The following is a 56,960-nucleotide window of genomic DNA, read 5'->3' on the forward strand; positions in this document are numbered from 1 at the left end:
ATTCAGTTTTCAAAGGTCTACCGCTGCTCGCTCATTTCAAGCAAGCAACTTTATTAGTTTAACAGGTTGTCATTTCAAAGTCAATAACTTTTTTATTTAAAGATATTAAAGATAATTCAAATAAATTTAAGCAAAATGGCTTTAAAAATTTTAAGCGTTCATCAACGCGACAACGATATATTACTATACCGACTAAACTTGCTTAAGTCAATAGCTTTTTTACATTAATTTTAGCTAAACCAGATTTTTATCGACAGCTCGTCTTGAAACGCAAGAAAACCGTAGAGGCCGCAGCCGAATTCAGTCAATCGATAATTACTGCAAGCTTGATTACCATTTCAAGCTGCCGACAGGCTTTTAACGCCGTCTCCAGTTGATTTTTTACGTCAGCATTCCAGCGGCGCGTCAAAGCCCGATTAGCAGATAGTCTGCCATGCTGAGCTGATAGTGGCTGACAAAAATGAAAAATGATGCAGCATTCAGCTTGGCGAAAGTTTAAATGTCACATCATTTTTATCAAGTCGTTGATTGATCTTATAAATTTCGATTACTGCTTAGAATCAGACTCCAATGATTTTAGTCAGCCTGCAAAACGGCACCGTTGGATTCAATTAAAACTTGGGCAGGAATCCCACGATTTTAATCGGGAGAGGAATGCCCCTTTATTAGTGCGGTAAGGCGCTATTTTCTTTTGAGAGGCTGTAAGACATAGTGCCATCCGAAGATAATTTATTATCTGAGATGTTGCTACGCTGGCTTTATCTAGGCAAATTGTAGCTAGTAACTCATTCAGCGATGAACTGATAGGTGAAGTCTACAAGCCCCCGAATTTTATTCGGGGGTAGCTTGACCCTTATCGTAGGCACCCATTCCAAATACCATGATATCCCAAAGTTGTGCAGCGTTAGGACGGTCTTTTTTGTAATCTATGCCTTTAGCGAGTCCGGTCCTGGCTCAGAAGCGATAATCATCATATCGCCTTTGATCGTCCATTGGTCTGCCAGGGTAGTAATAATAAAGTGCTGCCCTTTCTTTAATGGATATACCTTACCACCAACCGTAATTGATCCTTGATCGTCCAGAACCGCGACCAGCGCGTAGGGACTCTGGACGCGTTTGAATGTGGCCGTGCCATTCTTAAGCAGTCAACGATAGACGGCAAAGTAGTTGGTTGATACAAAACGCGTTACTTTAGCATCGCCAACCTCATATGCTTCTGTACTCAGCACTGGATCGTGGAAAGGCACCGTCGTACATCGATTCCTTAATCTGCAGCGGCCGCTTTTGGCCAGTCGTTTGGTCAACACGATCCCAGTCATAGAAGCGATAGGTCGTATCACTGCTCTGCTGTGTCTCTAAAACCATGATGCTCTTGCCAGAATTTTTATGCCTAAGCTGAACAAATTGAAACGATGCAAATCGTATGCAAAGCTTATCAGACAGCCGAAGCCGAGATTGTCATATTTTTTGACTAAATTATTAAAATCCGCCTACCGAGGTATCGCTTTCATGGTATATTTAACTTAGCTAAGCAAGCTTTTACATCTGAAGGGAGCTGATGAAAATGAGTCTCAATATGTTTGGCAGTCCTGCTTCCTACATTCAAGGAAGCGATGTTTTATTTAAGAGTGCTGAATATCTGGCACGACTTGGCAATCGAATCCTGCTGCTGGCTGGACCTACCTCACTGCGTATCGCTGGCAATGAGTTTGGTGATTATTTGATCAACAACGACTTTACCGTTACCAAGGTTCAGTTCAATGGCGAATCATCCGAAAATGAGATCAAGCGCGTCTCTAAAATCGGCCATGACAACCATGTCGAAATGGTGATCGGTCTGGGGGGCGGTAAGACGATTGACGCTGCCAAGGCCATCGCCGACAATCTGAGTGCCAAAACCGTTATTTTGCCGACCGTGGCCTCAACCGATGCGCCTTGTTCGCGGCTGTCAGTTATCTATCAAGACAATGGCGAGTTTGACCATTATCGTTTCTATAATCAGAACCCCGACTTGGTCATGGTTGATACCAAAGTCATCGCCACGGCACCAGCCAAGCTTTTGGCATGCGGCATGGCTGACGCTTTGGCAACCAACATTGAAGCCCAGGCCGTCAAAAAATCGCATGGACTCAACATGTTAGGCGAGCATCAGACGCTGGTTGGCCTGGCAGTTGCCCAGGAATGCGAGAACACGCTGTTTGCATATGGCGACGAGGCTTATGCCGCTGCCGTTGCCCATGCCGACACCAAAGCATTTGACCGGATTGTTGAAGCCAATACGCTGATGAGCTGTGTTGGCTTTGAATCTGGGGGGCTGGCTGCGGCTCATGCCATTAATGATGCTCTTAGCGTTTTGAATGGTCCGGTTCATGAGCGGCTGCATGGCGAAAAAGTTGCATTCGGTCTGCTGACGCAATTGATGCTGGAGGGCGCAGCAACCGAACGTTTCGAAAAATACTTCCACTTCTTAAAGAAGCTGCATCTGCCAACCAACTTTGTCGAGCTGGGAATTGAGGATCCAAGCGAAACAAACCTGCTGAAAGTCGGCAAGGCAGCCTGCGCCCCAAACGACACCATGAATCGCATGCCGTTTGAGGTTACGCCGCGGGACGTCGTTAATGCCATGCGCGGCGTTGACGCCTACAGCATTGCCAAGTACAGTGCCACTCACCATTAAGTGTTTTGATATGCAAAAAGCACCGTGCCGACATCAGTCAGGCACGGTGCTTTTAGTTATGTTTCTGTCTGGATCCCATGACTTCTCAACAATGGAATTCAGCCTTTTAATATTTAGTCAGCACGCTGCAGCCATCGCGACATGCTGACTTTGACGGCTATTTAGGCAGCTGCTAAAACGAATAGTGCTGATAGTTGCCAAATTCGACATCAGCTCGCGAAATACTGATAAAGCTGTCCGGATCAACGTTATGCACCATCTTGCGCAGCTCGTTTAACTGAGCCTTGGGCGTACATACCAGAATAATATCAGTAGGTTCATTGGTATAGACGCCAGTTCCATGCAAAAGCGTTGCCCCATGCACGAAATTGCGCAGCTGTTCCGAGACGGCAGCTGATTTCTTGGTATAGATCGTAACCGAGACGTCTTCTTGCAGGACGAAGGTATGATCCATCATCAGACTGGTCACCAACATCCCGATCAGACTATAGACGATCCGGCTGGGGCCAAAGCATAGGACGGTTACCACCAGAATCGCGCCATTGATCAGGTTGTTCAGCATCCCGACTTTCTTATGCAGCTTTTTTTGACAATAGGTTACGACGATATCGGACCCACCAGTCGTAAAGCCCTGGTTAAAACACAGCCCAATCCCGATTCCCAAGATTGCCGCACCGATAATCGTATTGGTCAGTGGGTCGTTTACCAAGGTGGCCGTTGGAATAAACTTTAAAAAAACAACGTTAAAGCCAACCGCCAGCATTGAAAATAAGATATAGCTAAAGCCGAATTCATACCAAGCAAACACAAACAGTGGCACGTTCAAAACCGCGACCAGTAGACTCATACTGATATGCAGACCACTTTGTAAAAATAAAGCCTGCAGCAGCTGTGAAACCCCCAACAGACCAGCCGAATATGAGTTGGCATGCGACAAAAACATATTGATTGCCATTGCCGAAAGCACTCCATAACATAGCGCCACGGCAATTTTAATCAGGATTTTTTGATCGCGTTTTTTTGCGTTACTGCTCATAAAATCCTCTCCCATTTCGTTAATATATCGACAATGCTATTTTAACTTTTTTTAGACCAGTTTAATACCTGTGCACCAAAAAAAGCCCGACGAAATCGTCAGACTTTTTCAAGCAAATGCAAAATCAATCAGCCGGCAATCAAGACTTCAGTAACCAGCAGCGCGCCACCAAAGACCAGCACGAAGACGACGACTGGCCAGACAAACCGGAGCCAATGCGAGTACTTCATGTCAAGCATCTGTAGGGTTGCCATTACCAAACCAGTTGGCGCTAAGAACAGCATTGCGTACTGACCAAATTGGTAGGCAGTTACGACAATATAGCGTGGAATGTGTACTGTATCAGCCAACGGAGCCATGATCGGCATTGCTAATACAGCCAGACCGGATGAAGATGGTACGATAAAGCCCAGCACAAAGAAGATCATCATCATCATTAAGATAAAGAAGACCCCGTTCATGTGCGATACCAGCTCGGAAGATACATAGAGAATCGTATCAGAAATATAGCCATTGTTTAGTACCATATTGATCCCGCGCGCCAACCCAATAATCAGGGAAACGCCTACCAAGCCGGATGATCCTTTAACAAAGGCATCAACAATCCCAGTCTCGCCAAGACCATCTTTACCAAAACAGTTAATAAACATTAACGTAATGGCAATTGCCAAGAAAGAAGAAGCCATCTGAGGGAAACCCCATCCCTTAGCCATAACGCCCCAGATCATAATTGGAAAGGCGCAGGCAAACATCGTCAGGGTAATCTTTTTCTTAAAGGTAAAAGTCAGGTCCTTTTCCTCGTCAGATACCACTGACCACATCTTGTCAAACTTCTGCTTGTCTTCATATGAGTATGAAAATTCTGGATTAGCCTTAACCTTGCTTGAATACCAATACAGGTACCCGACCAAACAAACTGCCGCCACAATCAGACCGATTACCCGGCCCAGCAGACCTTGAGTAAACGTTGTTCCGGCAGCATTCGAGGCAATTACGACTGAAAACGGATTGATCGTTGAGAAAGTCGTACCTACCGAACTGGCTAAGAAAATTGCCCCGACACAGACAATCGAGTCATACCCCATAGCAATAAAGATCGGCACCAGAATTGGATAAAACGCCACGGCTTCTTCTTCGATTCCGCAAAGCGTACCCCCCAGAACCAGCAAAATGGCAACCAAGAAGACCAGAATAAATTCATGTCCCTTGGTTTTCTTGGTTAGGGACATCAACCCGGATTCAAAGGCCCCGCTTTCTTTAACGACACCAATCAGGCCACCCAGCACAAAAATAAAAATCATAATATCAGTTGCCTGCATCGTTCCTTCAACCATGCTGGTGAAGATCGTGTAAAGCTTGGCTGGGTGCTGCTTAAGACGTCGATAGGTATTGGGAATCGAAACCGGCTTGCTGATGGCGCCCGATGTAAACTGCTTAATATCAATCTTAACGTTTAATCTATCAAGCGTTTTTTGCGTAGCCGGCAGCGTTTTTTTCTGTCCCAATGAGGTCGTTTCTTGAAGATGTCCGCCAGTATACTGCAGCTTAGAATAACTGCCGGCTGGTACGCACCAGGTGAGCATTACGGAAATTACCGTCAAGAAAAACAGGATCGTAAATGCTCCCGGCATCTTCAATTTAAATTTTTTCTTTTTTGGTGTTGCTGCTGTGTCCATTCTTATCCCCCCGAATACATAAATTTTATCAAGCAGCCCGATTTGACAGTTTTTAAGATAAATTTTCCACTGTCGCGTCGATATTATCTCATCACGCCCCTTTGTAAACGATTTCAATAAACATCTAGAGCATACCAGGCTGTTTCAACAATCTTCAAGCTTAATCAAGAATCTTCAGCAAAGAAATTATTTCGCGTTTTAAAATAGCCTAAAGCCAATCGCTCCGTTGTCCTATTCTCAACGTTGATTCGCCCAACTTCAAAAAAACTCAAAAAATTGATCAAAAATGGCCGTCTGCACCGTTAGCGCTAACAGTCCTCGCTGCCCGGATCAAACAACTAAAAAAGCATCAGCCAATGAATCATCCTGCTGATGCATGGGTGTTATCAAGTTAGTCAGTAGGCACCATTGATCGAGCATACCAAAAGTCGGTCTGTTGATCTGGTCCAATCGTAAACGTATGCGTGCCCGCCTTTTTAAAACCGTACCGCTCATAAAAATGCCGCGCTCGCTCATTATGTTCCCAAACACCTAGCCAGACCGTTGCGACGCCAGTTTGACGCGCCTCATCCAATGCTTTTTCCATAAGCTGACTGCCCAGGTGCTGATCCCAGTATTCAGGAAGCAGATAGATTCGCTGAAGCTGCATCGCGTTGTCAAAGAGCTGATCGGTTTGTGCCGCACGCCAATTCAGCTTCATATAGCCAATCGGTCTGCCGTTAAGTTTCAAAAAATAGGTCCGACTGTCGGGATTACTGAGCTCGGTGCGCAAAATCGGTAAGGCATATGCCTCATCAGTATATGCTTTAACGGCTTGGGGTTCATGGTATGGTCCAAACATGGCAGTAAATGATTTGGTGGCAATTTTTTGAAGCGTGATCACGTCTTTTTCATTGTCGGCTGCTACTGGAATGATTTTTGTTTTCATAATCGGTATTCCTTCCAAAGTTTTAAAATACATGCTCTCATTGTATGCGCTTTCTAAATCTTTGACAATCTGCAACTGATTAGGCCAACCGTACCTTGTCTTGACCTGGCCAGCACGCTAAAATAAAGGCAAACTTCAGTCGAAATGAGGGATAAACATGATCAATCCATTTAACCCAGGCTTTGGCAATATCTCACCCAGCTGTATCAAACGGCCAGCCATGCAGCAAAAACTGCTTGATCAAGCCGATCAGCTGCAGCAAAGATTTCGCTCAATCTTCATCGATGGTCCGCGTGGCTGTGGTAAAACCGTTTTTTTAAATGATCTTGGCGATGCAATGCTGGATCGTGATGGCTGGATCACGATTGATCTAGAGCTGCACGATGATTTTTTAAGCACACTGGTCGGGGCAATCTATTATCAAGCCAGTGCCGCCATTACCAAGGAACTGGACGTCCTGGACTACGATACTCCCAGCGAGATGTTCGTTCAATACGTTGAAACGCTTACCAAGTATCAGCAGCGCCTTTTTATCACCGTTGATGAAGCCAATCAGCCAACCGAATCACTGCTCACTCTGCTTCAGCTATGCCAGCAGCTGGGCAATCACGGTAATTCGATCATGGTCGTGCTGGCCGGAATCACCAGCCGGATGCCGCAGTTTTTAGGCGATGACAACTTTGCCGCGCTGGTTCAAAAAAGCAGGCGGCTGACCTTGCCCATGCTTGATCTGGATACGGTGGCCAATCAATATCAGCAGATTTTTACCAAGGCCCATCGCGTCATTGAACCTGAAGTCCTGCCAAACATAGCGGCAGCAACTGGCGGCTATGCCTACGCGTTTCAGATTCTTGGCTCGCTGCTGTGGGGGTCTGGTGTTAAAAAAATCAATCCGGCTGCGTTTGAAAAAATTATGCCCGACTATCAACAACAGCTATTCAGCAATGCCTACCTGCCGATCGTTGATGAACTGACAACCGGTGATCGTGAGGTAATCGAGATTCTGGCCCATGAGATCAGCAGCGTCGTTGATGAAGGCTTTTTAAAAGAGCAGATTGACGATACCAGCACAGCCGCACCAGTCTGCCTGCAGCATCTGATTGAAAACCAGATCGTCAGTCTTCCCCAGCCAGGCCAGGTCGCGTTTACGCTGCCATACTTTCGGGAATTTGCCATTAAAAACGAGGCACGCATTGCTTAAACGGCGCTTAATGTCAAATTCCGCTATCCAGCCCGGCTAGCCAGCGATGACAGTAAGCCATGAATACTTTTGACGGGACTGAAACAACGACACGGAAAAGAGGATCCTTATTGAATGCAGATCAATTAAGCGCGGCTAATAATATCAGACTGAATCGTCAGGCTAAAGAACCGCTCTATGCTCAGCTTTATGATGCGCTGCGCAGCCGGATCGCCAATGGTCAGCTGGCTCCCGATCGGCGGCTTCCGGCGGTTCGGGTTTTGGCTAAGGCACTGGGAATCAACCCTGGGACAGTCGTCAGTGCCTATCGCGAATTGGAGAAAAACGGCTATATCATCAGTCGGCGTGGTTCTGGCAGCTTTGTTCAGGAAGGCATGGCGGATTCGTTACCCGGCCAAGCTCAGATTCCATATCTGTCGCATTTTCCGGCTGACCGTTCTGACCAGCCGCTGATCGACTTTGCCAGCTACTCGCTCAACCCCGACCGTTTCTCAACGACGGCCTTTAAGCAGGCGGTCAACTACATCCTGGATCGTGATGGCGGACACGCTTTTGTAATCGAAGACGAGATGGGCTATTATCCCCTGCGCGAATCGCTGGCTGCCGAACTGGCCCAGCGCTGGATTAAAACCACGCCCCAAAATATTCAGATTACCTCAGGATCACAGCAGGCGATTGATATCTGTGCGCGCGCGCTGATCAGACAGGGCGACTGCGTGATGGTCCAAAATCCTACCTATCCCGGGGCCGTGGATGCTTTTAAAGCTTGCGGCGCCAAAGTAATTGGTCTGAATTTTGATCATGGCACGCTGATTGACGAACTGGAAAAAATGCTTAAAATCATCCAGCCTAAGATTCTCTATCTCATGCCCAACCTGCAAAACCCCACCACAAACTCGTTGAGCCGCTTAGAAAAAGCTCGCATCATCGGACTGGCTCATCGTCATGATTTTTGGATTATTGAAGACGATTATGGCTCTGGCTTGGCGTATGACAGTAATACGCTTCATACCATGAAAGAACACGATCCCGATGACCGCATCATCTATGTCCGCAGTCTTTCACAGATTTTCGCCTCGGGGATGCGGCTGGGCTATCTGGTATCGCCGACTCGACTGATCGAAAGCTTTGCCGGCGTTAAGCGGATTGCCGATATCTCAACTTCGGGACTGTCCCAGCGCATCTTTGACTATTACCTGCGAAACCGACTCTGGCGCAAGCACCTTACCGGCCTAAAACTGGCCTATCATCAGCAGTATCAGGCAGCCGGCAAACTCTTGGCTGAATCATTTGGTGATCGTTTAAGCTGGCAGCCGGCTGATGGTGCCGTGTGGTTCTGGCTACAGCTCAATCTGCCCATGACGGCAGCTGAATTCTGCACGGCCGCGCAAAATTCAGGCGTCTTGATTGAAAATGGCGACCGCTACTACATTCATGCCGCCCCGCATAACCGGATTCGCCTGTCCTTGGCTCCAGTTAAAGAAGCCGATATTGCCGTGGGGATCAAGCGGCTGGCTGAACTTGTATCCCAATAAGTCATTTCAAAAATAAAACAGCGCCGAATCAGTGATCACGCGCTGTTTTTTTATAGTCAATAAATTCTCGGTCGTCGTGGCAGGAACCGCGGCGGCCTTTAACGGTTAGCTAAACCGCAGTGACAGGCAGGTCAGGCCCCCATCGATCTTGGCAAATTCTGACATGTCGGTCTCGTAAACCTTAAAGCCGTTTTCAACCAACAATTGATGGACGCCAGGGAAACCAGCCGGCATTATCACGCCATTGCCAGTGTTGATACAGTTGACCGCGTAGTCTTCACCAACCGGTACCTTAAGCTGATCAAAATCCTTAAAGTAGGGACTATCAATATATTCACCAGCTACCAGCAGCTTGTTGTCACCCATATAAGTCGTGCCGGTCTTTAGATGCAGAACCTGTTCAACCGGTACCGCCTTGACCGTCTTGCCAAAACACGCGGCAATCTTAGCAAACTGATCAATGCCGGCTTGATTGGTCCGTGCCGAAAGCCCCACATAGATCAGATCATCGTCAACTGGCATGACATCCCCGCCTTCCAGAGTTCCTGGAGCAGTAATCTCAAAAATCTGGTCATGCTCAAAGAACTGATCAAGGACTGGGCGAATGAATTCACGTTCTTTTTGTCGCGTACTGCGGGCTGGATTGGTAACGACCGCAAAATCATCAAAGACAACGGCCGGATCCTCAACGAAACATGAATCCGGAAACTGCTCTAAGGGCTCTAGAACCGTAACCGCGATGCCCAGCTTTTTGAGCAGCTCAACATAGGCATGGTGTTCAGCGACTGCTTTTTCATAGCTTGGCTTGCCGGCATCAGCATAGTCGTCAATTCCATCCACGACCGACTTGCCTGGCGTTCTGACAATTGCCTTATCAAATAGCATGATCATTCCTTCTTTCCAAATAATGCAATGCGTTCGATAAGCCAAGTATATCTTCTCAAAGAAACGCTTTCAAGTCTGTTTTCTACCGAATCTTATGCGGGATTGACAGGCCATAATACTGATGCATCGCCATTTGATCAGCCTGCTTGATTTTTTGATGCTTGATTCGCGTCGCCGCTTCCTCATAAGAGCAACCCAGCAGCTGAACGGTTTCGATTAAGGCATCCAGATCCTCGCTGCCCAGTCTGATCGTGGCCAGCGGTGCTTCTTCCAGCCGATATTCGTTAAACGCCGTCCCATTGGCCTGTGCCAAAGCCTCAGCAATCCGGTTGACCTTTTTTAACAGCTGCCGTCCAACTGCTTCACTAACGATCAGTGCCTGCTTTTGATCAACTGTTCTTAAAATATGGTCATCAATAGTCAAATAACGATGACTGATTGAATTAATCAGCCTAAATTGACGCTTACTCACGATATCCCTCTTTTGCTGCCACCTGCTGAACAAACGTCGCTGTCAGATCAATTGCAGCCGGTTGGCGAGTTTTCATGAAAATATCATAAGCAAACACGTTGTGCAAATTCGATTTTGATTGCTTTAATCAAACCAGCTGCGGCTGATATTTTTGGATCCGTATCCAAGTTTTAGATAATGAGCGTTTCTGGCTAAGTCATTTAAAAATTGACTATTTTATTATCACCTGTCCCAGCCGCTTTTCGTTTCAGCAATCAATTTACTTATGAAGTTTTTTTCAGATATCATTGTTTTTTCAGCTCGGCACTGTCTATTTATTCCCGTCAACAATCCTTGTCAACTGTCATTTTGCCCTAGTCAGCCATTATCTTTTGTCGATTCTGCTAATTATTAGTCAGTGATCCTTGTCAGACCCGAACTTCATGATTTCTTCAAATTTGTGGTTTAGGGCATTTTCTGCTAAGATAGCGGCAAAATCTTTCAAGGAAAGGACCACCATGCTTAGGCGTGGCTCAAACCTATTTTTAAATGAAGTCGTCATCTACTATTATTTTGTCTTACGTCCTTTGCATCGCGACGCTTGTCTTAGCGAGTGCCATTATCTTTTTTGTCCGCCGCCAGCTGCCTGCCCGCAGTCTAAAGCACTGTCAAAAACTGGTCGATCATGAGCGGGCACTGCTCACAATGGGATTTGTGGCCTTTGCTGCCAGCTTGGGACTGTTTTTTATCAATTATACCTGTGCACTGTTGGCCAACGTTTTTTCAGAAGGTTTTATGATTCTGGCATTAATGACCACGATCTTAATTACGATTCGCAGCTCGTTTTAAAAAAAGCCCTCGTTCCGTTATTTTGGAACGGGGACTTTTTAACTGCCGCTGAGCATTAAAATTTACACTTACTAAAAATAAGTATAAACTGATAAAAAAATCAAAAGCGAGGTTCTAATCATGAAACTTACCTTTACTCCTCAAGCTCAGCAGCAACTGCAAAAATACCTACAGCCTGATTCCAAACTGATTCTGGACTTTGATGATGGCGTCGGTCCATTTTCCAAGCTAGGCAACTGCTCTTTGGATGCCAATTTCAAGTTGATCATTGTAAGCAAAGACGCCAAGCTTCCTGACTTTAACGCCCAACTCGACTCAAACCTAGGGCCGATCTGGTATAAGGATTACACAGCATCGCAACTGGATGAAAAAATGGAAGTCCGTTTCAACCAAACTTATTTCACGATGCCTTTGGTCAGTGAGCAGCGTACGATGACGGACAACCTGGAATTTTTAGATCTGCAGGAAGGCTTTAGTACTGAATCAGCATTTAATGGTGCTCACGACTGCTAGCTGCGATTTGCTTTCGACTGATTCTGGTGCTGACGACGATACTCTGAGACGCTTTTGCCGGTCCACAGTAAAAAGGCTCTTAAAAATGAGTTCAGTTCTTGATAGCCAAGCAGAAACGCAATCTCGTTCGTGGTAATGTCAGTATTAATTAAATAATGAACGGCTAAATTTTCTCGCGTACTGTTAAGCTGTTTTTGGAAAGTCGTCTTTTCTTCTTTGAGCTTGCGCTGCAGAGTTCTTTTGGAGATTCCCAGCTCACGGGCAACGTCATCAATCGTCGTTTCGCCGCTTGGCAGCAGTTCAGCTAAAGCACTGCGCACCCGTGCCGAGGTAGAGTCATCAATTTCAAGGTCGGCCAGGCGTTTGGTCAGCTCCGGCTCAAAATAGTTCCACATCGCCGCATTATAGCTGACAAACGGCCACTGCAGGTCTGCTTTGGAAAAACTGATCTGATTGATGCTGCCTAATTCAAGCTTGATTCCTGCCAACTCAGCCAAGGCAGGATCAGGTTTAGCTGCATTCAAGACCACTTTGACCGGCGTTACTTCCTGCTTTGTCGCGCGCCTTAAAAGACCGATTAAAAAGGCCCATTCCGCGACCGCCAAAAACGCGGGAATTTTTAAGCTGGCATCCCCGGGCAGCAGCTCAACTGTAACTTGATCGGCTGATGACGTAATCTGATAAGTCATCGGACCGATCAATTTTTTATATTCAGCCAGTCGATTAATGCACTGCTCGCCATTATGACTGCAGTAGGCGGCAAAAATCGGTGGTGAAAAAGTCTCGATCTGGTCTGCCGTCGCCATCTTTACCGCCAGATCGTCCATCGTCTTTAATTCATCAATTGCCTGCATAAAGCGATAGTACTGTTCCTCTTTCATGGTGATCCGGTCATGATTCAAAGTGTCTGCCGGCAGCTCTGCCTAGCGCAAAACAGCCTGAAGATCCAAGCCATAGTGCCGTAAGAGATCATCATAGCGGCCATCAATCAAAAAATAGTTCATTTAAATTCCCGCCTTTGCTTAACGTTTAGTGAATGACTATATGATACACGCCTACTCTGTCATAATAAACATCGAAACGCGTCATCTATTTATCAATTCGTGCCACTTTTGATTAAATTTTCTGACAGCTACCACCCACTTACCAATCAGAGCTCCGAGCCAACCACCATCGACTAAAGTCACGGGATTTCCGGCTAGAAATAATTAAAACAGCGCGGCATCAAGCTTTAAAAGACCTGGTATCGCGCTGTTTTTTGCAGGTTTATTCTTTTAAGAAGTTGGGATCTTCATAAGCCGGGTGCGGGTAGGTGTAAAATCCTTCACCGGCTTCAACGCCATAGTGACCGGCATCGATCATGGCCTTCAGCTTGTCGGCAATTGCTTTTTGCTCTGGCGTATCAGCATGAGAGCTGAAAATTGCCCAAACCGTCCGCAGACCAATCACGTCCATCGACATAAACGGCCCCATTGGCGAACCAGTTGAATTCATCCAGTCCTTGTCAATTGTGATCGGGTCAGCTACGCCCTTTCCCCAAAGACCCAATGCCGCATTCAGAAATGGTACGGACAGCGCGTTCATAATGTAGCCATGCTGTTCTTTTTTCAAAACGATCGGCAGCATCTTGATTCCTTTGGCAAAAGCCACGACTTCTTGAATGATGGCCGGCTCAGTCTGAGGCGTACCGACGATCTCAGCCGTGTTGAAGACCCAGATATGGTTAGCAAAGTGCAGATGGAGGAACTTTTCAGGACGATCGACCAGTTTGACCAGCTGACTTGGTACATAGGTCGATGAGTTGCTGGCAATGATTGCTTCTTTTGGCAGGACCGAGCAGAGCTGCGCGTAGAAATCCTTTTTCATGTCCAGATTTTCTGGTACGGCTTCAATTACCAGATCGGCATCCTTAAATGACGTTTCCCAATCATTGGTAATCGAAACGATATTTTTCAAGCCGGCGTCAAACTGTTCGTCGGTCAGCTTTAGGTCATGCTTGTAAAATGGCCGCAGCGCCGCAATTCGTTTTTCGGCCCGTTCTGGATGCGGATTCCAGATGCGAACCTGATAGCCGCACAGCGCACTTTGATAGGCAATCTGACTGCCCAGCGTTCCGGCACCGGCAATCGTTACGTTTTTAATTGACATGATTAATAACCTCGCCTTCTTTTGATAGTTCAAAATATATTTTTATTATAAACTGCTTTGTGAATTTTTGGAAGCGTTTTAAACGATACGAAATGTTGATAATCGATTGACATTGTTGATTTTTTATCAATAAGCCAGGTTGACAAAGTTTGTGAAGAATGATTGCTTTTGATGCTGACACCGACCTACAGCTCTATGATCCGGTTTTTATCCTGGTATCTAGCATGATAGCTGCCTGCTTTAGTCATGCGGTCTGCTTAACATCCTTGACATTGGTGCGTGCCTGTCAGTTGAAACGTTTGCGGTTATTGCACTGCCAACCAATGCTAACAGCACTGGTTAGTCGGATTTAATTAGCCTTTTAAAAAATTTTTGACTTTTTTCTGATTTTTACTGGCATTTTCTAAATTATGTGTTAATATAATTAAGTACTTATTTGTTAAGTCATTCCGGCATAGCTCAGTTGGTAGAGCACCTGACTGTTAATCAGGTTGTCGTCAGTTCGAGTCTGACTGCCGGAGTAATTAAAAACAGCAGTGTCTGAAGCGGCACTGCTGTTTTTTTGTATCAACTATCAGCAGCTGGCGACAAATGATCATTAGCCAACTAAGTGTTCGTTTAATAATCTTTTGATACAACTTCTTGGTTTTGGCCATTTCGTTGGGAATCGGCCCCTTTTGTAATGTATAATCAATGCTGAATTCATTAAAGTTTCCTAATGCTCAGTGCCGCATTCAAAATTCAGTATTCTAATAATATTAAGGGGAAAAATTCAATGCAGACACCAAGATTGCCAAAATACTTAATGCTGTCCAGTTTTGCACTTTTAACGGCAACCACCAGTCTGATTTTCAACGATCATGAAATCAAGGCTGATACTGCTGAAAATACGGCAGCTACCGCCGTGAGCACAACCGTCAGCAATACCGTTGTCTTAAACAGCACTGCACAAACGGACATCGCAAGCAGCGCGGTCGCCGATGATACCGCTAGCCTCAGCGACTCCGCCTCGTCAGCAGCCGGCGAGCAGCGCGCCAGTTCTTCAGCCGACGTCTTGACTGAGGTCACGACACCGGATACCGGCAACGTAACCCAGTCCGATGCCAGCTGGACGTTAAAGGGGCTTGGCAACTACACTTTTGCTCAGGTCGATTACTACAACTCCAATCAGACTGCCCAGCCGGCTGGTCAATTATCAATCAATGCCAGCGGTCAGCCGCACAGCTACTTTCCAAACGCTCAATATGCTCGCATTACGGTCAGTCGCGGCTCAGAAACGCTTTTTGATCAAACCTTTATCGGCGATCAGAACTATCGATTCAAGCAGACACTGCAGCTTCAGGCCGGCGATATCTTAAGCATTGAGCATGCAGAAGCCAAGACGCGCTACACTACCAATAACGATGCCACGATGAAGACCTCGGCTTTGGGTGATTTGAGCCGCTTCGTTTTCGTCGTGGCTAATAATCTTTCGTTAAAAAACATCAGCGACTATGCCTATCTGGATGTCAAAACCAAACAGCTGATTGATAATGGCGCGCTGGCTTTTGGCGCATCGGCCAGCGATGTTGCGACCCTGCAGAATCAGCTTGATAACCAGCAGGCTGATTTGACGACCGAACAAAGAGCACTGCTGCAGACACGCCTGGATCAAGCTAAAGCACTGCTTGCCAACACCACCAACAGCATTAACGTTGGCCAGACCATGACCTACCAAGGCTTCGTATTGTCGCCTGATGCCAGCATTACGCAGACCAACAAGGAAGGCCGCTATATGGGAACCTACCATGATCGGCAGTCATTAGGCATGGTACTGTCGGATGGCGCTACGCTCAAGATCCGGCACATTGACAACGGCTACTCGGGCAGCGTTTCAATTCAGCTGATTGGCGATTCTTCTAAAAAGATCGTGACGCAATCGGTAGGTACCGACTGGGTCGAGATTACGGCCAATGGCGATGCCGCGGTTTTCCTGCGTACACCTGAAAACGCGCAGACGACCGGACCGCTGTTGGAATATGAGCTGGTTTCCGGAACGGCCAAGGAACTGCCCGTCTTTACTGCTGACAGTGACCAGGCTGCCGTCTTAAAGCAATGGGACCAGAGCAAAGCCGCTTTTGCCTTGATGGATGCCAACAACATTGAGATTCTGATTCCTTATCAAGATATCAAAACGGTTAAAAATACCGATATGAACAGTCTGATTGATCAGTACGACAATCAGGTCTTCAAGCTTTATGATGAACTGACCGGCATCCCAACCAATACCGTTCGTGATCAGCCGGTCAAGGGACGCTATTTTGCCTTTGCCGATCAAGATGGAATCGGTGCTGCCTACTGGTCGGTCAACTACACGGCCGCCAACAGCAGCTCAATTGCTTCTTATCTGACGATCAACTGGCTGCCGCTGCATGAAATCGGCCACGGCTATGAAGTCCCAGCTAGTGATATGTACATCATCGACTCATTCAACAACATTTACGGTACGCTTTATCAAAGTCAATTCAACAGCAACTTCACTACTGGCAGCTGGATCTTCGGGACTTCCAAAGACAGCATCGTGCAAAGCGTGGTGGATTCAGTCCTGACCAAAAAGCAAAGCTGGGCGGATCTTGGCTATCGAGAACGACTCGTACTGTGGATGAATCTAGCCTACAACCTAGAAGGCACGGACGCGTTCAAGTACTTCAACATTGATCATCGCGCCAATGCCGTTGCCGGAAAGACGGTTAACCAGATCGGCAAGGACTGGATCAGCGTCTATGCTCAGCACTATCAGCTTAACGTGACGCCTTTCTTTGCAACGATGGGCGTAAGCGTTGATGACGTAACGGCGCTCAATTCATTGAACTACCCCGCCGTAGCCATGCTTACTCAAGTCGTACCGGACGATCAATTGACGACGGTCATGCAAAAGCTGGGCTGGGATCAGGATTTTCTAAAGTCTAAGGTCGCCCTGATTACCAATGAGCAGCTCGCACAAACCGGCCTGACCAGCCACATTATCTTAAATCTGAGCAATGCCGACAAGCTGATTGGCTCTTCCATCAAGCTGATGAACGGTACGCAGACGATCGCGACGATTCCAGTCACTTCAAATACGGTTGATCTGGGAACGCTGGCCAACGGAATCTATACACTGACTACTGACAATCCAAACGTCAAGCTGACTGATCAGTACCTCTACGTTAAAGAAGATGCGACGGTCAATGAAACCGTTACATCATCCAGCCAGATTCTGCCAAGCATTGCCAGTCTGTTTACCGATGATACCTACCAAAAGCTGGCCGATACTGCCACGGTTGAGCTGATCAACAATGCGCGCAGCATGCTTAACGACCTGCAAAACGAGACGATCAAAAACGCCAACGAGCAGCTTTTGGAGCGCGCGGACGGCCTGATCGGTCAATGGGAGTTTAACGGCTACGGCGGCTCATTTGCCTCCTATCGCTATTTGAATAACGATGGCACGCTTTTGGCAACCTTTACCAATCGCCAGCCAAATACCAACTATGGCGCTAATACCTACGTTACGGTGACCGTGACTGACGCCAATGGCAATCAAACCTACCAAAAGATCTTCTATGGCAACGTTGCTGAAACTGCCGGTACGACTGCAATCAAGCTTAATGCCGGCGATATCTTGACGTTTGACACTCATGACGGCATGCAGCTGGTCGCGCCGGAAAGTCTTAAAGGCAGCAATTCGCGCAAATTCGTCTATGAGGTTACCAAGAATCTGCATCTGCGGCTGGCCGGTACCAATTTCCAACCGATCATCACCGCTCCAGCTACAGTCACTATCAAACAAGGGGGCACGTTTGACCCGTTGGCAGACGTTATGGCAACCGATGCTGATGATGGTACGATTACGCTGACTGCTGCCAACGTAGCCGGCACGGTAGACGTCAATACGCCTGGCACCTACTCCATTACCTATACCGTTACCGACAGCGATGGTGCAATCAGTGAGCCGGTCACGACCATCGTCACGGTTGAAGCAGTTAAGACTCAAATTACAATCAATTATGTTGCTGATGATCAAAACGAGACTCAAGTTGCCAGCCAAACCTTAATTGGTGATATGGGTACTACGCAGTCCTACACGATCAGCATTCCAGAAAACTATGAACTGGTCGGAAGCGATCTGCCGGCGGACGGCTTACTGACCTTTAATAAGCAGCCGACTACCTACACCGTACATCTAAAGACCGCGGTGAAGGCATCTGATACGCCTGCTGATCCTGGCTCCAATACCACGAGCGATTCTGGTTCGCAAAGTGCCGCTCTCCCTGGCAATACTCCGGCTGATTCAAACAATTCGGCCGCTGACAAGCCAAGCGTGCCTGATTCCAGCAGTTCAGCCGATACGCCTGCTGATCCTGGCTCCAATACCACGAGCGATTCTGGTTCGCAAAGTGCTGCTCTCCCTGGAGATACCCCGGCTGATTCAAACAGTTCGGCCACTGACAAGCCAAGCGTGCCCGATTCCAGCAGTTCAGCCGATACGCCATCCCCATTGGTTATTGCGGACAATTCAACTAACCCAACCGTTGCTATTGATCAAACATCCGAAGCCAGCACCTCAAACCGGCCAGCTAACCAAGCCACCGCTAATCAGCAGCTGCCACAGACCGGTAATAAGAATTCGGCTCTGCTCGGTTTAGGACTTTCTGCATTAGCTGCCATGTTGGGAATTGGTGGCAAACGATTGAAACGGGATTAAAAACATTAATAATCCAACTCGATATGGGGATTTATTGACGATTTTGAGACCTAACTATGGCATTCTGAAGTCAGTGTGATATAATGCAAACATAAATCATGACGAACGCACCTCGTCTGGTTTGGGCATGGAACGATTGTCTGCTGATGCAGACAACAACGCGACGATTGGTTGACAACCCCTGTGATAGCTGTGAGTGGACAGCTGCATTCAACCAATCCTCCCCATAATAAAAAGTCGCGCAATCCATTGTCAAAATTATCAGGACCCCCCCTGGTATGAGAAAGAGCCGCTAAGAAACTCCCCTGTTTCTTAGCGGCTCTTTTGTTAATCATGAATTACGGCTTTAATATCGTCGTAATCAAAGTTATCAGCAGGCATTATACAAAAAATCCCGTAAACACATATGATAAAAATATCATTACCTACTTTTAAGCAAAAAAGGCCTAATCGTAGGTAATTCACAAAGTCGGTCTGGCCCAATCAACTCCTATCAGCGCCAAAATATATATCTTTACCTACTATTTCGGAAAAAGGCATCAATAGTAGGTAAAGTTCAGTCGGCCGCATATACAGTTCCTCTATAATTACCTACTTAAGGCCCAAAATCAATAAATGGTAGGTAATTTCGGCTTTCTTAACTGATCAAGGTCCAATTTTCTTCACAATATCAGCTGACTGATGGATAGCTGCGACCTAATCACGCAAAAACAACGTTCAATGAATAGCATCACTGCACCAAGATTGGGGTGTGTCAATAGTTTTATGTAAAAAGGAATCTTCCCGTGCGGATAATGAAGCCTGGTTTTCAAAGCATTGACAGGCTGCTGTTGCAATGCAAGAAAATTTTCGTTCAATGCTCTTCGGCCGCGTTGCCATAAAATCCTGCTAAGCACTGACTATGGTAACGATTAAAAAACTGCAACCAGATTAGCCTTGCATTGAATCAACGCCGCTAGCCATGAGTAACGTTCCCTCTCAAAAGCAGTATTCGGACCAGCTCTTTAAGTCATGATCATTGACCATCCCTAATGCTGCCCAGCATCAGTCAAACGTCATGGCAACAACCGATGTATTTAGTCGTCTCAATCTTGACTGCTTTTCACCAGCTTAAATCAATCACCTCTCTGCCGCATCGATTTTGAGGCAGAGAGGATTGATTTTATCAGTCATCATGATCATCAGTAAGCAGCCGTGCCAGTTTTCGAGCCAGATTCTGCTGCTGCAAGGGCGTCATCTTAGCCAGCAGCTTATCAATCAGTGCCGGCGTCTGATTGAAAACGTCGGCCAGCGCATCAACCAACCGCTCATCATCGGCCAGCGCCATCAGTTCCTGTACCAGCGTATCCGCCTGACTGCCGGCAACCTCTTGACGGCTCACTGGTGCATCGTCTTTAGCTTCCAATTGGGCCTGGGCTGCGGCTGCCTTAAAAAAAGCCCGCACTCGATCGCCACCGTCACGAACCGCTTGACGATACAGATCCTCATCCAGCGTGGAATAGACGCCTGCCACTTTAATGAACGCCCCAAACGCCAGCATGGCATCAATTACCAGCTGCACGTTCTCGGCTTTGATCTGTCCATGCTCTAACAGCCATTCAAACAGATAGGCCGTAGGGGCGGTCAAGTCGCTGGTCAGGGTTTCTGGATGGCTGGCAATCAGATAGCGATTCAGATAAACATCAGCCAAACGCAGATACTGCTGCATCCTGGTATCGTCAACCATTTCCGTCTGTTCCAGGTAGTCATGATAGCGCCGTAAAAAGGCATCATTGACCTGGCGCATTTCCCGTACGATCGCGGCATACCCCGTCCAAGCAGGCGTTTTTTGAATCTGATCATCCCATTGATGGAACAAGCGATAATCAAACTCCCATGCCGACTTTTCTGCCATGCTGCCTTTTCTTTGAGCCGGTAGACGCCATTCTTGATTGATTTGGTCTTTAAAACGAACGGCCGGCGCGATTTTAGGCTCCCTTAGATCGCAAAAAACCTTCGTACTGCTGCCCAGCGTTAAGGAAAGAATCCCCAATTGATTGAGCAGCTGGTCATCATCCAGTCTTTCAACGTCAATCTTGGCCAGCTCGGGCGCGTATGCACGAAAGGCTTTTTCAACCAGGAAGTCGGCTGTCATGTTTTGATAGCTGACCTCACCGTGCGCAATGTAGTTGACGTATTCAGTAAGCTTGATGGAACTGATTCCCATCCCAGCCATCACAAACATTAAAACCTGTCTTAAAACCGAAACAGGACTGACTTTTAGAAACTCGGCACCCGGCAGCACGATTGGCATCTGCGTATTGCGGTTAATACACAGCAGCATGCCATAATCCTGCATGGCTACCTCACGAATGATCCAGTCGCATAATGACGTTTCTGGAACGTATTGCGGCTCTGGAGCACTAATCAGCGTCTTTTTAAATGCAGGGGTGAGTTTTTTGCTGACAATTAGCATTTGTTAACACCACCTCTTGTTTGATTTATCAAGATATTATTACCTATTAAGGATAACGCAATTCAGGAAACATTTTCAACCGCTTTCAGCAAAATCTGTCGTATATTCTGGTAAAAGAAAGACAAAATCTGCTTTTAAGCCATTTTTCATTCCAACAAAAAAGAGACTGGGAAAAAAGTCTCAAAACTAAAGAATCGCTAGGAACCACGTTGCTGAAAACGTTGATTTCTAGCGATTTTTAATATTACTATTCTCTAAAATTCATCTGAAAATATAGTTTTTTCCCATCCTCTTTGAATGTTGACGGTTGGCTAATTAAATAAATGCAGCTTCTCGATTCGCTCAACGGCTTCAACCAGGCGCTTAGGCTTAATCAACAGACCAATCCGGACATATCCTTCGCCATGCTCACCAAAGCCATTGCCCGGTGCTACCGCCACGCCTGCCTTATCCAACAGCAGATCGGCAAACGTCTCACTGGTAAAGCCTTTTGGTACCGGCATCCATGCATAGAAGGTTCCCTTTGGCACATAGGCATGCCAGCCGATCTTTTCAGCTGCTTGAACGAAGGCATTGCGCCGTTTTTCGTAGCGGTGCACGATCTTTTTAATCTCGGCATCACGCTCCGGCTTCTTTAAGGCATCGATTGCAGCATACTGCAGGGCTGGGAACAAGCTGACAAACAGGTGATCCTGAATCAGGTTCAACGCATGAATGATATCTGCATTGCCCACTGCAAACGCGATTCGCCACCCGGCCATGTTAAACGTCTTGGAGTAGGTATAGAATTCAACGCCGACTTCCTTGGCTCCAGGCGTCTCCATAAAACTGACCGGTGCCTGATCATCAAAGCCCAGCGCGCCATAGGCAAAGTCGCTGATAATGCCAACGTGATACTTCTTAGCCCATTCTACCAACTTGACGTAAAATTCCTTGGTTGCCACGGCGCCGGTTGGGTTGTTGGGATAGTTCAGATACATAAACTTTGCCCGCTGTGCCGTTGCTTCTGGAATCTTATCCAAGTCCGGCAAAAAGTCGTTTTCAGCCAGCAATGGGAAGGTTTCAAACTTAACCTCGCCTAAAGCCGCTCCCGACCAGTAGTCAGGATAGCCAGGATCAGGCAAGAGCAGCGTGTCGCCTGGATTCATCAGCGCCCATGGCAGTTCAACCAATCCAATCTTAGAGCCGCCTAGAATCGCAACCTCGGTATTGGGATCAAGATGCGCACCATATTTTTCTTGATAAAAATCAGCCGCGGCCTGCTTAAACTCTGGCAGCCCTTGAAATGGCGAATACTTGTGCGTCTTCGGATCCGCCACCCACTTTTGGGTACTCTTGACGATATATTCTGGCGTTGGCTTATCTGGATTGCCCTGCCCCAAGTTGATGACGTCCACACCTTCTGCTACCTTGGCGTTTACTTTGGCAACCAGATTGGCAAAGAACTGTTTTGGCAGCGTGTCCAGCAGTTTTGATTGTTGAAATTCCATTATGATCTTCCTTTCAAAGTTTAGTCATGTCAATACGGCAAGATTTAGTCATACAGATCTGGGCGCCGATCCTTAAATACCGGAATCGGACCACGCACCGTCTTTAATTCGTCCAGATCCAGCTCAGCAAACGTCAGGCCTGCTTTTTCACCTGCATCGGCAATCACGTTCCCCAACGGATCAACGACCAGCGAGTGCCCATTGTAGCTGTTTTCGGCGTCATGACCAACGCGATTGACCGCAACGACAAAAGCCTGATTCTCAATCGCGCGGGCCTTGACCAGTGCCTCCCACTGTTCAATCCGCGGCGTCGGCCATTCAGCTACGACATAGATTACATCGGCACCCTGTTTGGCTACCGTCCGAAACCATTCTGGAAACCGCAGATCATAGCAGATGAAACTGGCACTCTTCACGCCTTTTAATTCAAAAAAGCTGCCTTGACTGCCTGCTTGAATGAATTCGTCTTCATGCATCAGACCAAACAGGTGCACCTTGTCATAGCTGCCGGTTATGTTCCCGTTTTGATCATAGATATAGGTCGTATTGTAATATTGACCGCCAGCACGTACGGTTGCCACGGATCCACCCACGATGGCAATCTGATTTTCCTTAGCAGCACGAGAAAGCGTCTGCTTGGTTTGCCAGCCATCCTGATCAGCCAGCCGGGCCAATTCAGTCAAGGCATAGCCGGTATTCCACATTTCAGGAAATACCACCACGTCTGCGCCTGCTTTAGCCGCGTCTTTGACTGCCTGCGTAACCGTCTGATAGTTGCGGTCAGGTTCGCCCAATGCAATATCGATCTGGGCAACAGCTACCTTGAACGTCATAAAATCACTCCTTTTAATAAAAAAGCCCGCCCTGGTTAAAGGACGAGTTTTTTCGTGATGCCACCTTTATTTGCCGTCTTGTCGCCAAAACAGCCTTATCAAGTCATTGACTCAGCGAGATAACGGTCGCTTGCCGGTACTGACTACTTATTTCGCCAATACGCCATTAATCCAGGACCATCTTCATTGCCAAAGTCTGCTCTTTTCCACCAGCCAAGAGCTCTCTGAAAGGCTTAAAGCGACTACTCATCCCAGGGGCATCGTTTCGTTTTAATTATGAGTTAATTCTAATTACTTTTTAATGAATGTCAAGGCTTATTTTTAAAATCAACAACGGCTCATTGGCAGTCGTCGTTTTGCTCAGTCGGCACCTTTTTTTGATTGATGCGGTTTAAGAAAATCATCAATCCACAGGCAATCCCGGCATAAACAGCACCGCCTGGCCCAACCGCGCTCAAGCCATGCATTTTAACCAGCAGACTGCCCGTTGCCGATCCTAACGCAATGCCAAAATTGGAAAAAATCGAGTTGATTGAAGATGCCATGACTAAAGAAGCCGGATAATCATGAGTCGCGATATCGATAAAGTGCAGCTGAATCGGTGAATTGATCAGATACATCAGCGTGCCGATCAGCATAATCACGATCAAAGCAAGCCACCGCCAGTCAAGGCTGATCGCCAGCATAGCCAATAACATGAGCTGCAGACCATGCACAAGCGGCATTTTCCGTAAGCCTCCCAGTTCAACCAACCGGCCAGAGAACTGATTGCTAAACAAAGACATCAAGCCATACAGAAATAAAAGCAGCGTAATCGCGCCCGTCTTAAAATGCAGCGGTCCCGCCAGCAGCGGTCTTAAATAAGTGTAGAAGGTATAGGTTGCGGCCAGATTAAACATCGGCAGCAGCATCCCGATATAAATGCGACGATCGCCAAAGATTTTAAACTGATCGCTGAATTGTCGTGACGCGCCCTGTCTGAGATCAATCGGCAGACTGGCCCGCATCAGAAACAAAATAACCAGACTGACGAAAACGATCACGCCAAACGTGGTCCGCCAGCCAAAGTGCATTGAGATCCAGGTACCCACTGGAACGCCAAAGACCGAGGCAATCGAAAAGCCGGAAAAAATCCAGGCAATCAATCCGGCTCTTTTTTCAAGCGGCGCCAGACTGTTGGCAAATGTCGTTGCAATCGAGATGATTACCCCAGAAACGATTGCCGTGATCACCCGCGCAGCTACCAGAATCGGATAGCTGGGCGCGGTCATCACCATTGCATTGCCTAGAATAAAAACAATCCATAATGCCAGCTCGACTTTCAGCAGACTGCGCGTTCCAATCAGCATCGTAATCAAAGGCGTGCTGATCGCATAAACCAGTGCAAAGATCGTTACCAGCAGTCCGACAACGGTCACCGGCTCATGAAACGTCTTGGCAATGTCAGGCAGGACGCCGACGATAATAAATTCGCTAAAGCCAAGGGCAAAGGCAATCAAGACCAATACCAGGCTCTGCATTCGATAATTTTTCACTTTTTTCTCCTTACTCCATAAATTCAAATCATTTTTAGTTTAGTCCTGTTTGATTTAGTTAGCCAGTCCATCAATAAAAAAGATCCCAGCTGCCTAAAGCTTTAGACGGGGATCATTCTTAAAATATGTATTAGTTTTTAGTATTTAAGAACTGTTTGCAAATGGCAACGATGCGCTCAGCAGCATGACCATCTCCATATGGATTAGGAGCCTGCGCCATTTTTTGATAGACGGTCTGATCACAAAGCAGCTCCTCCATTGCCTGGGCGACACGATTCGGATCCGTCCCTACCAAGCGCAGCGTGCCGGCCTTAACGCCTTCTGGACGCTCAGTCTCGTCACGCAGCACCAATACCGGCTTGTTTAGCGAGGGCGCCTCTTCCTGCACGCCGCCTGAGTCGGTCATAATCAGATAGCTGCGCGCGGCCAGATTATGAAAGTCAACCACGTCTAAAGGAGCAATCAGATGGACACGGGGCTCGTCTTTAAATACCGCCTGGGCAGCCTGCTGCACCTTAGGACTTAGATGCACGGGATAAATAACCTCAACATCGGGATGCCGAGCCACTTCTTTTTTTATGACTTCAAAAACCCGCTGCATGGAGGCACCTTGGTTTTCGCGTCGATGCATCGTCAGCAGAATAATGCGCTGCTGGGGCGAGATCTTAGCCAAAACGTCATGGTGATAATCGCTTTGAACCGTATACTGCAGGGCATCAATCGCGGTATTGCCGGTCACGAAGATCCGACTGGCCCGATGATGCTCCTTTAGCAGATTGGCCTGACTGAGCTTGGTTGGCGCAAAATACAGATCGGCCAGGTCATCGGTCAATTGGCGATTCATTTCTTCTGGATATGGCGAATACTTATCCCAGGTACGCAGACCAGCTTCCACATGGCCAATTGGAATCTGATGATAAAATGCACTAAGGCTGGCCGCCATGGTCGTACTGGTATCGCCATGCACCAGAATCAGATCAGGCTTTTCCTGCTGCAAGACGCGTTCCATCCCCAGTAGAACCCGGCTGGTAATCTGGGTCAGCGTCTGATTTGGCGCCATGATCTTTAAGTCGTAGTCGGGCTTAAAATCAAACACTTCAAAAACGGTCTGCAGCATTTCGCGGTGCTGGCCAGTCGTTACGACCACTGATTTTAAAGACGGGTCTTGGGCCAGCAGCTTGATTACTGGCGCCATCTTGATTCCTTCCGGCCGCGTACCGATTACCGTCATAATCTTCATTTTAGTTCAGTCCTTCCAAAGCCGCGATCACCGTAAGCGTCGCGTCATAATAGTTCTTACGCGTCAGAGGGCGGCTGAAGATGTACTTTTGACTGTCAAACAGATTGTCAAAGCCTTCGCCACGATGATGACTGACGGCAAAAAAGATTGGTGCCGAAAAGCTGGCCGACTGATACTTAACCAGGCGTTTGCCGCTTAACGAGTAGCCGGCCGTGACATATTGCTGATGACTAAAGAAACGCAGCATCTTCCTTAATACTTTTTGAGCGCGCGGATCATCAGAAACTGCCATCATCATTGGCACCCGACAGGCATTAAAGTCATAGCTGCCATCCTGTTTGGTAGAAATCGTCTTTGGCTTGACCGGCTTGGCAGAATTTCGGGTGATCCAGGCAAAATCCGGTACCAAACCGGTCTGATGCTGGCGGCTCAAGTCAACCAGTCGATCCAGCATTGCATTGTTGACGGTCTGCCAGCGCGAGTCGCCCGTTGTCTCAGCCAAGGTCTTAAACACAAACGGCATCACGTCAGAAGTGCGCATCAGCCGCCAATATGGCGAGTCTTTGGTCACCCAGTCGCCAACCGTCAACGCTCTGGTCTGTGGATTATACTCATAGGCCAGAATGTCGCTGCTCAGTTTCTTAGCCAGGCTGCGATAATAGTCTGCTTTTGACGGCCACTGTCTGGCAGCCTGCGCCAATGCCATATCGATATACACATCGCCATCGGTTGCACTGTTGACGTCAGCCACCCACTGATGATGCCGGTTATAGTACTGCCGCCAAGACATCAGATACGTCGGCGTCTGGTGCTGATCGCCAACGTAATCACGATGCGCCAGCCAATAGTTGACAAAGCGATCAAAATCCTGCCGACTCGCCCAGCCTTTTTTAGCGGCCATGATCGTAATCCACATGCCATAGCCCTGTGATTCAGACAGTGCGACCGGTTTTTGATGGTTGTTGTTCGTACTGGTATTGACAAACGACTGATCAGCTCTGGGATGCATGACATAGCTTTTTTCCCAGGTCCGATACATGTTCTGCTGCAGATAGACTGGATTGGTCAGCCGCACCCACAGCAAGGTTCCCAGATAAACCGCGGCAATCAGGCCAACAAAGATCCAGGTATATTTATTGAGCTTCATTGCAATCTCCCATCATCAATCATCAAAGCGCTTGGTCTTTACCCAGACGTTGCCGTTGCGGTGCAGGATCGCATCTAGAGTTACCGAGATGACCGCATGAACGGAAACGACGATAAACAGCTGCGAATAGGTAAAATAAGAGGCCAGGGCAAGCCAGAGCTGACTGGTAGTCGCCTGACCAAACTGCGTCGACATGGCAATACTGATCTGTAAAACGTACAGGTTGATCATCAAAAGCCAGTTGAATAAAAGCAGCTGCGCAATTAAGATGTTGCTTTCGCCAAAAGTAAACGGCACCGTCAGACTAGGCACTACCAACCGCAAAAGCAGCGTGACCACGTTGGCAAAAAAGATCACATCTGATAAAACGATCGCCGCATTGAACCAAAAGAACGTACATGAGTAATAAAACGTCTCCAGCTTAACGCGCCAGTTGCTGCGGTCAAACAGATGTCTAAAATTATGGATCACCACCTGATAGTTGCCCTTTGCCCAGCGCAGTCGCTGAAAGTAGTAGTCATGCACTGTCTCAGGCTCCTGCTGAAAGGCCTCCGAGTTATAGGCCAATGCAATCAAGCGGTTCTGCTGCATAATCTTAAACGAGATGTCGGTATCTTCAGTCAATGCCCCATTGCGCCAGCCGCCAATTGATTTAACGAATCTGGTCTGAATGATGAAATTGGTTCCCGGAATCCGGCCAATCTTAAACATGTGCCAAATGCCGCAATGCTGGATTCGCTGGGTTACGACGATTTCTTGATTAATACAGCGCGTCAGAAAGTTCTGCTGTGCGTTTCGCGTTTTGTTGCGGCCAAACACCGCCACATAGCGTTCAGGATTTTCCAGCGCTTTTTGTACCAGAAAATACAGGGCATTACGCTCGGGAATGGCATCCGCATCATAAACACCAATATATTCGCCATGTGCAATCTTTAGAGCATCGTTGAGCACGCCTGCCTTGCCGCCTGTACCGTGACGATTGATGATCTTGACGTTGCGGCCAAAATAACGGGGCTGCGCAATCAAGCGGTGCATCTCCTTTAGCGTATCGTCAGTACAGTTATCGGCGTACAGCAGCAGCTCGACCTTGTCCTGGGGGTAGTTGAGCTCCAAAATCGCTTTGGCAGTCTGGGCAATCACGATTTCTTCATTATGAGCCGGCACGACCAGGGTGATCATGGGATAGCGTTTCAATGGCAAGACATCAGCACGAATCTGGCTGTGCTTGAACCAAAAACTGGTTGCTCCGCTCAGCGTAATGATCGACATCAACAGTGAAAGCCAGATTGACACCAGCGTCACGACCATCATTATTTCACTGATCATCAGCCGACTTCACCCCCAGTTCCTGCAACCGCCGCTTGATGTGTTCTTTAGGCGGTAGCTTTAAAAGATCATCTTTGGCCTGCGTTAAATCGTTTTTGACCAAGCCATGCGTTGCCATCTCCTCAATGCGATAGTAGATGATCCAGTTACAGATAAACAAAACAACCATTGCCAGTAAAAAAAGCAGCGTAATTGCCGTCGCCAGCAAAAAAAAGATCCTAACCATCGATCACATTTCCTTTCAGATATTCGGTCACAATGTCAGTCTCCATCTCACGCTGCAGGTGCCGACCAACTTTTTCAAACGTCATGAAGTGCGCCACGTTTTGACGATCGATTTTTTGCGTTCCCCATTTATACTGAGCCGCGGCCCCATTGACTTCAATCTCGCCAAGCAGTCTTTTGGTTTGATCATTCAGCTGCTTTAAGACCCGATCCGACAGTTCATTCGAAATAATCATGAACGTGGCGTTGCCAAGATAGTAAAGCGATTCAGAAGGCAGCCGATCAAGTTTCAGAACCCGGGCAATCTGTTGGAGCATCTGATTATATTCCTGCTCATGAAACTGTTGAAACTGGGTGCTGTGTGCCCAATGAATGGCTGATACGTTGATCCAGAGGTTGACGTCGTCGCGATCATGAATATACAGTATGCACTTTTCATACAGCTTGACCGCATTATAGCGAGTCAGCAGCTTAGTGACGGGATCATAGTGGGCCGCGTATGACTGAATCTCGCTGCGGTTTTTGTCCAGCCAGCCCCAGCCAGTGATCATTTCTCTGGCGACTAAAGTTAACGAGGCAATCACGGGAAAAGTGAACAGCAAGGCCAGCTTGATCGGTGCCGCGATCACTACATAACCAAGCAGCAGAATTGCACTGCCCAGCGTCGTTAATGCAATGATCAGCCAACTGATTAAGATGCTGGGAATCATCATCCCTACCAAAACGCCCAATCCAATCATAACGGCCATGGCAATCATCATATTGGTCTGGTAAAGCGATGACCAGATGATCAAGGCCATCGAAGCAATGATTACCATCATAATCGCCAATTGAAAAAACAGAATCGAATGTCGGCGAAACATTGTCATCCCTCCATACTAGTTTTTGATTGATAAAGATAAAACGTACCACTAATATAATTATTTTTACTAAAAGTTACAATCGGTATATTTAATGATCAGAAGCTAACTATAAGTGATAGCAACGATCTGATAAAATTTAAACGGCCTTATTCCTATAATTATTTTTATAAATAAATTTTTCCTAATTTTTGATTAAGCAAGCTGTAAGCAATGGCTTGATTTTATTGTGTTTCCGAATTCTTATCCGGTTTTATCGATTACGTAAATATGGCTCGCTGGGTCTGGCCGGCATGACCTTAATCAATTAAAAAAACTGCCAGCTAAACAGCTGACAGTTTGCATTTAATCAATTATAAATGTTGGCTGAAAAATCAATGAAACTAAACTCAATAATCGTTCGCATTACTTGTTTTCATTAACGGCATCAGACAAGGCCTTTCCCAGACGCTTCAGACCTTCTTCGATCTTGTCTTCCTGCATGTTGGAGTAGTTCAGACGGAAGGTGCCTGGTTCTGGCTTACCGGCAAAGAATGGATCACCGGGCACGAAGGCAACCTTTTCCTTCAAGCACTTCTTGAACAGCTCAACCGTATCCGTAACCCCAGGAACCTTAACCCAAAGGAACATCCCGCCTTCTGGATTCGTGTACTTGACACCTTCTGGGAAGTACTTCTTCATGCCTTCAATCATCAGGTCCTTGCGCTTGCCATACAGAGCACTGATTTGGTCAACGTGCTTGTTGATGTCGTTTTGCGCAAAGAATTCAACGACGGCCCATTGTGCCAATTGATCAGTGTGCAGGTCGGTTGACTGCTTCAGCACCGTCAGCTTGTCGATGACTTTCGGATCACCAAGAACCCAGCCCAAACGGAAACCTGGGGCCAAGATCTTAGAGAACGTGCTCATGTACAAAACATGGTCAGTCGTGTCAAATGCCTTGATAGCTGGTACGTGTTCACCTTCAAAGCGAATGTCGCCATATGGGTTGTCTTCCAGCACCATGACGTCGTATTTAGCTGCCAGTTCGGCAACCTTCTTACGGCGATCAACCGGCATCGTCTTGCCAGTTGGGTTTTGGAAGTTGGAAACCGTATATAGCAGCTTGGCCTTTGGGTGGTTCTTCAGCGCTTCTTCCAAGGCATCGACACGCAGCCCCTGGTCATCTTGAGGAACGGAGACAAACTTGGCGCCATAGGAACGGTAGACATCCAGCGCACAAAGGTAGGTTGGATCCTCGACCAAGACTTCATCGCCTTCATCAATAAAGGCCTTGCCGACCAGATCCAGCACTTGTTCAGAACCAGTCGTTACCATGACGTTTTCTACCTTTGAATCAATACCTTCACGTTCCTTAACGCGCTTGGTAATCAGTTCGCGCAGTTCCGTTACCCCGCGCGATGCACCATATTGCATGGCTTCGCGGCCGTGTTCGTCAAAAACCGTATCGACCGCTTTTTTCATTTCTGCGACGGGGAACAGTTCTGGCGCTGGCAGGCCCCCGGCAAATGAAATTACTGATGGATCAGCCGCTGCTGCCAGGATTGCACCAACTGCGTCCGTACCATCTGCTGGAACCCGTTTTGAAAATTGAACCATTCCGATCACTCCTATTCATTCTTAGAAACAAATTATTAATGAATCTCATTAAATTTTAATATGGCTATTATAATAGTCGCATTTTTTTAATTCTGCAAGTCCTTTTGGCAAAAAAAATTAAGTCGTAGCGATCTGTCAGTTGACATGACGGCGCAGACTCTGCATCAGCAATTGCTTGGCAGCCGCTGAAACCGTCATGCTATGATCTTTGGCATACTGCTGCAGTTCTTGATAGGCAGCCATTTCTTCCGGTGTTTTCCAAATAATTCCCGTTACTTGGCCATGTTCTTTTTGCATTTTTTCACCTTCTGTTGTTTTTTGTCTATTTTAACATTTTTATGGTTCAAAAATTATCGTGAGTAATTTCACAAAATCTTTTGAAATGCTTGAACCACTGCCTGGCTTTTTTTATACTTGTATTTAGAAACTAGAAATGAGGGGATCAAATGGATTACTTGATCGGTGTAAACATCGGCACCACCTGCACCAAGGCGGTTTTATATGACCAGGACTTCAATGCATTGGCAAGCGCGTCTCGTTCACATCATCTATTCCGTGACGAACCGGAAATGTTAGAAGAAGACCCAGATGAAATCTTCGACACGGTCGTTGACACGCTGCACGAGGTCGTTGGTAAGACAGATCTAAACAACGGCACGCTGCGGGGCGTCTCTTTCTCAAGCATGATGCACAGTCTGATTGGCTTAAACCGCGTCAATAAGCCACTGACGCGTGTATTGACCTGGGGCGACAATCGGGCAGCCAAATACGCGGCCGAAATGAAGCAAAACGGCGCAGGACTAAAGATCTATCAGCGTACGGGCACGCCAACCCATCCAATGGCCCTGCCCTATAAGCTGATCTGGCTTAAAAATGAGCATCCCGAGATTTTTGAGCGCACGACCTGCTGGCTGGGCATCAAAGACTATGTGTTCTGGCGGCTGTTTGGCGTTTTGAAAACCGACATCTCATCAGCCAGTGCTTCAGGTCTGTTAAATCTAAAAGAGCTTGACTGGGACAAAGAAACCCTTAAGCTGATTGGCATCTCAGCCGACCAACTGCCGCAGCTGGCCAGTCCATATGAACAGGTACGGGGACTGCGCAGCCAGATTGCCGCTAAGATCGGTCTGCCAATGGATACGCCATTTATCCTGGGCGCAGCTGACGGACCAATGGATAATCTGGGAGTTGGCGCCCTGGATCAGGGAACCACGGCTATTACGATTGGCGATACTTCAGGAGCAGTCCGGGTAATTACTGATCAGCCGCGCTTTGACATCGAAGGGCGCTTGTTCTGCTATGCCCTGGATGAGGAGCACTGGGTCGTTGGTGGCCCGATCAATGCCGGCAATACGGTGTTCAGCTGGGCTGGCGACAAATTGTTTGCCCCAGAAAAGCAGCTGGCCAACATGATGCATGAAGAAAGTCTGGATGTCGTGGCCAAGATTGCTAAAACGATTCCCGCTGGTTCAGACGGTCTGATCTTTCACCCCTTCTTAAACGGCGAGCGGGCCCCAATGTGGAATGCCAACGCCCGGGGATCGTTCTTTGGCCTTACGCCGCACCACACTCGGGCACACATGGCACGAGCCGTTTTGGAGGGAACCGTCTATGAGCTTTATGCAATCAGTCTAACCCTGGAAACGGTCGTCGGCGAACCACGGCAGATCATGGCAACTGGTAATTTTGCCAGGTTTGGCCTGTGGCGGCAGATCCTGGCCGATGTCTTTCAAAGTCCTGTGGCCATTCCGCAAGAACAGGACAGCCGAACGTTAGCCGCCGTAGTCATGGGTATGAAGAGTCTAGGAATGATCAAGAAAATCGATGCCATCAAAGAACATCTTAAAAAGGCCGCAACCTGCCAGCCAGATCCGGCCACCTATGACATCTATCAATCGCTGGTGCCAATCTATGTTCAGCTCAGCAGCGATCTGCAGCAGGAATACAATGCAATCGCCGACTTTCAGCATAAGTACTGTCACTTTAACTAATTACTAAAAAAGAGCGCGTTTTACCGTGCTCTTTTTTGTCAGCAATGCTATTTTCCCCAAAGTATCTGCATGACGTAATCCAAAATTGCCTTTTTTTCATGCAGCTGCCGATGAGTGGTTTTGGGATACCAGCGCTGTACGTATTTGACCGAGGTATTCTTAAACAGCGTTGCCATCATTTGCGACTGGATGTTGGGAACCTCGCCATCCGTCTTTTGATCAGCTTCTTTGCCTATAATGTTGTAGACGGCCTCATTGTTAGCAAACCGCGCTTTTTTTACCTGCCGCAGCAGCTGCTTGAATTCCGCGTCCCGCGACTTTTTAAACAGCCAGGCCGTATACTTGGTATTGGTACCAAAGCTTTCTTCCACCGGCACGCCCAGCAGCACGATCTTTTGAAATGCGATTTCTTTTTGCAGCTTATGATTGCTTAGATAGGCGTGGAGAAATTCCGTTCCGCCATAAGAATGCGCGACGACATTCAAACGCTTGACGTGATAGCGCTGATGCAAAACGATCAAGACCTGCGTCAGCTGATGCATCTGCGGTTTGAACGAAACGTTATAATTCCAGTCATACAGAATCTGGATCAGCGGATTTTTCTGACCCTTGAGACTGCCCTTGACACGCACCTGACCAGTCGGCGAGACGCGCACAACCATGGCACTTTGCGCGATATTCTCATTTTGAGCACGCTTGATAAACGTATTAAAGGTAATCGTATTGCCGCCCTGTCCTGGAATCAAAAGCGTCGGTGTACCGGTATAGCTGACATCAGAGCGCAGCCGATGCATATTCAAGGGCTGGCTAGGCGTTCCCTTCAATAAATAAAGCTGAACGGCCATCGCAATTATGATAATGCCAAAAACCAGGTACCACACCCGTTTTAAGACTATCTTGATCACCAGCTGTTTTTTATTCAGCATTACCATCATCCCTTATCATCAAACTAGCCTAATTATAACGCACCGCTGGTTTAGCAAAGATTAAAAAAGACTCAAGGCCGATTCGTTTTCAATGCGCTTTGAAGCCAAACGTGCTATAATCTTGCCAACAAAATCAAGTCGCGTTTATAAAGGAGATGACCGTATGCTGATCATTTTGGAGAAAATTGGCTGGGGAATGCTGGCACTGACTGGTTTTGTCGGTGGCATTATTGGGTTGGCACTGCCCGTAATCCCTCAGGTACCATTTTTCCTGCTGGCGCTGTTTGCGCTCTCTAAGCTGTCGCCCCGCTTCCATCGCTGGCTCACGAGTCGCCATTGGTATCAGCGCATGGTCGTTCCAGTATTGGAAAAGTTCCATGCCAAGCGCCAAACCAAAAAGCGCGTACTGATCAAAGCGGAACAAGACTAAGCAAGCTGATCAAACAAAAAGGATTTTAGCATGAGGCTAAAATCCTTTTTATCTTGACTGTTTGTTTTTAGGGACGTCACGGCTAACCATGGTCATCGCTGCCAATGCCAGACCGAAAACGATCAAGAAGACATCAAAATAGCCAAACCAGGTTGACCAGCTGCCTTGATATAAAATCGCTGACAAAAAGATCAGTACTCCGCCCCAGAAGAAGACGTCCTTATAAAATTCTCGATTAAAACGCATCTGACAAACCTTCCTTAAGTTAATTGTTTGATTAAACTATCTCTAGAAGATATTGTAAACCCTTTCGACCGCTAATTTCAATTCAAAACCAACAGCGGCTGTTCAAAGATGATTGCCTAGCCAAACAGTCGTGCCCAAAAGCCCTTCTTTTTTCTTGGCGGTTCGGCAACTGCTGAACGTTCTGGCTCCGCTGCTGCTTCCTTGGCAAAGTCGGCGTCTTCAAGATAAGGATCGGGCTCGCCAATCCACTTGAAAAAGGCATCCTCTTTGATCTCCATAAACTTGCCGCGCTTGCCATTGATCCCATCGACACAGATCTCAACCGGCAGCGCGTTACGGTACTCTTCAATACTGTCGGCACTAAAGCCGTTAAAGGTATTGAGCTTAGAGATGTCAAACAGCAGACTGTGCTTATCGGCATAGTGCTTAAAGTCCTCAGTCTGCGTCAGATACAGCTTGGCCCACCGACTCCGCGCGCTTTCGCGAAAATCGTCGCAGATGGCATCGGCAAAGAAGTCAGGTAATGGCAGATCCGCCATCTCATAATATTCTTTGAAAAGCTTGCGCGTATTGGCCAAAAAGTCCAACCGCCCCGTCTGTTTATCAAAAGTCCGCCATGGCGTCTCATCGTCACTGAGCAGCGTGGCCATTCGAACGACAAAATCCTTGAAGAGCGTGTTGTTTAGCGTCTGCCGGACGTTGTAGATATATTTGTTGGCCTCGCCTTTTTGCGCCTCGTCAATCACCTTGTCGATCTGCAGGTAGTAGGTCCGGCGCGCCGTTTCTCGCAGCATGGTGAACCCGGAGTCATAATTGGTCGTACCAATCAAAGGCGCCACGGCATGTGGATGGTTGACCAGATCATTCATGGTGTCAACGATCAGATGCCGACTGTATTGATCCTGCTGGAAGAAGTAGGGCTCGATCTCATCGACCAAGACTGGGTAGGTACTGCCGGTCTTCATATAGTGCTCTAACGCCTGAACCGTCTTCAGCTTCTTTTGCGGCGTCTCGGTTGGATAGATCGTACCAAAGTCAATCAATGAGCGGTCCGTATTCCAGGTCAGCTGATTGATGATTCTAAGCAGCGTTGACTTGCCTGAGCCTGCCGTAGCTCCCAGCACCAAAAAGTTGGGAACGTCATTGCCGTCTTCCGGATTAAGACTGGCCTTGGAGCGAATCTCCCATAAAAATGGCGCCGTAAAGCTGTATAAAATGGCCTCATAAAAGCGCCGGCCATAATCAGGCGTGTAGTCGACCACGTACTTGGCATAGCCCTGCATAACGGCATCAATACTCTTTAAGCCGTCGCGGATCTCACTGATGGTGGCCAGCTTGCCAAATGGAATTGGATAGGTTCCCGCATCGTTTGGCACGTACAGGCCGCTGTTGTCATTGGCCAGATTCCGCTCCATTGGCCGATCATACAAAAACGTGGTGTATTTTTTCTCGGCGGAGCGTTCCTGCGGCGTCATATCAGTCATCAGCGTCTGCCGCACTCGTTTATAGATCTTTTCGCGCGTCTTAAGCGTTGGCTTGGCCGCACGTGGCGAAACCGAGTCTTTTTGCAGGTTGAAGATGGCATCATGTTGATGAATCGAACGCTCCAGCTCATCTTTTACCAAGGCCCGATCAGTCGTAATGTCGCGCATGGCCTTGGTAATCTCCTGGCCGACGATTCCCCGATCGATCTGCTGCTGGACATCATGTGAAATCAGCTCGGTCATATCGGCAATCGCGATTTGGTCAGTCGTCTCATTGCCAAGAATGATCACGTTGCCGACATCCTTACCGGCTTTTTGATCCTTTTTCATGGCATCCAGCTGTTTTTGTGCGGCACTCAGCAGCTCAGTGGAAAAATAATTTTTTAAGACTGGTTTAAGATCATTCTTAAACCGTTGCATAAAATTAGCATATAAGGGACTATTATCAAACACCAGTACTTCTTCAAGCTGATTGTGATGCTCATCAAAAGAAGCTGCGGTCAGATTAATGCTGCCCAGGATTACCCGCGTCTGAGCGCCGGTATCATCGCTAAGCAGATAAAAGCGTGAATGAATGGCCTGCACGGGAGCCTGCTCAACCGTGTACAGACCATTCAGCACGTTCAGCTGATTCTGCCCGCTCAAAGCCTCAAACAAACGCGCCGGCTGCTTATTGGCAACGGCCAGCAGTGCATTCGTCAAAGCACCTTTAGTGGCCGTCTCATCCGCAGTCTGTGGCGTTGTCTGTTCTGGAGCACCCAAGGCAATCTCAACTTGGATAAAGTCGCTGAGATGCTGATTGAAAAAGTCGGCATCCAGCTCTCCGGTAACCGCCGTCAAGCGACTGAAGCGGCGAGTGTCAAACAGCTGACGAATCGTCAAGCGTGGCACCTCTTGATTATTAAAAACGTAGTGGACCCGTCGTCTTTGACTGGCCGAATTTTGCGTCGTCGTACTCATAAACTGGTTCCTTCTTCGTCATCGTTTTATACTATGTTCCATTTTGCTGTATTTTTATAACGTTTGCAAGTTTTGGACCTAAAGAATGACAGGCAAATTTATGTGCACTCACCAGGATTTTATTTTATGCAAAAACCAAATTACTCAAAAATTCTGTGAATTCTATAATATGTGCATTAATTGCAAAAATTGTTTCGCGAAACCGTTTATCTATAACGTTAAAAATTTCAAATTTTTTAGTTAGATTTAAAAAGAGGGGGTGCCGGAAATTTTAAATATAGGCGAGAATATCAGAGCCTTCCGTAGAAGCCTCGGGATAACACAGGAAAAACTTGCTGAAGAAAGCGGTTTGTCTGTCAATTTCATCTCACGATTAGAGAGAACAAGTGATCAAAACGTCAGCATCAAAACACTTAACAAGATTGCCCACGCCATGCAAATCTCAACTGCACAATTGGTCGAGGACAGTCAGCGTGACCGCGAAACCTCTCTTTCAGTTAATCAGTTAATCTACCAGCTAAAATCGATGGATCCACAGCAGGCTGATAAAGCAGCCTATGCGATTTTACAGTTGATTGACGCGATTAAAGACACACAGTAAAAGAAACAGTCGACGTAATTTTTCGTCGACTGTTTTTTATTAATTGCTTGCCGTTACGGCGCCAGTTGCGTAATTGACTACGATATTATTTTGAACGTTAGGCACAAAGACATTAAACTCAAGACTGCCATCACTGGACTTGGCTTCAATATGCGCGCCTGATGGAACTAGATTGGCACCATCATAAATATCGGTTACCCGATAGCGCACCTTCTTGTTTTGGTCCAGTGCCTTTCTGACCAGTCCTTCATAGTAGTTCTGCCCGGTTGAGCTCTCGCTGGCCGCCTCATTGGCCCAAGCCGTCTGCGTGGCGATGTTTTTCGGATTCGACTCTGAGGCATCAAATCCTGAAATTCCGCCAACCAGCGCGTAACCCAGCAGGTGGCCGCGGTCATAGGCATGTGATGGACCATTGGTAAGATTCGTTGCCTGTAAAAAGCCCGCTGGTTTCCAACTGGTAGCGCCGTTGCCGGTCTGGTCACGACTGCGATACTGACGCGTCGTCTTATTCAGCCAGGCCTCGCCTCGCCATGCTCGCCCGCGGCTGTCGGTATAGTTGACGGCATATGGCGCGCTGCTGACGCTGGCATTCAGCTGGGTCTGGTTATTATTGACAATGTATGCACCATGCCCATTCCAGGTCAGACTGCCGCCCAGCTGCTGCTTAACGCCTTCTGACAAAACCGAGGCGGCCTTGGTCTGACTGGGCGTGATCAACGTACTGGAACCCTGCTGACTGCCAGTTGAGCTGCTGGTCTTGTTAACCAGGCCATTCAGCTTTTCTTTTAACTGACTGGCTAAAACGGCTGAACTACTGGCGGTGCTGGTAGCCGTGGCTGAATTGCCAGTCTGCGTCCCCGGCTTGATCAGACTGCTGAGGGCAAACAAAACTACGAAAGCCGTCAGCCAATGCAGGACTCGACGCGTTTTCTTCTTCATTTATTCCTCCTTGACTATCAAATGATTATTAATATTGCAGTTTCTCGTGTTTAAATGCTTCTTTGACCATCCTGCCCAACAGCTTGGTGCTCTCAGTCAGCGAGACCTGCGCCATCTGCTCGTTGACTTGCGTCAGTTCGGCACTGACCTCATCGACTGTCTGCACATGCGCGTCGGTTTGGGACTGCAGCTGACGACAGGCCGCCATAACCGTCTGCTCAAAATTTTCTTCCATCATTTCATAGCGCTGATAGTTCTGATCGCCCAGCGCCGCCAGCGTATGCGTCAGCCAATACATATTCTGCGGATCAAAGTCGCTGGTCGTATTCTTATATGGTGCCGGCGTGTCTTCAACGTTAGCGTAAAACGGCACCACGGCATTAAACGTATTGGGACCAAACGCCAGCCAGTGCACGCCCGCAATCGAGGCCGGTACATGGTTTCTGATCTGCAGCATGTGAATTTCAAGATTGCGGTTTAACGCGATCGGGCGATATTTGTGTTGATCATTTGCAGATCCCTGACCATATGGATCAAAGTCGGTATGCTGAAAATGCATGCTCATTGCCTGCTTGATGTCTTCAATCGCTAGTTTGCGCTTTGGATGACAGATAAACGGCAGATCCTGGTCAGTCGGGAGTTTTGGTTCGTCATCGCTCAGCAGCTTTTGCACGTACCAGGCGCGCGGATAATTATAGCGGGCATCGCTGGCCGTACGACTGCCAAAGATCTCGCGCAGGTTAAGACCGTGCTCAGGATTCAAGTGATAACGATTGATAAATGCCGGCAGATCAGCGGCGTACATAGCTGCATCGCTTTCAAAGTCATAATCGGTAATGTTGAACTGATTTGGCGCAATTACATAGGCATCATCGGGAATCTTTAAAGCCGCCCAGTGATGACCGCCAATCGTTTCAAAATACCAGACCTCATCTTGATCACTAAACGCAATGCCATTGGATTCATAAGTACCATATTTTTCTAAAAGATGGCCCAGCCTTTTGACGCCTTCGCGAGCCGATTTGATATAAGGCAGTACCAAGGTGACAAAATCCTCTTCGCCAATCCCGCTGTCCGCATTGTACGGATCGGCTCCTAATACGCGAGCATTGGTCGTAGCGGTTTCGGTTGCAGTCATGGCAACGTTGGCGGCATTGATGCCACCAGCCGCAAAGACACCGGCGCTATCATCGGCATCAGGCACGGCCGTATACTTGAGCGGATTTTCCGGCAGCTCAAGCGTAAAGCTGGTCGTCTTAGAGGCATAGTGGCGCGGCTGCTCTTCTGGCTTGACGACAACAAAGCGCTGTGGATCAAACGCGTTGCCATAGTCTTCTTGACGACAGATCAAAGTCGATCCATCAATCGTGGCCGCCTTCCCAGCCAAAAAAGTCGTACAGGTATGTTTCACTGCGATCCCTTCCTTAATTCATGATTAATAAAAATTATAGCATACTGTCCCTGCTAAAAAGCGCCTGGCCAATTGACCAGACGCTAATTTAATTTCCATTAATGTTTCTTTAAATGATGCTCATTTTCAAAATCAGCTTCTTCGCTGGCCTCAGGTTCTTCATGCTTGCGGACCCGAATAAAGTAGATCAGCGACATGATTGCCAAGAAGACTACCCCGACCGAAACTGAAACCCGCGTATCCGGATTGATAAACATGAATGCCAGAATAACCAGCAGGGCTGCCGTGGCAAAATAGTTGTAGAACGGATACAGCGGCATCTTAAATGGGTGGTTCTTCATTAGATCGGTATTTTGCTTTCTAAACTGCAACTCAGAAAGCAGGATGACGAACCAAGGCACCATCCCGGGCAGAACCGAGGCACTGTAGACGATGACGAACAGGTTGGAAGCCGTTTTGCTCATCTGCGTCAAAATGGTGTTAAGGATAAAACCAACCAAAATCCAGCCGGCAATCGTTAAAATCGCGACGTTTGGCACCACGCGCTTGGACAGCTTGGAGAAGAATGGCGAAACCTCATGATCAACCGACAGCTTAAACAGCATCCGGCTAGCACTGTAGATTCCCGAGTTGGCACCCGACATTGCTGCCGTCAACACGACAAAGTTGATCAGACCAGCTGCTCCCGTGATGCCGACTTTTTCAAACGTTTCAACAAATGGGGAACCAACCGCGCTCAGCTGATTCCAAGGATAGATGGAAACGATGACGAAAATAGCTCCAATGTAGAAGATCAAGATTCGCCAGATAACGGATTTAACCGACTTAACAATGGCTTTTTGCGGTGAGGCCGTTTCCCCTGCCGCAATCCCCAGCAGCTCGATTCCTTGATAAGACCCAGCAATCACTGCCAGCGAGAAGAAGAAGCCTTTCCAGCCATTCGGGAAAAAGCCGCCGTGCGACCAAAGATTGGACAGGCCGACTGGATGCCAGTTGTTGCCTAGACCAAAGACGATCACCATCAAGCCGACTACGATCATCAAGATAATCGTAACGACCTTAACCATGGCAAACCAAAATTCCAATGATCCATAGGCTTTTGCCGAAACCAGATTGGCCAGTGTTAAGATAACGATCAGAATAATACCTGAAAGCCAGTCTGGCAGATTTGGCCACCAATAGTTCAAATACTGCGACATCGCAATGACGTCCGAGATCCCGACAATAATAAACTGAAAGACGTTGCTCCACTTAACCAGATATCCCGACAATGGATTGATGTATTTGGTACCATAATCGGCAAACGATCCCGTGCCCGGATTCAAATAGATCATTTCCCCCAAGGCCCGCATCATGGCATATAAAATCAGGCCAACTACGGCATAGGCCAACAGAACGGATGGACCAGCCCATTTAATGGTTGAGGTGGCCCCCATAAACAAACCACTACCGATCGTCCCACCAATGGCGATCATTTCCATCTGGCCAGTCGTCATTGACCGGCGCAGATGATTGTTGTTCTGCTCTTCCATAATAAAACTCCTTTATTTTTAACCAAACAAAAAGCCGATCGAATCCACCCATCTCAATCCCACTTAAGATTTAACAAGTGGTTGAGCGGATTCGATCAGCTGTTGGCTGCATTATTGATATCCAGATTGAAGAACTCAACCACTTTAGTTTGTTGTGGTTGAGGTGGAGGTTAGCTGAATTAGACACATTTTAAACTGCATGTTTAGCATTTCAACTTCCTCCTTAAAACTTAGTATGCTATTAGAATAGCATTAGAAAACAATTTATGCAACTCATTTATCCATGTTTAAGAAATTAGTGACGAATCTGGCCATTACCGATGATCTGATACTTGATCGTCGTCAACTGCTCCAGCCCCATTGGCCCTCTGGCGTGCAGCTTTTGCGTACTGATGCCGATCTCAGCCCCAAAGCCAACCTGACTGCCATCCGTAAACCGTGTTGAGGCGTTGATGTAGACGCAGGCTGAATTGATCCGGTTCAAAAAGGCCTGTCCGCTTGCCAGATTATCGGTAATAATGGCTTCTGAATGGTGGGTACTGTGAGCATTGATATGCTTGACGGCATCATCAAACGAATCAACGACCTTCACTGCCATGATCAAGTCATTATATTCAGTATCCCAATCAGCATCTGTAGCTGGCTGCATGTCAACGATCGCCTGGGCCCGCTCATCGCCGCGCAGCTCGACGCCATGAGCCCGCAGACTCTTGGCCAGGACCGGCAGATAGGCAGCGGCCACGTCTTGGTGAATCAACAGCTTTTCGGCCGCGTTGCAGACGGATGGCCGCTGCACCTTGGCATTGACCACGATTGCCTGCGCCATTTCCAGCTGCGCATCCTTATCGACATAGATGTGGCAGTTGCCGGCACCGGTTTCGATTACCGGAACCGTTGCCGTCTTAACTACGCGCTGAATCAAGCCACGGCCGCCACGAGGAATCAAAACGTCCAGATAATCGTTAAGGTGCATCAAGTCGCCGGCCGTTTCGTGACTGGTATCAGTTATCAGCTGTACGCTGTCTTTTGGCAGATCCTGGTCTGACAGCGATTGCCGCAAGACATTGGCCAAAGCGGCATTGGTATGCAGTGCTTCCTTACCGCCCCGCAGAATTACGGCATTGCCGCTCTTAAACGTCAGGGCCGCGGCATCAACGGTAACGTTTGGCCGTGCTTCAAAGATAATACCGATTACGCCTAAAGGAACGCGTTTTTGTAGAATCTGCAGCCCATCAGCCGTGTACCAGCCCCTGTCGATCTTGGCAACTGGATCTGGCAGCTGCGCGACGGTCTTTAAGCCGGCCGCCATGTCTTCAATGCGCTTTTCATTGATCAGCAGCCGATCGGTAAACTTCTTTGGCATATCAACTGCCTGCTGCATATCAAGCTGATTGGCCGCGATAATTTCTTCTTTAGCGGCTAAAAGATCCTGGGCCATCTGCAAAAGGGCCTGGTTTTTGGCAGCCGTATCCAGCAGCATCAGTTCCTGTTCGGCTGCCTGAGCGCGCTGGCCCATTTTAATCAATGTCTCGTTCATTTAAAATTCCTCCTTGTCAGTTGCTAACGGCTTGATTGAATGACGGCCAAAATGCGTGCCAATTGGCTGACCATTGACCACCTTTAAGATTACCCGCGGATCCTGACCGTTGCACAGGACCATTTGCCGATCCGCGTTTAAAATCGTTTCGGCAGCTTTAAGCTTGGTAACCATTCCGCCCGTGCCAAAGCGCGTTGACGAACCGGTCGCGCTCAATCTGATTGCCGGGGTGAGTTCTGCAACGTTTTCAATCAGCTTGGCATCGGCATTTTTGTGCGGATCCTTGTCAAACAGACCATCAATATCCGACAAAACGATCAGCAGGTCCGCCCCGATCCGTGTGGCTACCAAAGCCGAAAGCTCATCATTATCGCTGAAGGTCGTGTGATGATCCAGCTCGTCGACGCTGACGGGGTCGTTTTCATTAATAATGGGAACGATCTTTTGCTGCAGCAGAGCCTCAATCGTGTTCAAGACGTTAGTGCGATTGAGCGGATATTCCAGATTGTCGCGCGTCAACAAAAGCTGCGCGATTCGCGTCTGATAGTCCAAGAAACGCTGAGAATAGATACGCATCAGCTCGACTTGTCCTAAAGATGCCAAGGCCTGCTGCTCAGCAATGGCTGCCGGCCGCTGCGTTTTATTCAGACTGGCCAGCCCCGCCCCCATGGCCCCCGAAGATACCAAGACGACCTGATAGCCGGCATTGTTCAGTGCAGACAACGAATAGGCCAAGCGATCAATTGAAGGTAGATTGATCCGCCCGTTTTTCATTACCAGACTGCTGGTCCCTACTTTGACGACCAGCCGCCGAATCATTTTTGCTTCCATATACTTACCTCGTTAAGACAAAAAGCACGCCCTTAATCGAGACACCAGTGACGGCGGTACCATTCTCGTTTAAAGACGTGCTTTACCCTTTTAAAAAAATATTTCAATGTAGTCAGCTCGCGACAGGATTTCGGATGCTTGCTCGCCTTTGCAGCTACCGGCGATTCTCTGAACGACCCTTAATTGATTCGCGATGATATTATTTGAACTATAAAATGCTTTTTGCCAATTGTCAAGCAGATGGCTTAGTAAATTGCCGAGTGGACGACGCGTTCGATATCATCAACGATCTGTTCCGGCGTCAAGTGGTACCATTCATAGAGTACTTCCAGCGGCACGTTGTCAGCAAACTCACGCGGCGCGCCAAAGTTTAAGACTTTCATGTTGGTTGGTCCATAGTAGCGGTCGATCGTTTCGCCAAAGCCGCCGCTGAGATTGCCATCTTCAATCGTAACGACGATGTCATGATCCTCTTGCAGATAGTGCAGATCACGCTGGTCAATGCTGGTAACTGACTTAGGATTGATCAAGGTGGCATCGATATTGAGCTTTTCCTTCAGCTGCCGACAGACCTCCTCGCCCAGCTGCCAGAAACCGCCCACGGCCATGATAGCAACCTCGCTGCCATGATGAGCAATGTCATAGTCAATCGTAGCATAGCTGTCTTGGGAAGGCGTGCCGTGCAGCAGTTCGTGTTCTGGCTGTCGGATGACCACTGGCGTATCGTTTTGCTTTAAGGCCCAGCGCAGCATGGAGATCATTTCTTCGACGTTGGTTGGCGCCAGATACTCAATATTTGGCAGACTGCTGATGTATGAGATGTCAAACGTGCCTTGATGCGTGGCAGAATCTGAGGAAATCGTGCCGCCACGAACGATCATGACAATAGGATATTCGTTTAAGGCCACGTCATGTACCAGTTGATCATAGGCCCGCTGCAAAAACGTGCTGCTCTCAAACAGAACGGGCCGCGCGCCGCCAGCTGCCATAGCCACTGCCGTCGTTACGGAATCGGGTTCGGCAATGCCAACGTCAAAATAGCGCTCGGCATGGGCAGCTTTAAAGCGTTCCAGGTCAAACATCCCAGGAATTGCAGCATTGATGGCCACAACCGGCTTGCCGGCTTCGACCTGGGCATTAAGCTCATCAATCACGGCCGCGCTGTAGCTTTCTTTTGGTGCCGACTGCTTGCTTTCACCGGTCTGCAGGTCAAACGGCGCGCGCCAGTGGTATTTCTTCTGATCATCGATGGCTGGCTGATAACCCTTACCTTTTTGCGTATTAACGTGCAAAACGATTGGGTGATCAATGTTTTTGACCTCTTTAAAGACATCAATCATCGTCTTCAAGTCGTTGCCGTCTGCCACGTAGCGATAGTCCAGCCCCATGAACTTAAAGATGTTGTTGGCTGATTGTCCCTGCGTATCGCGCAGTTCCTTTAAGCCGCGGTACAAGCCGCCTTGATCCTCATCAATCGACATCTGATTGTCATTGACCAGAATGATCAGATTGCTCTTGAGCTTGGCAGCATTGTTCAAGCCTTCAAATGCCAAACCGCCGGAAAGCGAGCCATCGCCAATGACGGCCATCACGTTTTCATGACTATCAGGATTTACCAGATCACGAGCCTGTGCCATCCCGACTGCCAAAGCGATCGAAGTGGAAGTATGCCCGACCTTAAAGAAGTCATGCGGGCTTTCGCTTGGATCGGTAAAGCCGCTGACGTCCTCATAATGATCAGGATCCAAAAATCCCAGCTTGCGGCCAGTCAGCATTTTGTGCGCGTAGCATTGGTGCGAGACGTCCCAGATCACCTTATCGTGCGGGGAATCAAACACATAATGAAATGCAATCGTCAGCTCCATCACGCCCAGGTTGGGACCGACATGCCCGCCGACTGCACTATCACGTTCAAGTACCAGCCGCCGCATTTCTTGAGCCAATTCCTTGAGCTGATCCAGGTTCATCGATTTGATGTCTTGGGGCTCGTTGACTTCATTCAGCAGGAAATCCGGATGTTGATTCATTTCTTCCACCTCTCAAATTTACAAACGATCTTCTTAGCTATCTATTTTACAACACTTCATGAAATAAAGAAAACGGTTGGTAATTCCTTTAATTTGACGGCAACCAAAAAGATTCGTAACATTAAGTAAGCATTGCTTTAGAAAGGAGGAGCAGGATGTCAAATCAAGCCATCGAAAAGCTGTCACCATTTAAAACCCTGACCGATGAACAGGCTCAGCTGGTCGATGAGGTGATTTTGTTTGCCAAGCAGCACTTAACGCAGGATTTTCCCGCTGTCTATACGATCCTGGGTGATGCCGGCACTGGTAAGAGCGTCGTCTTGTCACACCTGTTTGCTCGTCTGCAGCAGGCCGCCCGGGTTCAGTCAGACAGTCCTTTTTACGGGACGCATAACTATTTTTTGGTCAACCATCCCGAAGTCCTTAAAGTCTACAAGCAGATTGCCGGACCAATCAAAACTTTGTTAAAAAAAGACTATCAGCGGCCAACCTCGTTTATCAATCAGCTGGACAAAAACAACGCCAATGCCGATATCGTAGTCATTGACGAGGCGCATCTATTGTTAAGCAAGCCTGATCACTATAATAATTTCTACCATGAAAATCAGCTGCTTGAGATCATTAAGCGCGCTAAGGTCGTTGTTTTGGTATTTGATCAGTATCAGGTTCTGCGCATGAAGAGCTTTTGGACTTTGGAGCGCTTAAATGAGCTGATCACGCCTTATCCACACCAAAGCTATCAGCTCAAGCACCAGTTTCGCATGACGGCTTCTGACGATCTGATTGCCTGGTTCAACCAGCTGACCAACGGCTTGATTGAGCCCCTGCCTAAAAACGCTTGCGATCACTATGATTTTCGTATTTTTAACGATGCAGAAAAGATGCGGCAGCTGATCGTCAAGCGCAACCAAGAAGTCGGCCTGTCCAGAATTCTTTCAACGTCTGGCTATCCCTCAACTTTAGATGGCGGCAAGCACTATATCTGTGAAGGCGACTTTAAAATGCCTTGGGACCAGTACAACTTTACTGCCACACCATGGGCTGAGCTGCCGCAAACCATTGATGAGGTCGGTTCAATCTATACCTGCCAGGGTTTTGATCTCAATTATGCCGGCATCATCATTGGACCAGTAATCAGCCAAAAGCCTGGTACCAATCAGCTGCAGGTCAATCTGGATCGCTTTACCGATACTGAGGCCTTTAAAAAGCGTGCAGACTTGACGGATCCCGACCAGATCATTCATTATGAGAAACGAATGATCCTAAATGCTTTAAACGTAATCTTAAAGCGCGGCGTTAAAGGAACCTATCTGTATGCTCATGATCCACTGCTGCGTCAAACGCTTTTTGAGCTGAGCCAGGCACTGAACGCCTAACCGATAGAAAGAAGATACCCCGATGCCTCAAAAACTACATCTTAACAGTCGCTGGCTGACGATTCTGGCCGGCATCTTTGCCATGATCGTCTTGATTAAGGTCGGTTTTGACTACTGGCCAGAAATCAAGCTGCTGATGCATCCGACCCACGAACACCGCGTCATGCTTACTAAGATGATTCGTGATCACGGGGCCAAGGACTTTCTGCTTTTAATGATGGTCATCGCGCTGCTTAACGCGATCCCAGGCATGTCAATTGCCGCGGTATGCATTCTGGCCGGCGTCTGCTATGGACCTTGGATCGGCCTTTTGATCAGCTGGAGCGGCAACATCCTGGGGAATCTGGCAGTTGCCTTGCTGTTTAGCCGCGTGCATCTGTCACAAAAACTCAAGAAGCATCAGCTGCTGCAAAAACTGCTTAATCAGCCCCACCCCCGCCTTGGCCTGATTATTGGTTATATGATTCCAGCCATTCCCAACGCACTGGTCAACTACTCGGGAGTCCGGCTTAAGGTCTCACCGACACAGATGCTGCCCTTGATTGCCCTGGGAATGCTGCCATGCTCATTTATCTACGCGTTTGGCGGCAATGCAATTTTTAGCGAGAACCTTGCTCAGCTGGTGATTTTCGCGGCTTTGATCATCATTTTGACGCTCGTTTCAGTTGGTGCCCACCAGCATCATAAACGCGCCAGCAGTCAAATCAAACAAAAACAGCTGAGCGAATAAAACGGAAATGCGACCCAGCGTCCATTCCCGCTTTATTTTTGCCAATTAATCTTAATAAGGAGTTTTTTATGAGTTCGCAATCAAAACGGACCATCTGGATTTTGTTGGTCTGTCAGTTTCTAATCTGTCTTGGCATGAGCCTGATCTTTCCCGTCATGCCATTTATCAAAAAAGAATATAACTTTTCGGCCTTTGAAATGGGGCTGATGTCCTCTTTGTTTGCCCTAGTTCAATTCATCGGCTCCCCAATCGTCGGGCGTATCTCTGACAAAATCGGTCGTAAGCCATTGATCGTCTGGGGACTGTTGGTTTTCGGCCTGGCCGAGTTTGTTTTTGCTCTGGCTGGTCACCTTTTCTGGTTCAATCTTTCACGGGCGTTTGACGGACTGTCAGCAGCCATGGTCGTGCCGACTTCAATGGCATTGGCTGCCGATCTGACCTCATTGAAGGACCGTGCCAAGGTAATCGGCTGGCTGTCGGCTTCCTTTAGCGGTGGGCTGATTCTTGGGCCCGGCCTTGGCGGCATCTTGGCCAACTTCGGCTATAAGGTGCCATTTTGGATTGCCGGTATTCTTGGACTGATCAGTACTCTGGTGGCCTGGCTTTTACTGCCAGGCGATCAAAATGAGGAATTCAAATCGCATACCGAAGACGTTCAAAAGGATCTGCAGGACAGCACTTGGACGCAGGTCAAGTCACTGCTCAGCCCGGCCATGACGACCGCGTTTTTAATGATTTTTGTCGCGGCATTTGGACTGGCCGGCTTTGAAAGCATCTACAGTCTTTACGTCAATGAGGTCCACCAATTCGGGCTGGGCGCGATTGCCACCGTTCTAACGCTAAACGGGATCATCTCCTTGATTCTGCAGGTCTTCTTCTTTGAACGCATGGTACTCTGGCTAGGAGAGGTCAAGCTGGTACGCTGGGCCTTTTTGCTGAGCGCAGTCGGAACGGTCGTAGTTATTTATGATCATTCGCATTGGCAGATTATCATCGCCACCTTGGTCGTATTTGAGGCCTTCGACTTGCTGCGGCCGGCGATCACAACGCTTTTGACCAAGATGAGCGAGCAGAATCAAGGTCTTTTAAACGGCATCAACATGTCACTGACCAGCGTTGGCAACATTATCGGTCCTTTGATCTCTGGGGCGCTGCTGGATATCAACTACCAGTACCCGTACCTGGTCGTGGTAATGTTTTTAGCAGTTGCCTTTTTGATCAGTTTTGCTTTGAGCAGACTGATTGCTCGCCATCAATTTGGCTAAGATCACACTAAAAAATGGCACTGGCTGCAGATCCAGTGCCATTTTCATTTTTATCAAGGCCGCTGCTTTGCTAACGGCGACCATTAATCAGGTTATGCCAGTTATACGCAACGCTGAGCTGAGCTGCCAGCCGTGATGCGTAGTCGTGATGACGCTCAGTATCTTTTAGCGCTATGTCTAAGGCCTTCAGATTATCCGTAACGATGCCATCGACTCCCATTAAGGCAGCCTGACGCATGGTATCAGGATCATCAACCGTCCAGACGCAGATTGGCTGGTGCTTGAAATGCAGCTGAGCAATCAGCAGTGGATTGAGCATCGAATATTCAACGTTCCAGCCGACATATCGTGATGGCCAGCCTAAAACGTAGGGCTGAATCGCCATGACTGCAAGCTTGGGATTCAATCGATGCAGCTTTTGGACCGCGTAAAGATTCATTGAGTGCAGCCAGGCATGATTCTCCTGCAGCCGTCTGCCATAACGCTGATTAAAATGCTGCAGCATTCGCGGTGAATCAGCAGGTGTCGTTTTGATCTCAACCAAAAGCTTTTGCCGATGTTTTTGGGCAAACTCCAAGTACTGATCGAAACTGACCAGGTGCGCACGGTGCCCGTTTTCATCAGCCGCCAGCCCTTGCAGCTGCTTAAGGGTTAGTTGACGCGGCTTACGGTTGATGCCCGTTAACTGGCGCAGATTCTCGTCATGCATCACCACAAATTTCTGATCGGCCGTTTCGTGAACGTCAATTTCAATATAATCAGGATGCAGCCGCCGCGTTTTTTCCGCAGCCGGCAAAGTGTTCTGCACGCCATCTTTTTGCGTGACGCCCCGATGCGAGATGGCCACGGGCTGATGCCAGGCGACCGGCAGACTGACGATACTGGTCATTAAGATCAACACCGCAATCATCAGCCAGCTTCCCCTGCCTAACCAGAGGGGAAAATCAGCTGCCGGCAGATTTTTAGGCCTTTCATCTGATGATTGCCGGCTAAGCACCATGACTACCAGTGCGCCGATCAACAGCCAAAAACTGCCGCCAAGCATCAGCGAGCGGAAAATGATCGCAATTCCCCACACCCATTTCCCAGGAAATATTTCCAACCCGTTCAAAATCAGCAGCAGCAAATGATTAAGTCCCCAGCCAAGCAGACTCAAAATCAACACCCCGCCCAGCGTACTCAGCGCGTTTGCTAATCCTTGCCAACCAGCGTTCGGGTTTTGCCGTGCCTGTTTAAGCGTGATCTGATCGGCTGCCATTGCAACCAAGTCAGGCAGCGTTAAAAAGCCAATCGTCAGCACTGCCAGATAAAACAGCACCACTATGATCAGCAGCCAGGTTTTGCGCGTCAAAAAATCAAGCATCAGGGCTGGATAATTCAAGTGTCCCCAACGCAACGCACAGAATAATCCCTGGCCCAGCGGCATCAGCCATAAGAAATTGATCAAGACCATCATTACCCAGTCAGGCCGCAGCCAAAAGGACATGTTTTTCAGCAGCACCGACCAGGCAAACCGACGCTGACCAATCAAGATAATGCCGTAAATAGCCAGTCCCCAAATCGTACTCAGCCAGATCAGCCATAGACAAAGACTGCCAAGACTCCCAAGCAGGACCAGGGGATGCGATGCTAAAAGCTCCATGGCCGTCAGCTTGGAAACGACTGGTACCTGCCCCTGCTGACTCAGACTGGTCATGATCAGTTTAAAAAGCGGCCCGACGATTACTTGATCAATCAATACGATCGTCAATAAAAAGCCGCCATAGCTCAGCCAATGATCTCTATATTCGGTCAGATTGGCTTTGATTTTTTCCATCAACAAATTTATCCTCTCAATTATGGTTCATTACCATCTTAACCCAGGCAGCCGCAAAGTAAAAGGACTCACTCGTTATCGACGAGGAGCCCTTTAAAGCTTGCCTATTTTTGTTGTTTTGTGGGCTTGAAGCCGCGCTTTTGTGCATTGGCATAAAAAGCCCAGGCAACCAGGCCAAAGAAGATCGGCCCAAATACCGTCCAAAACGCGGTTTGATAATCATGATCCAAGATTGGCTGCAGACAGGTAAAGATGATACCGATCGCTACGACCAACCAAACGATCGCCGAAACCCAGTTGGCTGCTCGCTGCGTCTTAAAGAACACAAATGGCCGATCCAGGTCCTTGATCTTCTTAAAGAATGGGAAGGCCCCGACTAAGAACAGATATGGTGCCGAGGTTGCGACGTTGGACATATCAGTCAGAATCAGATAAAACTGTTGCGCGGCCGAACCACCAAAGCTGACGGCAAAGATGATCACACAGATGACGATTGCCTGCATCCACATGGCAAAAGCGGGCATATCATGCTTGTTGAGCTTAGTCATCTTAGCTGGCCAAAGTCTTGGATCAGAGCCCATGATAAAGGACTTGATCGGTGAATAGACCATCACGAAGAATGAGCCAATGTAAGCCAGCCACATTGCCAGACCGGTAAACCGCGTGAGGAGATTGCCCAGCAGCACCGCCGTGGCATGCGACAACCCCAAAGAACTGCCCAAGACCAATCCGACGTTGTTCATCAGGGCGTAGGAGATGTTGCCAAGGTTGACGTTTTCTTTACCTAAAACGCGCTCCCAGTTGGTTGACATCCCCCACATAAAGATCATCAACGCATACAGAACCGTAATTACGATCATACCGATCATCAAAGCTCTTGGGAACGTCTTTTCTGGTTTTTCAACCGAATCCATCACGCCCCCCATTGACTCCATGCCACCATAGGCAAAGACGGCATAGACCATGAACGAAACGACGGCGACGCCAGATTGGAACTGTGGATTAGGCGAAGCGACAAACGAGTGCAGACCATGAATCGGCTGCATCATCGCGCCATGATTGCAGATCCAGATGATTAGACTGGCAACGATAAAGACGCCGCTTAAGATCATGACGAACGTTCCGCCCACGGCCCCAACCTTGGCAATCTTGTCAACCCCGCGGCTGCCCATGTAGGTAACGAAAATCATCCACAAGATTGCCAAAATGCCGACAAACTGCGTGGAGGTTAGGCCAAAGAAATTCCAGCTCTGCGTTTTATCTGAACCAAAGAAGAAGGCTGACATTGGAATCCAAACCTTGGCAGCCGTCGAGACCATCCAGACAACCCATGAACACAGCCAGATAAAGGTCCCGATAAAGGCCATCTTTTCGCCAATTGAAACCTTCAGCCATGAATAGATGCCCCCTTTGGCACTCTTCAAAGCCGAGCCGTATTCAGCAAACATCAAAGACGATGGCAGGAAAAAGAATAATGCTGCCAGAATATACCAAATAATCGAGGCATAGCCCATTTGATCATAAGCAACGGTCGTATTGGCGAAACCAAATACGCACGTGAAAATCATCATGGTCAAATTAGCCAGCCCGATCTTCTTTTTATCTTGCTCCATTGCAAAATAACCCCTAACTTAATGAATAATTGCTGCCTAAACCAGTTAAACTCATATGCATAATTATACTACTTTTATTTGATTTTAGGGGTAAAAGCAGAAAATAGATCCCGTTTTTGTTCAAAATTAACAAAAATATCTTAGATAAAACGAATATAAAATGTATTTTATGCGAACATTCCCAGCCAGGCAAGCCCCAGCCCACCCAACACGCTGATCAGCACATATCCCCACCAGCGCGCGGTCTTACCTTCATCAAGCATCACCAGCAGCTCCGTATTAAAGGTTGAAAAAGTCGTATAGCCACCCAAAAGCCCCGTCGTCAAAAAAAGACGCAGACTATCCGTCATTGCAAGCTTTGCCAGCCAGCCCATCAAAAAAGAGCCGGTCAGATTAATGAATAAAGTTGCGATTGGCCAGCCAGATCGGCCCCATCTTTTCCAAGTCAGCGTCAAGATCCAGCGCAAGGATGCTCCCAAGCTGGCCCCAAAACCAATTAAAAGCATTTCAGTCATTGTTTCGCTCCTGATTTAAACGCAGTGCCAGTTTAAAGCCGCCCAGTGCCATTAAAAAGCCGCCCAGCAGGTTAATCACCAAAAAGCCCGCCCCAGCCAAAAAAGATTGCTGCAGCAGCTTAACGGACTGCAGCGAAAACGTGCCAAACGTCGTAAACGAACCGACTAAACCGGTACAGATTCCCAGATTCAGCCAGCCGGTCAGCTGCTCTTTTAAAACGGCATGATAGGTCAGAAAAGCCAGTAGAAAACTACCAGCCAGATTAACCAGAATCGTCCCCCAAAAGCCACCCCAGAGCTGACCGCAACCCGCGCGCAGACAGCCGCCGACAAAAGCAAACAGCATCACGCTAAGCAGATTTTTAGTCAAGATTACTCACTTCCTTTTAAATTCAAACAGTCTGTTTAAGCTTATCATAGACTGTTCAAGCCGGATCATGAGTTCTATAATTAATTCGATCAATAAATTGAAATGAGGTCTCAACCTATGAAAATGCGTCGCATCGATCACGTCGTCCTAACCGTCAGTGATCTTGAACAGTCCCGCCGCTTCTATCATGAAGTCTTTGACATGCCGGTAATCGACCAGCAGACCAAGCCTGGTGTCGTTACCCTGCGCTGTGGACATCAGCTGATTCGCCTGCAAAAAGCCGATCGCGATGCCCTGGTAGCCCACAAGCCAACCATTGGCAGTGCGGATCTTTGTTTAGTGGCCAACGACCCGATCGAAGCCATCTTGCATCATTTGAGAAGCTATTATGTCGATGTTGTCGCTGGCCCGGTCGATCGGCTTGGCGCAGAAGGTCCCATGCAGTCGATCTACCTGCACGATCCCGACCAAAACCTGATTGAAATTGCAGTTTATGAAAATAAATAATTTCTACTTGGCAAATTAAAAAAATAGGCTTAAACTTTTAAAGCTTATCTTAAATTTCAAGAGGTGAAGAAAAGTGAGTGAAGCTATTTACATGCGCAAGGCTACTTTAAACGATCTGGATACGGTAATGGAAATCGTTGAAAATGCCCGCGCGCTTTTGAAGGCTGACGGCAGCGAACAATGGCAGGGAGAAGACGGCTACCCGACGCGCTTGACCTTTCAAATGGATATCGAAGGCGGCTGCTGCTGGCTTTTGATGTATGGCAACGAAATCGTTGGGACGGCAACTCTGATGACGCAAGGCGATGCTCATTACATGCATATCGTCAATGGTAAATGGAATCGTCCTGGTCACCCGTTTGCCACGATTCACCGCGTTGCAATCTCTGGCAAATACCGCGGTAAGCATTTTGCCAACTACATTATGAGCCATATGATCACGCTGGCTTATGACGCTGGGGTCCGCAACTTCCGCATTGCTACTCACGATAAAAACGACCGCGTTCACAACCTAGTGCAAAACTTCGGCTTCGTCAAGCGGGGACAAGTCTACACTGGCCCGACTGATCGCGACCTGCGCAACGTCTATGAACTGAATCTCGACTAAAAACAAGTACTCTTCGTCAACGCGGGGAGTGCTTGTTTTGCTATAATGAAGCTAATGATTTATCAAATAAGGACGTGATTTTTCTGAATGAAGAAAATACAACGATCAGCCAAAAGACTCGTCTCAAGCAGATCATTAAAGTCTTAAATCAACATTCGTTTCTAACCAACTTTTATCGGCAAAAACACCCAGAAGAGATCCGGCAGGCTTTAGAGGAGCTGGGGCCAACCTTTATTAAGATCGGTCAGCTGCTGTCGACTCGCCCCGATCTGGTCTCACCAGACTACATCAAGGAACTGCGTCAGCTGCAGGATCAGGTTGACGTTGACTCATATGCGACCGTTGAACAGACTTTTGAAGAACAGACCGGCAAGCGGATTGAAGATGTTTTTCAGACATTCGATCAGACGCCTTTTGCCTCAGCTTCAATTGGACAAACGCATCATGCCACGCTCTTTGATGGTACGAAAGTCGTCGTCAAGGTCCAGCACCCTGCCGTTACCCAGTTGGTGCAGACCGATCTGGCATTGTTTAAACGCGCGTTAGGCATGGCCGAGCACGTTCCAATTGATTTTTCGGTAATTGATCCTAAACGAGTTTTAGACGAGCTGAGTACATCTTTGCTTCATGAGATCGATACGACGACTGAGGTTCAAAACGGCCAGGAATTTTACCGGCTCAACAACGGCTTTGATATCATCGAAGTGCCCAAAGTCTATCCTCAGTACTGCACGCAAAAAATTCTGGTCAATGAAGCCATGCCGGGAAAAAGCATCAAGCATTTGATGAACGAAAAAATGCCGCTTGATGAAACCAGCGCGGCCAGGCTTAAAGAACGCAATCATTATCTGGCGCATGTTCTGGTCGAAAATTTTATCAAGCAGGTTTTCGAGGATCATTTTTTTCATGCCGATCCGCACCCAGGCAATGTTTTGTTTTACGACCTGCCCAAAGATGATCCCAAGCGTAATGCAATGGCAAAGGATCTCAATTACCAAAAACAGCTGGGCCGTCACGAAATCGAAATTCAAAAGGATCATCCCTTGCCGCCCTATCGCTTGGTCTACCTTGATTTTGGCATGATGGGACACCTTTCACCTAGTTTAACGGACGGCATTGCTCAGGTTGTAATCGCCCTTAACACCAAAAGCGCCCGCCAGGTTGGTCAAGCAATTCTCGGCATTTGTAATCGGACTGGCGAGGTTGATGAGCAGGAATTCTATAGTCAGCTGACCGGTTTTTTGGCTCCTTATCTCAACACGGGCTTAGGCGGTATCGATCTGCCGGCAATGCTGTTTCAGATCATCTCGCTGTGCCGACAGAACAATCTGCAGGTCAAGCCTGAAGTCACGCTTTTGATCAAGGCATTCAGCTCAATTGAAGGCATCGTAGCCGCGCTTGATCCTGAAATGTCATTGATGGAGGTTGCCAAGCCATTTGCCAAAAAATATCTGCTCAAGCACTTCAACTGGAGGGACTCACTAGAAAGCAGCATTTGGCAGGCCCGGCAAACCGCCCTCGATTCGATAGCTATTCCTTCGCGCATCAATGATCTGCTGGAGGTTTTAAGTACTGGTCAGGCCAAGATCAACTTTCAATATAAAGATCAGGCGCGGGTCTTGCGAAATCTGGAGCGCATGCTGAATCGGCTTTTGATTGTCATCGTATTAGCGGCAATCATCCTGGGTTCTTCAATTCTGGTTGAAGGCAGCGCTGGTCATCCCGCCATCTTCAAACTGGGGACGGCTGGCTACACGATCGCCATCATTATCATCATTGGTCTTTTTTTAGGCGAGCTGTATCGTTTTCTTAAGAAACATCATAAAAAACGCTTCTAACGAAAAATTCCCGCTCAGATCGAACGGGAATTTTTTAATTATGCCTATCCATCCCGTGACTTTAGTCATGGGA

General features: G+C 47.8%; 48 protein-coding genes, 1 tRNA gene and 1 other annotated feature. Of the genes, 16 read left to right on the forward strand and 33 right to left on the reverse strand.

Going from position 1 to position 56,960, the window contains the following annotated elements; genetic code table 11:
• Positions 1-926: 926 nt before the first annotated feature.
• Positions 927-1,145, reverse strand: coding sequence for a hypothetical protein (locus FC47_RS11075; protein ID WP_338133866.1), 219 nt, complete (start codon positions 1,143-1,145; stop codon positions 927-929).
• Between the two features lie 61 nt (positions 1,146-1,206).
• Positions 1,207-1,365: a hypothetical protein gene (locus tag FC47_RS10625; protein ID WP_155519159.1), complete on the reverse strand. Its 159-nt coding sequence runs from the start codon at positions 1,363-1,365 to the stop codon at positions 1,207-1,209.
• A gap of 199 nt (positions 1,366-1,564) precedes the next feature.
• Between FC47_RS10625 and FC47_RS07840 the strand changes: the two genes are divergently transcribed.
• Positions 1,565-2,677 (forward strand): glycerol dehydrogenase, encoded by a 1,113-nt coding sequence (locus FC47_RS07840; protein WP_155519160.1) that lies wholly within the window; start codon positions 1,565-1,567, stop codon positions 2,675-2,677.
• Positions 2,678-2,849: 172 nt separating this feature from the next.
• Here the strand turns inward: FC47_RS07840 and FC47_RS07845 are convergent, their stop codons facing one another.
• The 3 genes from FC47_RS07845 to FC47_RS07855 form a co-directional block, all read right to left on the reverse strand.
• On the reverse strand, positions 2,850-3,713 hold the full coding sequence (locus FC47_RS07845; protein ID WP_148313145.1) for a YitT family protein: 864 nt from the start codon (positions 3,711-3,713) through the stop codon (positions 2,850-2,852).
• A gap of 128 nt (positions 3,714-3,841) precedes the next feature.
• A complete protein-coding gene (locus FC47_RS07850) occupies positions 3,842-5,389 on the reverse strand; it encodes a YfcC family protein (protein WP_045025355.1) in 1,548 nt (515 codons plus the stop codon).
• Between the two features lie 391 nt (positions 5,390-5,780).
• On the reverse strand, positions 5,781-6,317 hold the full coding sequence (locus FC47_RS07855) for a GNAT family N-acetyltransferase (protein WP_056968556.1): 537 nt from the start codon (positions 6,315-6,317) through the stop codon (positions 5,781-5,783).
• Between the two features lie 157 nt (positions 6,318-6,474).
• Here FC47_RS07855 and FC47_RS07860 point away from each other — a divergent pair, with 157 nt between their 5' ends.
• On the forward strand, positions 6,475-7,518 hold the full coding sequence (locus FC47_RS07860; RefSeq protein WP_056968557.1) for an AAA family ATPase: 1,044 nt from the start codon (positions 6,475-6,477) through the stop codon (positions 7,516-7,518).
• A gap of 110 nt (positions 7,519-7,628) precedes the next feature.
• Positions 7,629-9,053: a MocR-like pyridoxine biosynthesis transcription factor PdxR gene (gene pdxR / locus FC47_RS07865; RefSeq protein ID WP_056968558.1), complete on the forward strand. Its 1,425-nt coding sequence runs from the start codon at positions 7,629-7,631 to the stop codon at positions 9,051-9,053.
• A gap of 105 nt (positions 9,054-9,158) precedes the next feature.
• Here pdxR and FC47_RS07870 read toward each other — a convergent pair whose 3' ends face one another.
• Together FC47_RS07870 and FC47_RS07875 are read right to left on the reverse strand one after the other, a co-directional pair.
• Positions 9,159-9,938: a dimethylarginine dimethylaminohydrolase family protein gene (locus tag FC47_RS07870; protein WP_056968559.1), complete on the reverse strand. Its 780-nt coding sequence runs from the start codon at positions 9,936-9,938 to the stop codon at positions 9,159-9,161.
• Between the two features lie 82 nt (positions 9,939-10,020).
• Positions 10,021-10,410 carry a hypothetical protein gene (locus FC47_RS07875; RefSeq protein ID WP_056968560.1) on the reverse strand — a complete coding sequence of 130 codons (390 nt, stop codon included), beginning with the start codon at positions 10,408-10,410 and terminating at the stop codon, positions 10,021-10,023.
• Between the two features lie 528 nt (positions 10,411-10,938).
• On the opposite strand from FC47_RS07875, the gene FC47_RS07880 reads away from it, so the two are divergent.
• Together FC47_RS07880 and FC47_RS07885 are read left to right on the forward strand one after the other, a co-directional pair.
• Positions 10,939-11,238, forward strand: coding sequence for a hypothetical protein (locus FC47_RS07880; protein WP_034539312.1), 300 nt, complete (start codon positions 10,939-10,941; stop codon positions 11,236-11,238).
• Positions 11,239-11,358: 120 nt separating this feature from the next.
• Positions 11,359-11,751 carry an iron-sulfur cluster biosynthesis family protein gene (locus FC47_RS07885; RefSeq protein ID WP_056968561.1) on the forward strand — a complete coding sequence of 131 codons (393 nt, stop codon included), beginning with the start codon at positions 11,359-11,361 and terminating at the stop codon, positions 11,749-11,751.
• Here the strand turns inward: FC47_RS07885 and FC47_RS07890 are convergent.
• Positions 11,748-12,668, reverse strand: a complete 921-nt coding sequence (locus FC47_RS07890; protein WP_268888869.1) for a helix-turn-helix domain-containing protein — start codon at positions 12,666-12,668, stop codon at positions 11,748-11,750. The two genes, FC47_RS07885 and FC47_RS07890, sit on opposite strands and share 4 nt — an antisense overlap.
• Positions 12,669-13,017: 349 nt before the next feature.
• Complete coding sequence (locus tag FC47_RS07895) at positions 13,018-13,899, reverse strand: 3-hydroxyacyl-CoA dehydrogenase (RefSeq protein WP_048345109.1); 882 nt, start codon at positions 13,897-13,899, stop codon at positions 13,018-13,020.
• A gap of 448 nt (positions 13,900-14,347) precedes the next feature.
• Between FC47_RS07895 and FC47_RS07900 the strand changes: the two genes are divergently transcribed.
• Together FC47_RS07900 and FC47_RS07905 are read left to right on the forward strand one after the other, a co-directional pair.
• Positions 14,348-14,420, forward strand: a tRNA-Asn gene (locus FC47_RS07900).
• 254 nt (positions 14,421-14,674) lie between these two features.
• A complete protein-coding gene (locus tag FC47_RS07905; RefSeq protein ID WP_056968562.1) occupies positions 14,675-18,625 on the forward strand; it encodes a putative mucin/carbohydrate-binding domain-containing protein in 3,951 nt (1,316 codons plus the stop codon).
• Between the two features lie 1,165 nt (positions 18,626-19,790).
• Here FC47_RS07905 and FC47_RS07910 read toward each other — a convergent pair.
• The 11 genes from FC47_RS07910 to FC47_RS10760 all read right to left on the reverse strand — a co-directional run bounded on the left by FC47_RS07910 (position 19,791) and on the right by FC47_RS10760 (position 31,632).
• Positions 19,791-21,080, reverse strand: coding sequence for a hypothetical protein (locus FC47_RS07910; RefSeq protein ID WP_056968563.1), 1,290 nt, complete (start codon positions 21,078-21,080; stop codon positions 19,791-19,793).
• Positions 21,081-21,391: 311 nt separating this feature from the next.
• Positions 21,392-22,570: a pyridoxal phosphate-dependent aminotransferase gene (locus tag FC47_RS07915; protein WP_045025365.1), complete on the reverse strand. Its 1,179-nt coding sequence runs from the start codon at positions 22,568-22,570 to the stop codon at positions 21,392-21,394.
• A 44-nt stretch (positions 22,571-22,614) separates the two neighbouring features.
• Positions 22,615-23,403 (reverse strand): carbon-nitrogen family hydrolase, encoded by a 789-nt coding sequence (locus FC47_RS07920; RefSeq protein ID WP_056968564.1) that lies wholly within the window; start codon positions 23,401-23,403, stop codon positions 22,615-22,617.
• A 35-nt stretch (positions 23,404-23,438) separates the two neighbouring features.
• Positions 23,439-23,671 (reverse strand) — a binding site (T-box leader).
• Between the two features lie 70 nt (positions 23,672-23,741).
• Entirely contained in the window at positions 23,742-24,938 is a 1,197-nt protein-coding gene (locus FC47_RS07925) for an MFS transporter (protein ID WP_056968565.1), read from the reverse strand.
• A 130-nt stretch (positions 24,939-25,068) separates the two neighbouring features.
• Positions 25,069-26,178 carry a non-hydrolyzing UDP-N-acetylglucosamine 2-epimerase gene (gene wecB / locus FC47_RS07930; RefSeq protein ID WP_048345112.1) on the reverse strand — a complete coding sequence of 370 codons (1,110 nt, stop codon included), beginning with the start codon at positions 26,176-26,178 and terminating at the stop codon, positions 25,069-25,071.
• 1 nt (position 26,179) lies between these two features.
• Positions 26,180-27,325 carry a glycosyl hydrolase family 8 gene (locus FC47_RS07935; protein ID WP_033935377.1) on the reverse strand — a complete coding sequence of 382 codons (1,146 nt, stop codon included), beginning with the start codon at positions 27,323-27,325 and terminating at the stop codon, positions 26,180-26,182.
• Between the two features lie 15 nt (positions 27,326-27,340).
• Positions 27,341-28,651 carry a glycosyltransferase family 2 protein gene (locus FC47_RS07940; protein ID WP_179944441.1) on the reverse strand — a complete coding sequence of 437 codons (1,311 nt, stop codon included), beginning with the start codon at positions 28,649-28,651 and terminating at the stop codon, positions 27,341-27,343.
• Positions 28,641-28,877 (reverse strand): hypothetical protein, encoded by a 237-nt coding sequence (locus FC47_RS07945; protein WP_056968566.1) that lies wholly within the window; start codon positions 28,875-28,877, stop codon positions 28,641-28,643. Before FC47_RS07945 ends, FC47_RS07940 begins: the two co-directional genes overlap by 11 nt.
• Positions 28,870-29,739: a hypothetical protein gene (locus tag FC47_RS07950; protein ID WP_056968567.1), complete on the reverse strand. Its 870-nt coding sequence runs from the start codon at positions 29,737-29,739 to the stop codon at positions 28,870-28,872. Before FC47_RS07950 ends, FC47_RS07945 begins: the two co-directional genes overlap by 8 nt.
• Positions 29,740-30,141: 402 nt before the next feature.
• Positions 30,142-31,335 carry an aminotransferase-like domain-containing protein gene (locus tag FC47_RS07955; protein WP_033935374.1) on the reverse strand — a complete coding sequence of 398 codons (1,194 nt, stop codon included), beginning with the start codon at positions 31,333-31,335 and terminating at the stop codon, positions 30,142-30,144.
• A 135-nt stretch (positions 31,336-31,470) separates the two neighbouring features.
• Entirely contained in the window at positions 31,471-31,632 is a 162-nt protein-coding gene (locus FC47_RS10760; protein WP_162833809.1) for a hypothetical protein, read from the reverse strand.
• A 149-nt stretch (positions 31,633-31,781) separates the two neighbouring features.
• Here FC47_RS10760 and FC47_RS07960 point away from each other — a divergent pair, with 149 nt between their 5' ends.
• The gene (locus tag FC47_RS07960) at positions 31,782-33,326 is read left to right on the forward strand and encodes a gluconokinase (RefSeq protein ID WP_045025372.1); all 1,545 of its coding nucleotides are present in this window, start codon (positions 31,782-31,784) and stop codon (positions 33,324-33,326) included.
• A gap of 47 nt (positions 33,327-33,373) precedes the next feature.
• Here the strand turns inward: FC47_RS07960 and FC47_RS07965 are convergent, their stop codons facing one another.
• Positions 33,374-34,252: an alpha/beta hydrolase gene (locus tag FC47_RS07965; protein WP_235804005.1), complete on the reverse strand. Its 879-nt coding sequence runs from the start codon at positions 34,250-34,252 to the stop codon at positions 33,374-33,376.
• 163 nt (positions 34,253-34,415) lie between these two features.
• On the opposite strand from FC47_RS07965, the gene FC47_RS07970 reads away from it, so the two are divergent.
• Complete coding sequence (locus tag FC47_RS07970) at positions 34,416-34,682, forward strand: DUF454 family protein (RefSeq protein ID WP_045025535.1); 267 nt, start codon at positions 34,416-34,418, stop codon at positions 34,680-34,682.
• 48 nt (positions 34,683-34,730) lie between these two features.
• Here the strand turns inward: FC47_RS07970 and FC47_RS07975 are convergent, their stop codons facing one another.
• On the reverse strand, positions 34,731-34,928 hold the full coding sequence (locus FC47_RS07975; RefSeq protein ID WP_048345120.1) for a hypothetical protein: 198 nt from the start codon (positions 34,926-34,928) through the stop codon (positions 34,731-34,733).
• A 116-nt stretch (positions 34,929-35,044) separates the two neighbouring features.
• A complete protein-coding gene (locus tag FC47_RS07980; RefSeq protein ID WP_056968568.1) occupies positions 35,045-37,372 on the reverse strand; it encodes a phospholipase D-like domain-containing protein in 2,328 nt (775 codons plus the stop codon).
• A gap of 259 nt (positions 37,373-37,631) precedes the next feature.
• On the opposite strand from FC47_RS07980, the gene FC47_RS07985 reads away from it, so the two are divergent.
• Positions 37,632-37,973, forward strand: coding sequence for a helix-turn-helix domain-containing protein (locus tag FC47_RS07985; RefSeq protein WP_045025376.1), 342 nt, complete (start codon positions 37,632-37,634; stop codon positions 37,971-37,973).
• Positions 37,974-38,012: 39 nt separating this feature from the next.
• On the opposite strand, the gene FC47_RS07990 is transcribed toward FC47_RS07985, so the two are convergent.
• From FC47_RS07990 to FC47_RS08015, 6 genes are all read right to left on the reverse strand, one after another.
• Complete coding sequence (locus FC47_RS07990) at positions 38,013-38,912, reverse strand: DNA/RNA non-specific endonuclease (RefSeq protein ID WP_056968569.1); 900 nt, start codon at positions 38,910-38,912, stop codon at positions 38,013-38,015.
• A 28-nt stretch (positions 38,913-38,940) separates the two neighbouring features.
• Entirely contained in the window at positions 38,941-40,323 is a 1,383-nt protein-coding gene (locus FC47_RS07995; RefSeq protein WP_056968570.1) for a C69 family dipeptidase, read from the reverse strand.
• Positions 40,324-40,421: 98 nt separating this feature from the next.
• Positions 40,422-41,855 (reverse strand): amino acid permease, encoded by a 1,434-nt coding sequence (locus FC47_RS08000; RefSeq protein WP_056968571.1) that lies wholly within the window; start codon positions 41,853-41,855, stop codon positions 40,422-40,424.
• Between the two features lie 295 nt (positions 41,856-42,150).
• Positions 42,151-43,392 carry a glutamate-5-semialdehyde dehydrogenase gene (locus tag FC47_RS08005; protein ID WP_056968572.1) on the reverse strand — a complete coding sequence of 414 codons (1,242 nt, stop codon included), beginning with the start codon at positions 43,390-43,392 and terminating at the stop codon, positions 42,151-42,153.
• Positions 43,393-44,223, reverse strand: a complete 831-nt coding sequence (proB, locus tag FC47_RS08010; protein WP_045025381.1) for a glutamate 5-kinase — start codon at positions 44,221-44,223, stop codon at positions 43,393-43,395. It lies immediately after the preceding gene.
• A 245-nt stretch (positions 44,224-44,468) separates the two neighbouring features.
• A complete protein-coding gene (locus tag FC47_RS08015) occupies positions 44,469-46,250 on the reverse strand; it encodes a 1-deoxy-D-xylulose-5-phosphate synthase (RefSeq protein WP_056968573.1) in 1,782 nt (593 codons plus the stop codon).
• Positions 46,251-46,405: 155 nt separating this feature from the next.
• Between FC47_RS08015 and FC47_RS08020 the strand changes: the two genes are divergently transcribed.
• From FC47_RS08020 to FC47_RS08030, 3 genes are all read left to right on the forward strand, one after another.
• Positions 46,406-47,626, forward strand: coding sequence for a DUF2075 domain-containing protein (locus FC47_RS08020; RefSeq protein WP_033935365.1), 1,221 nt, complete (start codon positions 46,406-46,408; stop codon positions 47,624-47,626).
• Positions 47,627-47,648: 22 nt separating this feature from the next.
• The gene (locus FC47_RS08025; RefSeq protein WP_056968574.1) at positions 47,649-48,356 is read left to right on the forward strand and encodes a TVP38/TMEM64 family protein; all 708 of its coding nucleotides are present in this window, start codon (positions 47,649-47,651) and stop codon (positions 48,354-48,356) included.
• 68 nt (positions 48,357-48,424) lie between these two features.
• Positions 48,425-49,621 carry an MFS transporter gene (locus FC47_RS08030; RefSeq protein WP_056968575.1) on the forward strand — a complete coding sequence of 399 codons (1,197 nt, stop codon included), beginning with the start codon at positions 48,425-48,427 and terminating at the stop codon, positions 49,619-49,621.
• A 70-nt stretch (positions 49,622-49,691) separates the two neighbouring features.
• On the opposite strand, the gene FC47_RS08035 is transcribed toward FC47_RS08030, so the two are convergent.
• From FC47_RS08035 to FC47_RS08050, 4 genes are all read right to left on the reverse strand, one after another.
• Positions 49,692-51,437, reverse strand: coding sequence for a glycerophosphodiester phosphodiesterase (locus FC47_RS08035; protein ID WP_056968576.1), 1,746 nt, complete (start codon positions 51,435-51,437; stop codon positions 49,692-49,694).
• Positions 51,438-51,541: 104 nt separating this feature from the next.
• A complete protein-coding gene (yjeM, locus tag FC47_RS08040; RefSeq protein WP_033935361.1) occupies positions 51,542-53,050 on the reverse strand; it encodes a glutamate/gamma-aminobutyrate family transporter YjeM in 1,509 nt (502 codons plus the stop codon).
• A 167-nt stretch (positions 53,051-53,217) separates the two neighbouring features.
• Positions 53,218-53,565 carry a fluoride efflux transporter FluC gene (locus tag FC47_RS08045; RefSeq protein WP_235804006.1) on the reverse strand — a complete coding sequence of 116 codons (348 nt, stop codon included), beginning with the start codon at positions 53,563-53,565 and terminating at the stop codon, positions 53,218-53,220.
• Positions 53,558-53,935 carry a fluoride efflux transporter FluC gene (locus FC47_RS08050; protein WP_056968577.1) on the reverse strand — a complete coding sequence of 126 codons (378 nt, stop codon included), beginning with the start codon at positions 53,933-53,935 and terminating at the stop codon, positions 53,558-53,560. The genes FC47_RS08045 and FC47_RS08050 overlap by 8 nt, the downstream gene beginning before the upstream one ends.
• A gap of 117 nt (positions 53,936-54,052) precedes the next feature.
• Here FC47_RS08050 and FC47_RS08055 point away from each other — a divergent pair, with 117 nt between their 5' ends.
• The 3 genes from FC47_RS08055 (at position 54,053) to FC47_RS08065 (ending at position 56,887) form a co-directional block, all read left to right on the forward strand.
• Complete coding sequence (locus tag FC47_RS08055; protein WP_033935360.1) at positions 54,053-54,442, forward strand: VOC family protein; 390 nt, start codon at positions 54,053-54,055, stop codon at positions 54,440-54,442.
• Between the two features lie 73 nt (positions 54,443-54,515).
• On the forward strand, positions 54,516-55,049 hold the full coding sequence (locus tag FC47_RS08060; protein ID WP_225431116.1) for a GNAT family N-acetyltransferase: 534 nt from the start codon (positions 54,516-54,518) through the stop codon (positions 55,047-55,049).
• Positions 55,050-55,126: 77 nt separating this feature from the next.
• Positions 55,127-56,887: an ABC1 kinase family protein gene (locus tag FC47_RS08065; protein ID WP_056968580.1), complete on the forward strand. Its 1,761-nt coding sequence runs from the start codon at positions 55,127-55,129 to the stop codon at positions 56,885-56,887.
• The last annotated feature ends 73 nt before the right edge of the window (positions 56,888-56,960 follow it).

Origin of the sequence: Limosilactobacillus mucosae DSM 13345 (assembly GCF_001436025.1) — a bacterium.
GTDB classification, from domain to species: domain Bacteria; phylum Bacillota; class Bacilli; order Lactobacillales; family Lactobacillaceae; genus Limosilactobacillus; species Limosilactobacillus mucosae.

What these genes read in the sequence shown, in the direction of transcription:
- FC47_RS07915 (WP_045025365.1), bottom strand. Translation starts at nt 22,570, where the DNA reads ATGGAATTTCAACAATCAAAACTGCTGGACACGCTGCCAAAACAGTTC.
- yjeM (WP_033935361.1), bottom strand. Translation starts at nt 53,050, where the DNA reads ATGGAGCAAGATAAAAAGAAGATCGGGCTGGCTAATTTGACCATGATG.
- FC47_RS07960 (WP_045025372.1), top strand. Translation starts at nt 31,782, where the DNA reads ATGGATTACTTGATCGGTGTAAACATCGGCACCACCTGCACCAAGGCG.
- FC47_RS07905 (WP_056968562.1), top strand. Translation starts at nt 14,675, where the DNA reads ATGCAGACACCAAGATTGCCAAAATACTTAATGCTGTCCAGTTTTGCA.
- proB (WP_045025381.1), bottom strand. Translation starts at nt 44,223, where the DNA reads ATGGAAGCAAAAATGATTCGGCGGCTGGTCGTCAAAGTAGGGACCAGC.
- FC47_RS07970 (WP_045025535.1), top strand. Translation starts at nt 34,416, where the DNA reads ATGCTGATCATTTTGGAGAAAATTGGCTGGGGAATGCTGGCACTGACT.
- FC47_RS07950 (WP_056968567.1), bottom strand. Translation starts at nt 29,739, where the DNA reads ATGTTTCGCCGACATTCGATTCTGTTTTTTCAATTGGCGATTATGATG.
- FC47_RS07920 (WP_056968564.1), bottom strand. Translation starts at nt 23,403, where the DNA reads ATGACGTTCAAGGTAGCTGTTGCCCAGATCGATATTGCATTGGGCGAA.
- FC47_RS07850 (WP_045025355.1), bottom strand. Translation starts at nt 5,389, where the DNA reads ATGGACACAGCAGCAACACCAAAAAAGAAAAAATTTAAATTGAAGATG.
- FC47_RS07880 (WP_034539312.1), top strand. Translation starts at nt 10,939, where the DNA reads ATGAAGTCGTCATCTACTATTATTTTGTCTTACGTCCTTTGCATCGCG.
- FC47_RS08055 (WP_033935360.1), top strand. Translation starts at nt 54,053, where the DNA reads ATGAAAATGCGTCGCATCGATCACGTCGTCCTAACCGTCAGTGATCTT.
- FC47_RS08025 (WP_056968574.1), top strand. Translation starts at nt 47,649, where the DNA reads ATGCCTCAAAAACTACATCTTAACAGTCGCTGGCTGACGATTCTGGCC.
- FC47_RS07870 (WP_056968559.1), bottom strand. Translation starts at nt 9,938, where the DNA reads ATGCTATTTGATAAGGCAATTGTCAGAACGCCAGGCAAGTCGGTCGTG.
- FC47_RS07935 (WP_033935377.1), bottom strand. Translation starts at nt 27,325, where the DNA reads ATGAAGCTCAATAAATATACCTGGATCTTTGTTGGCCTGATTGCCGCG.
- FC47_RS08015 (WP_056968573.1), bottom strand. Translation starts at nt 46,250, where the DNA reads ATGAATCAACATCCGGATTTCCTGCTGAATGAAGTCAACGAGCCCCAA.
- FC47_RS07855 (WP_056968556.1), bottom strand. Translation starts at nt 6,317, where the DNA reads ATGAAAACAAAAATCATTCCAGTAGCAGCCGACAATGAAAAAGACGTG.
- FC47_RS08020 (WP_033935365.1), top strand. Translation starts at nt 46,406, where the DNA reads ATGTCAAATCAAGCCATCGAAAAGCTGTCACCATTTAAAACCCTGACC.
- FC47_RS08045 (WP_235804006.1), bottom strand. Translation starts at nt 53,565, where the DNA reads ATGACTGAAATGCTTTTAATTGGTTTTGGGGCCAGCTTGGGAGCATCC.
- FC47_RS07945 (WP_056968566.1), bottom strand. Translation starts at nt 28,877, where the DNA reads ATGGTTAGGATCTTTTTTTTGCTGGCGACGGCAATTACGCTGCTTTTT.
- FC47_RS07910 (WP_056968563.1), bottom strand. Translation starts at nt 21,080, where the DNA reads ATGCTAATTGTCAGCAAAAAACTCACCCCTGCATTTAAAAAGACGCTG.
- FC47_RS07990 (WP_056968569.1), bottom strand. Translation starts at nt 38,912, where the DNA reads ATGAAGAAGAAAACGCGTCGAGTCCTGCATTGGCTGACGGCTTTCGTA.
- FC47_RS07980 (WP_056968568.1), bottom strand. Translation starts at nt 37,372, where the DNA reads ATGAGTACGACGACGCAAAATTCGGCCAGTCAAAGACGACGGGTCCAC.
- FC47_RS07955 (WP_033935374.1), bottom strand. Translation starts at nt 31,335, where the DNA reads ATGGTTCAATTTTCAAAACGGGTTCCAGCAGATGGTACGGACGCAGTT.
- FC47_RS07940 (WP_179944441.1), bottom strand. Translation starts at nt 28,651, where the DNA reads ATGATCAGTGAAATAATGATGGTCGTGACGCTGGTGTCAATCTGGCTT.
- FC47_RS07860 (WP_056968557.1), top strand. Translation starts at nt 6,475, where the DNA reads ATGATCAATCCATTTAACCCAGGCTTTGGCAATATCTCACCCAGCTGT.
- FC47_RS07840 (WP_155519160.1), top strand. Translation starts at nt 1,565, where the DNA reads ATGAGTCTCAATATGTTTGGCAGTCCTGCTTCCTACATTCAAGGAAGC.
- FC47_RS07965 (WP_235804005.1), bottom strand. Translation starts at nt 34,252, where the DNA reads ATGCTGAATAAAAAACAGCTGGTGATCAAGATAGTCTTAAAACGGGTG.
- FC47_RS08000 (WP_056968571.1), bottom strand. Translation starts at nt 41,855, where the DNA reads ATGGAAGAGCAGAACAACAATCATCTGCGCCGGTCAATGACGACTGGC.
- FC47_RS08005 (WP_056968572.1), bottom strand. Translation starts at nt 43,392, where the DNA reads ATGAACGAGACATTGATTAAAATGGGCCAGCGCGCTCAGGCAGCCGAA.
- FC47_RS08035 (WP_056968576.1), bottom strand. Translation starts at nt 51,437, where the DNA reads ATGGAAAAAATCAAAGCCAATCTGACCGAATATAGAGATCATTGGCTG.
- wecB (WP_048345112.1), bottom strand. Translation starts at nt 26,178, where the DNA reads ATGAAGATTATGACGGTAATCGGTACGCGGCCGGAAGGAATCAAGATG.
- FC47_RS07885 (WP_056968561.1), top strand. Translation starts at nt 11,359, where the DNA reads ATGAAACTTACCTTTACTCCTCAAGCTCAGCAGCAACTGCAAAAATAC.
- FC47_RS07845 (WP_148313145.1), bottom strand. Translation starts at nt 3,713, where the DNA reads ATGAGCAGTAACGCAAAAAAACGCGATCAAAAAATCCTGATTAAAATT.
- FC47_RS07895 (WP_048345109.1), bottom strand. Translation starts at nt 13,899, where the DNA reads ATGTCAATTAAAAACGTAACGATTGCCGGTGCCGGAACGCTGGGCAGT.
- FC47_RS10760 (WP_162833809.1), bottom strand. Translation starts at nt 31,632, where the DNA reads ATGCAAAAAGAACATGGCCAAGTAACGGGAATTATTTGGAAAACACCG.
- FC47_RS07975 (WP_048345120.1), bottom strand. Translation starts at nt 34,928, where the DNA reads ATGCGTTTTAATCGAGAATTTTATAAGGACGTCTTCTTCTGGGGCGGA.
- FC47_RS08030 (WP_056968575.1), top strand. Translation starts at nt 48,425, where the DNA reads ATGAGTTCGCAATCAAAACGGACCATCTGGATTTTGTTGGTCTGTCAG.
- FC47_RS10625 (WP_155519159.1), bottom strand. Translation starts at nt 1,365, where the DNA reads ATGGTTTTAGAGACACAGCAGAGCAGTGATACGACCTATCGCTTCTAT.